Annotated in this window: 53 protein-coding genes and 2 tRNA genes (1 of these 55 running past the window's edge); 26 read left to right on the forward strand and 29 right to left on the reverse strand. The window is 68.0% G+C overall.

Annotated elements, in window-relative coordinates; translation table 11 throughout:
- On the reverse strand, positions 1-293 hold a 293-nt coding region (locus tag B7R24_RS17810; protein ID WP_216363677.1), incomplete at its 3' end, for a hypothetical protein.
- Between B7R24_RS17810 and B7R24_RS11415 the strand changes: the two genes are divergently transcribed.
- The 6 genes from B7R24_RS11415 to B7R24_RS11440 all read left to right on the forward strand — a co-directional run bounded on the left by B7R24_RS11415 (position 292) and on the right by B7R24_RS11440 (position 8,136).
- On the forward strand, positions 292-1,935 hold the full coding sequence (locus tag B7R24_RS11415; RefSeq protein ID WP_116419108.1) for an ABC transporter substrate-binding protein: 1,644 nt from the start codon (positions 292-294) through the stop codon (positions 1,933-1,935). The two genes, B7R24_RS17810 and B7R24_RS11415, sit on opposite strands and share 2 nt — an antisense overlap.
- A gap of 105 nt (positions 1,936-2,040) precedes the next feature.
- Complete coding sequence (locus B7R24_RS11420; RefSeq protein WP_116419109.1) at positions 2,041-3,141, forward strand: ABC transporter permease; 1,101 nt, start codon at positions 2,041-2,043, stop codon at positions 3,139-3,141.
- Positions 3,142-3,143: 2 nt separating this feature from the next.
- Positions 3,144-4,202: an ABC transporter permease gene (locus tag B7R24_RS11425; protein WP_116419110.1), complete on the forward strand. Its 1,059-nt coding sequence runs from the start codon at positions 3,144-3,146 to the stop codon at positions 4,200-4,202.
- A complete protein-coding gene (locus tag B7R24_RS11430) occupies positions 4,199-5,929 on the forward strand; it encodes a dipeptide ABC transporter ATP-binding protein (protein ID WP_116419111.1) in 1,731 nt (576 codons plus the stop codon). The genes B7R24_RS11425 and B7R24_RS11430 overlap by 4 nt, the downstream gene beginning before the upstream one ends.
- Before the next feature lie 24 nt (positions 5,930-5,953).
- Positions 5,954-6,709 (forward strand): dienelactone hydrolase family protein, encoded by a 756-nt coding sequence (locus B7R24_RS11435; protein ID WP_147304021.1) that lies wholly within the window; start codon positions 5,954-5,956, stop codon positions 6,707-6,709.
- Positions 6,706-8,136, forward strand: a complete 1,431-nt coding sequence (locus B7R24_RS11440; protein ID WP_116419113.1) for a threonine/serine ThrE exporter family protein — start codon at positions 6,706-6,708, stop codon at positions 8,134-8,136. Before B7R24_RS11435 ends, B7R24_RS11440 begins: the two co-directional genes overlap by 4 nt.
- Positions 8,137-8,146: 10 nt before the next feature.
- Here the strand turns inward: B7R24_RS11440 and B7R24_RS11445 are convergent, their stop codons facing one another.
- Positions 8,147-9,709: a methyltransferase gene (locus B7R24_RS11445; RefSeq protein WP_253259431.1), complete on the reverse strand. Its 1,563-nt coding sequence runs from the start codon at positions 9,707-9,709 to the stop codon at positions 8,147-8,149.
- A 63-nt stretch (positions 9,710-9,772) separates the two neighbouring features.
- On the opposite strand from B7R24_RS11445, the gene B7R24_RS11450 reads away from it, so the two are divergent.
- The 5 genes from B7R24_RS11450 to B7R24_RS11470 all read left to right on the forward strand — a co-directional run bounded on the left by B7R24_RS11450 (position 9,773) and on the right by B7R24_RS11470 (position 14,521).
- Positions 9,773-10,828: a M4 family metallopeptidase gene (locus tag B7R24_RS11450; RefSeq protein ID WP_116419115.1), complete on the forward strand. Its 1,056-nt coding sequence runs from the start codon at positions 9,773-9,775 to the stop codon at positions 10,826-10,828.
- Positions 10,812-11,144, forward strand: coding sequence for a protealysin inhibitor emfourin (locus B7R24_RS11455; protein WP_116419116.1), 333 nt, complete (start codon positions 10,812-10,814; stop codon positions 11,142-11,144). The genes B7R24_RS11450 and B7R24_RS11455 overlap by 17 nt, the downstream gene beginning before the upstream one ends.
- 44 nt (positions 11,145-11,188) lie before the next feature.
- A complete protein-coding gene (locus B7R24_RS11460) occupies positions 11,189-12,193 on the forward strand; it encodes an LLM class flavin-dependent oxidoreductase (protein WP_116419117.1) in 1,005 nt (334 codons plus the stop codon).
- A gap of 69 nt (positions 12,194-12,262) precedes the next feature.
- Positions 12,263-13,147 (forward strand): DNA-formamidopyrimidine glycosylase family protein, encoded by an 885-nt coding sequence (locus B7R24_RS11465; RefSeq protein WP_116419118.1) that lies wholly within the window; start codon positions 12,263-12,265, stop codon positions 13,145-13,147.
- Positions 13,148-13,153: 6 nt separating this feature from the next.
- On the forward strand, positions 13,154-14,521 hold the full coding sequence (locus B7R24_RS11470; RefSeq protein WP_116419119.1) for an LLM class flavin-dependent oxidoreductase: 1,368 nt from the start codon (positions 13,154-13,156) through the stop codon (positions 14,519-14,521).
- Positions 14,522-14,566: 45 nt separating this feature from the next.
- On the opposite strand, the gene B7R24_RS11475 is transcribed toward B7R24_RS11470, so the two are convergent.
- Positions 14,567-15,316 (reverse strand): SDR family oxidoreductase, encoded by a 750-nt coding sequence (locus B7R24_RS11475; protein WP_116419120.1) that lies wholly within the window; start codon positions 15,314-15,316, stop codon positions 14,567-14,569.
- Between the two features lie 101 nt (positions 15,317-15,417).
- On the opposite strand from B7R24_RS11475, the gene B7R24_RS11480 reads away from it, so the two are divergent.
- Positions 15,418-16,257: a helix-turn-helix transcriptional regulator gene (locus B7R24_RS11480; protein WP_116419121.1), complete on the forward strand. Its 840-nt coding sequence runs from the start codon at positions 15,418-15,420 to the stop codon at positions 16,255-16,257.
- A 3-nt stretch (positions 16,258-16,260) separates the two neighbouring features.
- Here B7R24_RS11480 and B7R24_RS11485 read toward each other — a convergent pair whose 3' ends face one another.
- The gene (locus B7R24_RS11485; RefSeq protein ID WP_147304022.1) at positions 16,261-16,677 is read right to left on the reverse strand and encodes a hypothetical protein; all 417 of its coding nucleotides are present in this window, start codon (positions 16,675-16,677) and stop codon (positions 16,261-16,263) included.
- 36 nt (positions 16,678-16,713) lie between these two features.
- A complete protein-coding gene (locus B7R24_RS11490; protein WP_116419123.1) occupies positions 16,714-17,577 on the reverse strand; it encodes a DNA adenine methylase in 864 nt (287 codons plus the stop codon).
- 81 nt (positions 17,578-17,658) lie between these two features.
- Here B7R24_RS11490 and B7R24_RS11495 point away from each other — a divergent pair, with 81 nt between their 5' ends.
- Entirely contained in the window at positions 17,659-18,270 is a 612-nt protein-coding gene (locus B7R24_RS11495) for a hypothetical protein (RefSeq protein ID WP_116419124.1), read from the forward strand.
- On the opposite strand, the gene B7R24_RS11500 is transcribed toward B7R24_RS11495, so the two are convergent.
- Positions 18,247-18,741 carry a hypothetical protein gene (locus tag B7R24_RS11500; protein WP_147304994.1) on the reverse strand — a complete coding sequence of 165 codons (495 nt, stop codon included), beginning with the start codon at positions 18,739-18,741 and terminating at the stop codon, positions 18,247-18,249. The two genes, B7R24_RS11495 and B7R24_RS11500, sit on opposite strands and share 24 nt — an antisense overlap.
- Positions 18,742-18,787: 46 nt before the next feature.
- Positions 18,788-19,849: an LPXTG cell wall anchor domain-containing protein gene (locus B7R24_RS11505; RefSeq protein WP_116419126.1), complete on the reverse strand. Its 1,062-nt coding sequence runs from the start codon at positions 19,847-19,849 to the stop codon at positions 18,788-18,790.
- A gap of 182 nt (positions 19,850-20,031) precedes the next feature.
- Here B7R24_RS11505 and B7R24_RS17345 point away from each other — a divergent pair, with 182 nt between their 5' ends.
- Positions 20,032-20,970, forward strand: a complete 939-nt coding sequence (locus tag B7R24_RS17345; protein WP_147304023.1) for a GNAT family N-acetyltransferase — start codon at positions 20,032-20,034, stop codon at positions 20,968-20,970.
- A 43-nt stretch (positions 20,971-21,013) separates the two neighbouring features.
- On the opposite strand, the gene B7R24_RS11515 is transcribed toward B7R24_RS17345, so the two are convergent.
- The 10 genes from B7R24_RS11515 to B7R24_RS11560 form a co-directional block, all read right to left on the reverse strand.
- Positions 21,014-21,814 carry an alpha/beta fold hydrolase gene (locus tag B7R24_RS11515; protein ID WP_172582801.1) on the reverse strand — a complete coding sequence of 267 codons (801 nt, stop codon included), beginning with the start codon at positions 21,812-21,814 and terminating at the stop codon, positions 21,014-21,016.
- A gap of 43 nt (positions 21,815-21,857) precedes the next feature.
- Positions 21,858-23,171, reverse strand: coding sequence for an NtaA/DmoA family FMN-dependent monooxygenase (locus B7R24_RS11520; RefSeq protein WP_116419129.1), 1,314 nt, complete (start codon positions 23,169-23,171; stop codon positions 21,858-21,860).
- A 15-nt stretch (positions 23,172-23,186) separates the two neighbouring features.
- Positions 23,187-24,500 (reverse strand): NtaA/DmoA family FMN-dependent monooxygenase, encoded by a 1,314-nt coding sequence (locus B7R24_RS11525; RefSeq protein ID WP_116419130.1) that lies wholly within the window; start codon positions 24,498-24,500, stop codon positions 23,187-23,189.
- The gene (locus B7R24_RS11530; RefSeq protein WP_116419131.1) at positions 24,500-25,177 is read right to left on the reverse strand and encodes a flavin reductase family protein; all 678 of its coding nucleotides are present in this window, start codon (positions 25,175-25,177) and stop codon (positions 24,500-24,502) included. Before B7R24_RS11530 ends, B7R24_RS11525 begins: the two co-directional genes overlap by 1 nt.
- Positions 25,178-25,186: 9 nt before the next feature.
- On the reverse strand, positions 25,187-26,728 hold the full coding sequence (locus B7R24_RS11535) for an ABC transporter substrate-binding protein (protein ID WP_116419132.1): 1,542 nt from the start codon (positions 26,726-26,728) through the stop codon (positions 25,187-25,189).
- 128 nt (positions 26,729-26,856) lie between these two features.
- The gene (locus tag B7R24_RS11540) at positions 26,857-28,554 is read right to left on the reverse strand and encodes an ABC transporter ATP-binding protein (protein WP_116419133.1); all 1,698 of its coding nucleotides are present in this window, start codon (positions 28,552-28,554) and stop codon (positions 26,857-26,859) included.
- Positions 28,551-29,477, reverse strand: a complete 927-nt coding sequence (locus tag B7R24_RS11545) for an ABC transporter permease (RefSeq protein ID WP_116419134.1) — start codon at positions 29,475-29,477, stop codon at positions 28,551-28,553. Before B7R24_RS11545 ends, B7R24_RS11540 begins: the two co-directional genes overlap by 4 nt.
- Complete coding sequence (locus B7R24_RS11550; protein ID WP_116419135.1) at positions 29,477-30,394, reverse strand: ABC transporter permease; 918 nt, start codon at positions 30,392-30,394, stop codon at positions 29,477-29,479. The genes B7R24_RS11545 and B7R24_RS11550 overlap by 1 nt, the downstream gene beginning before the upstream one ends.
- A 239-nt stretch (positions 30,395-30,633) precedes the next feature.
- Positions 30,634-31,455, reverse strand: a complete 822-nt coding sequence (locus tag B7R24_RS11555; protein WP_116419136.1) for a GntR family transcriptional regulator — start codon at positions 31,453-31,455, stop codon at positions 30,634-30,636.
- A 173-nt stretch (positions 31,456-31,628) separates the two neighbouring features.
- Entirely contained in the window at positions 31,629-32,465 is an 837-nt protein-coding gene (locus B7R24_RS11560) for an alpha/beta fold hydrolase (protein WP_116419137.1), read from the reverse strand.
- 115 nt (positions 32,466-32,580) lie between these two features.
- Here B7R24_RS11560 and B7R24_RS11565 point away from each other — a divergent pair, with 115 nt between their 5' ends.
- The 3 genes from B7R24_RS11565 (at position 32,581) to B7R24_RS11575 (ending at position 37,422) form a co-directional block, all read left to right on the forward strand.
- Complete coding sequence (locus B7R24_RS11565) at positions 32,581-33,783, forward strand: MFS transporter (RefSeq protein WP_253259432.1); 1,203 nt, start codon at positions 32,581-32,583, stop codon at positions 33,781-33,783.
- A gap of 157 nt (positions 33,784-33,940) precedes the next feature.
- Positions 33,941-35,845 (forward strand): M1 family metallopeptidase, encoded by a 1,905-nt coding sequence (locus tag B7R24_RS11570; RefSeq protein ID WP_216363678.1) that lies wholly within the window; start codon positions 33,941-33,943, stop codon positions 35,843-35,845.
- Positions 35,846-35,988: 143 nt separating this feature from the next.
- Positions 35,989-37,422, forward strand: a complete 1,434-nt coding sequence (locus tag B7R24_RS11575) for an HNH endonuclease signature motif containing protein (protein WP_172582802.1) — start codon at positions 35,989-35,991, stop codon at positions 37,420-37,422.
- Positions 37,423-38,066: 644 nt separating this feature from the next.
- Here B7R24_RS11575 and B7R24_RS11580 read toward each other — a convergent pair.
- The 4 genes from B7R24_RS11580 to galU form a co-directional block, all read right to left on the reverse strand.
- Positions 38,067-38,139 (reverse strand) — tRNA-Ala (locus B7R24_RS11580).
- Between the two features lie 65 nt (positions 38,140-38,204).
- Positions 38,205-39,482, reverse strand: a complete 1,278-nt coding sequence (locus tag B7R24_RS11585) for a hypothetical protein (RefSeq protein WP_116419139.1) — start codon at positions 39,480-39,482, stop codon at positions 38,205-38,207.
- 67 nt (positions 39,483-39,549) lie between these two features.
- On the reverse strand, positions 39,550-40,203 hold the full coding sequence (locus tag B7R24_RS11590; protein ID WP_116419140.1) for a GNAT family N-acetyltransferase: 654 nt from the start codon (positions 40,201-40,203) through the stop codon (positions 39,550-39,552).
- Positions 40,204-40,228: 25 nt separating this feature from the next.
- Complete coding sequence (gene galU / locus B7R24_RS11595; RefSeq protein WP_116419141.1) at positions 40,229-41,119, reverse strand: UTP--glucose-1-phosphate uridylyltransferase GalU; 891 nt, start codon at positions 41,117-41,119, stop codon at positions 40,229-40,231.
- A gap of 85 nt (positions 41,120-41,204) precedes the next feature.
- Here galU and B7R24_RS11600 point away from each other — a divergent pair, with 85 nt between their 5' ends.
- From B7R24_RS11600 to B7R24_RS11615, 4 genes are read left to right on the forward strand one after another with little or no spacing between them, the layout of a single operon-like run.
- Entirely contained in the window at positions 41,205-41,783 is a 579-nt protein-coding gene (locus tag B7R24_RS11600) for a 5-formyltetrahydrofolate cyclo-ligase (RefSeq protein ID WP_116419142.1), read from the forward strand.
- A 31-nt stretch (positions 41,784-41,814) separates the two neighbouring features.
- The gene (locus B7R24_RS11605) at positions 41,815-42,153 is read left to right on the forward strand and encodes an FmdB family zinc ribbon protein (protein ID WP_116419143.1); all 339 of its coding nucleotides are present in this window, start codon (positions 41,815-41,817) and stop codon (positions 42,151-42,153) included.
- Positions 42,154-42,178: 25 nt separating this feature from the next.
- A complete protein-coding gene (gene mscL, locus B7R24_RS11610) occupies positions 42,179-42,640 on the forward strand; it encodes a large conductance mechanosensitive channel protein MscL (protein WP_116419144.1) in 462 nt (153 codons plus the stop codon).
- A 34-nt stretch (positions 42,641-42,674) separates the two neighbouring features.
- A complete protein-coding gene (locus tag B7R24_RS11615) occupies positions 42,675-42,923 on the forward strand; it encodes a hypothetical protein (RefSeq protein ID WP_116419145.1) in 249 nt (82 codons plus the stop codon).
- Between the two features lie 53 nt (positions 42,924-42,976).
- On the opposite strand, the gene B7R24_RS11620 is transcribed toward B7R24_RS11615, so the two are convergent.
- Positions 42,977-46,618, reverse strand: coding sequence for an ATP-binding protein (locus tag B7R24_RS11620; RefSeq protein ID WP_116419146.1), 3,642 nt, complete (start codon positions 46,616-46,618; stop codon positions 42,977-42,979).
- Positions 46,619-46,834: 216 nt separating this feature from the next.
- On the opposite strand from B7R24_RS11620, the gene B7R24_RS11625 reads away from it, so the two are divergent.
- Positions 46,835-47,896 carry an NUDIX domain-containing protein gene (locus B7R24_RS11625; RefSeq protein ID WP_116419147.1) on the forward strand — a complete coding sequence of 354 codons (1,062 nt, stop codon included), beginning with the start codon at positions 46,835-46,837 and terminating at the stop codon, positions 47,894-47,896.
- A 43-nt stretch (positions 47,897-47,939) separates the two neighbouring features.
- On the opposite strand, the gene B7R24_RS11630 is transcribed toward B7R24_RS11625, so the two are convergent.
- The 3 genes from B7R24_RS11630 to B7R24_RS11640 form a co-directional block, all read right to left on the reverse strand.
- Positions 47,940-49,016 (reverse strand): sucrase ferredoxin, encoded by a 1,077-nt coding sequence (locus B7R24_RS11630; protein ID WP_253259433.1) that lies wholly within the window; start codon positions 49,014-49,016, stop codon positions 47,940-47,942.
- A gap of 73 nt (positions 49,017-49,089) precedes the next feature.
- Positions 49,090-50,325, reverse strand: a complete 1,236-nt coding sequence (locus tag B7R24_RS11635; RefSeq protein ID WP_116419148.1) for a cupin domain-containing protein — start codon at positions 50,323-50,325, stop codon at positions 49,090-49,092.
- A 92-nt stretch (positions 50,326-50,417) separates the two neighbouring features.
- Positions 50,418-50,675, reverse strand: coding sequence for a BatC protein (locus B7R24_RS11640; protein WP_116419149.1), 258 nt, complete (start codon positions 50,673-50,675; stop codon positions 50,418-50,420).
- A gap of 113 nt (positions 50,676-50,788) precedes the next feature.
- Here B7R24_RS11640 and B7R24_RS11645 point away from each other — a divergent pair, with 113 nt between their 5' ends.
- Complete coding sequence (locus B7R24_RS11645) at positions 50,789-51,175, forward strand: DUF1304 domain-containing protein (RefSeq protein ID WP_116419150.1); 387 nt, start codon at positions 50,789-50,791, stop codon at positions 51,173-51,175.
- A gap of 34 nt (positions 51,176-51,209) precedes the next feature.
- On the opposite strand, the gene B7R24_RS17605 is transcribed toward B7R24_RS11645, so the two are convergent.
- On the reverse strand, positions 51,210-51,365 hold the full coding sequence (locus B7R24_RS17605; protein ID WP_172582803.1) for a hypothetical protein: 156 nt from the start codon (positions 51,363-51,365) through the stop codon (positions 51,210-51,212).
- A 27-nt stretch (positions 51,366-51,392) separates the two neighbouring features.
- On the opposite strand from B7R24_RS17605, the gene B7R24_RS11650 reads away from it, so the two are divergent.
- Complete coding sequence (locus B7R24_RS11650) at positions 51,393-51,935, forward strand: ATP-binding protein (protein ID WP_253259434.1); 543 nt, start codon at positions 51,393-51,395, stop codon at positions 51,933-51,935.
- Positions 51,936-52,056: 121 nt separating this feature from the next.
- Here B7R24_RS11650 and B7R24_RS17350 read toward each other — a convergent pair whose 3' ends face one another.
- The 3 genes from B7R24_RS17350 to B7R24_RS11665 all read right to left on the reverse strand — a co-directional run bounded on the left by B7R24_RS17350 (position 52,057) and on the right by B7R24_RS11665 (position 54,529).
- Entirely contained in the window at positions 52,057-52,479 is a 423-nt protein-coding gene (locus B7R24_RS17350) for a hypothetical protein (RefSeq protein WP_147304024.1), read from the reverse strand.
- Positions 52,480-52,664: 185 nt separating this feature from the next.
- A complete protein-coding gene (locus tag B7R24_RS11660) occupies positions 52,665-54,344 on the reverse strand; it encodes an exo-alpha-sialidase (protein ID WP_253259435.1) in 1,680 nt (559 codons plus the stop codon).
- 113 nt (positions 54,345-54,457) lie between these two features.
- Positions 54,458-54,529 (reverse strand) — tRNA-Arg (locus B7R24_RS11665).
- Between the two features lie 156 nt (positions 54,530-54,685).
- Here B7R24_RS11665 and B7R24_RS11670 point away from each other — a divergent pair.
- Together B7R24_RS11670 and B7R24_RS11675 are read left to right on the forward strand one after the other, a co-directional pair.
- A complete protein-coding gene (locus tag B7R24_RS11670) occupies positions 54,686-56,038 on the forward strand; it encodes a hypothetical protein (protein ID WP_147304025.1) in 1,353 nt (450 codons plus the stop codon).
- A 182-nt stretch (positions 56,039-56,220) separates the two neighbouring features.
- Positions 56,221-56,387 carry the beginning of a C40 family peptidase gene (locus tag B7R24_RS11675; protein ID WP_147304026.1) on the forward strand. 1,216 nt of this gene lie beyond the right edge of the window, so the window shows 167 of its 1,383 coding nt (coding positions 1-167); its start codon is at positions 56,221-56,223; its stop codon lies beyond the right edge, outside the window.

The following is a 56,387-nucleotide window of genomic DNA, read 5'->3' on the forward strand; positions in this document are numbered from 1 at the left end:
CCGCCGTCAAGGAAGGCCTCCTCGTCGGCGTCGCAAAAATCACCGTCAACACCAAGTAACACCCCCGCACCACCCACACCACAGCAACCGAAAGCCCCCGACCACACCGGCCGGGGGCTTTCGCCGTGCCTGCGACGAATAGGCTGGCAAACCGGTTTTCGGTGCACCACTTCTCCACAGGCGCGGTTCGTTGCGTTGCTGTAAACAATCGGCCGAATGGTCTGAGCGCGCTCTCCGGTTGTGTTAAGACTGGTTACACAGCAAACAGCAAACCGAAAGAGGTAGACGTCCATGTCGTCCGCATTCATCAATCGAAAGCGCGTGCTCGGGGTCTCCGCGGCCCTCGCGGTCTCGGCTCTCGCACTCGCCGGCTGCTCCGGCAGCAACTCCGGTTCGTCCTCCAGCGGTGGCAGCGCCTCCGGCTCGATCACCATCGGCACGACCGACAAGATCACCACGATCGACCCGGCCGGCTCCTACGACAACGGCTCGTTCGCCGTCGAGAACCAGATCTACCCCTTCCTGGTCAACTCCCCGCTCGGCACCTCCGACGTGAAGCCCGACATCGCCGTCTCCGCCGACTTCACGGCACCCACCGAGTACACCGTCAAGCTCAAAGAGGGCCTGAAGTTCGTGAACGGTGACGACCTCACCTCCTCCGACGTGGAGTTCAGCTTCGACCGCGTCGTCGCCATCGCCGACGAGAACGGCCCGTCGTCGCTCCTCGGCAACCTCGCGAGCGTCGCCGCACCCGATCCGACCACTGTGGTGTTCACCCTGAAGAACCCGAACGACCAGACCTTCGCGCAGGTGCTCTCGAGCCCCGCCGGTCCGATCGTCGACGAGCAGGTCTTCTCGGCGACGGCCCTCACTCCGGATGTCGACATCGTCAAGGCGCACCCGTTCGCCGGCCAGTACGACATCTCGAGCTACGACTTCAACAACACCATCCAGTACAAGGCCAACCCGAATTACCAGGGTCTCCTGGGGGCGGCGAAGACCGGCACGGTCAACGTGAAGTACTACGCCGAGGCTGCGAACCTCAAGCTCGACATCCAGCAGAACAACATCGACGTCGCCTACCGCAGCCTGTCGGCCACCGACATCGCCGACCTGTCGACGAACGACAAGGTCAAGGTCGTCGACGGCCCCGGCGGCGAGATCCGCTACATTGTCTTCAACTTCAACACGATGCCCTACGGTGCGACGACCCCCGAAGCCGACCCGGCCAAGGCCCTGGCCGTTCGCCAGGCCGCGGCCGACCTGATCGACCGTGACGCCATCGCCTCACAGGTCTACAAAGACACCTACACCCCGCTGTACTCCTACGTGCCCGCCGGGCTGACCGGCGCGACGACCGTGCTGAAAGACCTCTACGGCGACGGGTCGGGCAAGCCGAGCGTCGACAAGGCGAAGGCCACGCTCGCCGCGGCCGGCGTCACCGACAAGGTCACGCTGAACCTGCAGTACGTCTCCGAGCACTACGGCCCGTCGTCAGGCGACGAGTACGCGCTGATCAAAGACCAGCTCGAGGCCAGCGGCCTGTTCACGGTGAACCTGCAGACCACCGACTACGTGCAGTACTCCAAAGACCGCACGGCCGACGTCTACCCGGAGTACCAGCTCGGCTGGTTCCCCGACTACTCCGACGCCGACAACTACCTGACGCCGTTCTTCTCGGCCGACAGCTTCCTCGCCAACCACTATGAGAACACCACGGTGCAAGACGAGATCACGAAGCAGGTCAGCGAGACCGACCCGGCAGCCCGTACAGCGCTGATCGAAGACATCCAGGCCAAGGTCGCGGCCGACCTGTCGACGATCCCGTACCTGCAGGGCTCGCAGGTCGCCGTCGTCGGTTCGACGGTGAACGGTGCCGCCGACACGCTCGACGGTTCGTTCAAGTTCCGCTACGGAGCACTCTCGAAGGGCTAGTCACCCGCGTCACGCTGGGGGCGATCCGCACCGCCGGATCGCCCCCAGCCGCGTGTTCGACCCGCATCTCCCCCCCTCCAGCTCCCTCCCTGACGATTGGTACCCATGACAGCGACCGCCCCGGCTGTTGGCACCCCCGCCCCCGGCCCGACCGCACTGCCCAAGACGGCCAGGCGGATGCCCGGCGGAGGCCTCGGCCGCTACCTCGTCGTCCGTTTCCTGCTGATCATCCCGACCATCTTCATCCTGGTCACGCTCGTGTTCTTCCTGATGCGGGCCACCGGCGACCCCATCACCGCCGCCCTCGGTGGCCGGCTGAGCGGTGCCCAGCTGCAGGAGCGCATCCACGCGGCCGGCTACGACCGGCCCATCCTCGTGCAGTACGTCGAGTACCTCGGCCAGATCGCCACCGGCAACTTCGGCACGAGCATCAGCGACAACCGGCCCATCAGCACCATCCTCGTCACCTACGGCGTCGCCACGCTCGAGCTCGCGTTCTACGCCCTCATCGTGGCGTTCATCGTCGGTATTCCGCTCGGCATGCTCGCCGCCTACTTTCGCGACCGTGGGCAGGACGCCGTGCTGCGGGTCTTCGCCATCCTCTGCTACGCCACTCCGGTCTTCTTCGCCGGCATCCTCCTCAAGCTCGTCTTCTCCGTCTGGCTGAACGTCCTCCCGGTGGCGGGGCGCGCGTCGACCTCGTCCGAGCTCGAGATGCAGTTCCTGCCGAACAAGACGGGCATCTATCTCATCGATGCCTTCCAGACGGGCGAGCCGGCGGTCATCGGCGACGTTCTCGCGCACGCCGTTCTGCCGGCCATCGCCCTCGGGCTGCTCACGGCGGGAATCTTCCTGCGGCTTGTGCGCACGAACGTGATCGGCACCCTCTCCACCGACTACGTGGATGCCGCCCGGTCGCGCGGTGTGAGTGAGTACCGTCTCGTTCGACGTCACGCCTACAAGCCGGCACTCATCCCGATCATCACCGTCATCGGCCTGCAGATCGCCCTGCTGCTCGGTGGTGCCGTGCTCACCGAATCGACGTTCGAATGGAAGGGGCTCGGTTTCCAGCTCGCCCAGTACCTCGCGGCGCGCGACTTCGTCGCCGTTCAGGGCATCGTCGCCCTGCTGGCCGTGATCGTCGCCGTGACCAACTTCATCGTCGACATCATCGCGGCGCTCATCGACCCGAGGGTGAGGTACTGAGCATGAGCGCACCCACCGCTCCCGTCGCCCGCGCCGCGCGCGCACCCCGGCGCACCCTCCTCTCCCGCCTCCCCGTCGTGCACCAATTGGGCCAGAGCGTCGGTCTGCAGCGCGGGATGCTCGTGGCCGGCCTCATCATCACGGGCGTGTTCGTCATCTGTGCGCTCTTCGCCCAGCTGATCGCTCCGTACGGATTCGCCCAGCTCCGTGATGAGAACGGCCAGTTCGGTGCGCAGCTCGAACCGAGCGCCCAGCACATCTGGGGCACCACCGTCGGCGGGTACGACGTGTTCTCCCGGGTCATCTGGGGTGCCCAGACGGCTCTGGAGGTGATGATCGTCGCGATCATCCTGTCGATCTTCCTCGGCGTGTTCCTCGGGCTCGTCTCCGGGTACTTCGGCGGCTGGCTCGACCGCATCCTCGTGGTGCTGGCCGACGCGATCTACGCGTTCCCCTCGCTGCTGCTGGCGATCGTGATGTCGATCGTCATCTCGGGCGGGCAGTCGAACCTCTACGGCGGCATCCTGGCGGCGGCCATCTCCATCACCGTCGTCTACATTCCGCAGTACTTCCGCGTCATCCGCTCCGAGACCGTGCGCATCAAGGGTGAGGCCTTCGTCGAGTCGGCGAAGGTCATCGGCGCCTCGAACGCCCGCATCATGGTGCGGCACGTGCTGCGCAACTCCACCCGCACGCTGCCGCTGATCTTCACCCTGAATGCCTCTGAGGCCGTGCTGACACTCGCAGGGCTCGGCTTCCTCGGGTTCGGTATCGAGCCGACCGCTGCCGCCGAGTGGGGCTTCGACCTCAACAAGTCGCTCTCCGACGTGACGAGCGGCATCTGGTGGACGGCGGTGTTCCCGGGCCTCGCGATCGTGCTCTCGGTACTGGGCGTCACCCTCGTCGGCGAGAGCCTGAACGATCTCGCCGACCCGCGCCTGCGCGGCCGACGCGCGGTCACTGCCGCAGGCGGGGCCGTGGCCGCGACCTCGGTCGTACCCGGCGGAACGCTCGAAGCCGGCCCCGCCGGAATCACCGGTCTCGAAGGAACCAGCTCATGAACAACGAAGCCACAGGGCGCCAGACGATCGTCTCCATCGAAGACCTCGAGGTGTCGTTCTCGACCGACGCCGGCGCCATCAAGGCCGTCGACCGGGTCAGCCTCTCCGTTGCGGCGGGCGAAGTGCTCGCGATCGTCGGCGAGAGCGGATCGGGCAAGACCGTGACGGCGAAGTCGATCCTCGGCCTGTTGCCCGAGACCGCGACGGCGCGCGGCGCGATCGTGCTCTCGAGCCGTGACGGCGGCAGCCGGGGAACGCGCGCCACGAACGACGTCATCAGCCTGTCGAAGAGGCAGCTGCGCGGCATCCGGGGCACCGATGTGTCGATGGTGTTCCAGGAGCCCTCCACCGCGCTCAACCCGGTCTACACGGTCGGCTGGCAGATCGCCGAGGGGCTGCGGGCGCACGGAAAGCTCTCGCGCGCCGAGGCGAAGGCCAAGGCGATCGACATTCTGAGGAGGGTCGGCATTCCCGACCCCGAGACACGGGTGAACTACTACCCGCACCAGTTCTCGGGCGGGCAGAAGCAGCGCGTCGTGATCGCGCAGGCGCTCGTGCTCGACCCCGGGCTGATCGTGGCCGACGAACCCACCACCGCCCTCGACGTCACCGTGCAGGCCGAGATCCTCGACCTGCTGCGCCGCTGCCGCGACGAGTTCGGAACGGCGATCGTGCTGATCACCCACAACATGGGGGTGGTCGCCGACCTGGCCGACCGGGTGGCCGTGATGTACCAGGGCACGGTCGTCGAAGAGGCGGATGCGGTCACTCTGTTCGCCCACCCGCAGAACGACTACACGAAGAAGCTGCTGGCGTCGGTGCCGCACATCGGCCAGGGTGCGCTGCAGACCGCCGAACGGGCATCCGGCCGCGCGGAGGCCTGGCAGGACGCCAAGCCGGTCGTGGTCGCGAAAGACCTGCGCATCGAGTACCCGGGCCGGTTCGGGCGTGGCGGGTTCGTGGCGGTCGACGGGGTCGACTTCGAGATCCGTGCGGGTGAAGTGCTCGGGCTGGTCGGCGAGAGCGGATCGGGCAAGACCACGATCGGCCGCGCCATCGGGGGCCTCACCAAGGTCACCGGCGGGTCACTGCAGGTGCTCGACCACGAGATGAACGGCATTCGAGAGCGCGTCTTCAAGAAGGTGCGCAGCGACATCGGCTTCGTGTTCCAAGACCCCGCGTCGAGCTTCAACCCGCTGCTCACGATCGCGGAATGCGTGGCCGAGCCGCTGGTCGTGCACGGTCGCGCGCGCGACCCGCGTGCCGCACGGGCGCGGGTCGACGAGCTGCTCGAGGCGGTTCAGCTGCCGAAGAGCTACGGCGACCGCTACCCGCACGAACTCTCCGGTGGCCAGCGCCAGCGCGCGAGCCTGGCCCGGGCCCTGGCACTGGAGCCGTCGCTGCTCATCGCCGACGAGCCCACCTCGGCGCTCGACGTGTCGGTGCAGGCCCGGGTGCTCGAGCTGTTCGCCGAGCTGCAGCGGGAGTTCGGTTTCGCGGCCCTGTTCATCAGCCACGACCTGGCGGTGGTCGACCTGCTGGCCGACCGCATCGCGGTGCTCTACAAGGGAAAGCTGGTCGAGGAGGGAACGGGAGCCGAGGTGCTCGGTGCACCGAAGCATCCCTACACCCAGCGCCTCTTGGCCTCGCTGCCGGTACCAGACCCGGTCGAGCAGGCCGAGCGCCGCGAGGCGCTCCGTGCCCTGCGGGCGGCCGAGCGGGTCTAGCGGGGCCCGCCGTAAGCTGGTGCCGTGAGTTCCACCGTCATGATGCAGGCCGCCGGGGTGCCGTTCCCGGCGTTCGTCGCCTACCCCGCGGGCGCCCCGGAGACGTACCGGGGGGCTGTCATCGTGCTGCACGAGGTCTGGGGTCTGGGCGACGAGATCCGGCGGGTCGCCGAGCGGTATGCGGCCGAGGGATTCGTGGCGCTGGCCCCCGACCTGATGGGCGAGCGGGCGGTGCCGCCCGAGGAGGCCGCCCTGCTGCAGGGCCAGTTGGTTCACCCCGACCCCGAGGTGCGCGAAGCCGCTCAGCCGCGCCTGCTCGAGCTGATGGCACCGATCGCCGCGCCCGCGTTCGCCACCGCCGCCCTGCAGAAACTCGTCGCCTGCCTCGACCTCCTCGACCGGGAGGAGGGCGTCGCCGGTCGCCTCGGAATCACCGGTTACGGCCTCGGCGGCAGTTACGCGTTCACCCTCACGATCGCCGATGCGCGCGTGCGGGCGTCGGTGCCGTACTACGGCTATGCGAACTTCCCGGTCGAACTGCTGGGCGAGATCGCCTGCCCCATTCTCTCCTTCGTGGGCGAAGACGACCTCGCCCTCTTCGCCGCTCTGCCCGCCCTGACCGCGCAGATGAAGGAGGCCGGGGTCGAGTTCACCGCGATCGCCTACCGCGGCGCAGGCCACGCCTTCGCAAACGAGGGCAACCCGGGGGCCTACCGCAGGGATGCCGCACAGGACTCGTGGAAGAAGAGCATCGCGTTCTTCACCGAGCGGCTCACATGAGCCGTGGCAACCTCGCAAAGCGCCTTGCCGGCTGGTCGCTGAAACCGCCCACCCCCAGCGCCCAGCCGCCGGATGACGTGGCCATCGACACGTCCATCCTGACGATGCTCCGCACGCTCGGCATCGCCATGCTGGCCTCCAGCCAGGCCACGAACGATGTCGAGTCGACACTCTACGAGATCGCCTCGACCTACCATCTGACGGGCATCCGTATCGCCGTGCTTCCCACGCTGGTGGTGCTCCAGCTCGACAGCATCCCGTCGGTCGCCGTCGACACGGGCATCATCGACACCATCCGGGGTGAGAGCGGGCGCGGCGACGCGGGCCGCACCGACACCGGCCGCATCAGGGCCGCGCGCGCCGCCGCGCGCGCCGAGCCGGTTCGGGCGGGGCGCACCGACCTCGACACCGTTTCCAGCCTCGCCATCCGCCTCGACCAGGCCGCCGCCATCGACGAGCTGGTGCAGGAGGCGCGTCTCGGCCGACTCGACCCCGACGACGCCGCCCCGCGATTCGCGCTGATCCGATCATCCACGCCCCGCTTTCCGGCCTGGATGATCGTGGTGGGCCACACGGTGCTCTGCCTCGGCTTCGGGTTGACCCTCAACCCCACCATCGCGGCCGTGCCGGCGTATGTCCTGCTCGGCGCCATCGTCGGGCTCATGCTGCTGCTCGGCCGAAAACTCCCCACGCTGGCGAGCGCGATGCCCGTCTTCGCGGCGTTCATCGTGACGGTGGTCACCGCACTGTTCCTCTCCGACGCGGCGGGCGGCGACCCGCTGCGCCTCGTGACCCCGGCTCTCGTGAGCTTTCTGCCCGGGCTGACGCTCACCGTGGCATCCATCGAGCTGACCAGCAACCAGATCATCGCCGGTGCGAGCCGCATTGTGTACGGCGTCGCCCAGTTGCTGCTGCTCACCTTCGGCGTCATCGCCGGGCTCACGGTGACGGCCAGCGTCTCGATGGCGTCGACGACCCCGACCCTCGGCTGGTGGACCTCCGTTCTGGGCATCGCGCTGGTGGCCCTCGGCTATGTGTTGTTCCTGTCTGCCCCGAAACGTTCGTTCCTCTGGATCCTGCTGGCCCTCTTCGTGGCCTACAGCGCCCAGCGGCTCGGTGCGCTCGCCATCGGGCCCCAGCTCGCCGGCTTCGTCGGGGCCCTCGTCATCGTGCCGATCAGTCGGTTGTTCGCCAGGTTCCGCACCGCTCCGCCGGCGACGGTCATGACCCTCGCGTCGTTCTGGTTGCTCGTGCCGGGTGCACTCGGGTTCATCGGCATCAGCGAGACGGCGACCGAGGCGGCCGGCAGTGCGACGACGATCGTCAACACGGCACTGTCGCTGTTCTCGATCGCGCTCGGTATCCTCGTCGGCACCGGGCTGACCCGCGACTTCGACCGGGCGAGGCGCGCGCGTCTGAAGCGGTAGCGAACACCCTCTACTGCAGCGGCAGGAGGAACCCGTCGTCGACCAGCTGCCGAAGGCGCGGCAGCACATCGGCGACCAGCGCCTCTTCGTCGACCTCGAGCAGGTGCGCGATCGCTCCGCACAGCTGGCCGATCGTCAGGTCGCCGTCGCAGGCACCCACCAGCGCTGCCAGGGCGGTGTCGAGCGGAACGGTACGTGCGAACCCGCTGCCCTGCCGGAGCGTCATCACCGTCGGGTTCTCCTGCCCGGGCCAGTAGTGCCGCTCCTCCGTGACATCGGGTGCGTACGTCACGATCGAGGTCAGCAGGCTCTGGTCATCCCTCGACGCCTGCCAGTCGTAGTTGGCCAGCGCGGTCTGGAAGTACTCGCCGAGACCGGCCGGATTCTCGCCCCGGCCGCCGTGCAGGGTCTCGAAGCGCGAGAGCCGCGGCGTGAGCGGCCGTCGGGTCGCCCCGCCGGGCGCCCGCAGCAGAACGTAGCCGAACCCCACCTGCGTCACCCCCCGCCTGTCGAAGTCATCGAGCCAGGCCGCATACAACTCCTCGAACTGCGGTGTGCCCTGGCGCGTACCGCCGTCACGGATCCAGGTCTCGGCGTACTGGGGAGCATCCTGCAACTCGCGCTCGATGACCCACGCGTCGAGACCGGTCGGCGAGACCCAGCCGCGAACCCGGTCGATTCCGGATGTCGCGGGGGCCCCTGGAGCCCGGTACTCCCAGTTGCCCAGCAGCTGTGCGACACCGCCCGGGGTGAGGTGCGCGGCCGCACCGCGGATCACCGTCTCGACCAGCGCGTCCCCTTCCAGTCCGCCGTCCCGGTACTCGTACAGGGGGACGCCCTCACGGCGGGGAGTGATGACGAACGGCGGATTCGACACGATCTGGTCGAACCGATCATCCTGCACCGGCTCATAGAGGCTGCCGAGGCGGAACTCGATGTTGTCGATCGCGTTGAGCTCGGCGTTCAGGGCGGCGAGCCGCAGCGCCCGCGCGGAGATGTCGGTGGCGACCACCCGGCGGGCATGGCGCGAGGCGTGCATGGCCTGGATGCCGCAGCCGGTTCCGAGGTCGAGAACCGTGTCGACGTCGGCCCCGATCATCAGCGAGCTGAGGGTGGTGGAGGCGCCGCCGACGCCGAGCACATGGTCGACCTCGAGCGGCCCGCCGACGGCCAGCTCGCCGAGATCGGAGACGATCCACCAGCTGCCGGCGCCGGAGGTGTCGACGAAGCTGTAGGGGCGCAGGTCGAGAAGGGCGCGGAACCGACCGCCACCCTCGACCGGGCCGACCAGCCCCAGCTCCGCGGCACCCGCAGAGGTCAGCTGCGGAAGCGCCGTATCGACGGCGCTGTGCTCGAGAGGTTCGTTCAGCACGAAGAGTGTCGCGAGCGCCTCGGCCCGGGTGAGCGGGATGCCCGCCTGCCGGCGATGGTACAGGGCGTTCAGGGCCGGCCGTCGCTGGCCCCGGAAGAGCGCGGCCGCGGCCGTCTCGCCCCAGAGCTCCCCCACCGTCTGCACGCTGAAGGACGAGGTGACGAGGTCACGGCGGAGGGCGGCGATGAGAGGGGACGGCACCCCTCCATTCAAGCGCACGCGGGGGCGGATGCCCGTGTCGGAGGCCGCGCGTAGAGTGTGCGCATGATTCATTCCATCGTTCCCCCGTACCTGCTCGAGAAGATCGCCCAGACCGACGATGAGCGCATGGTCCGGGCTGCCACGGCGGCCCGGCGGGCGCTGCTCGCGCGCGACGTCATCCAGGAGGCGCGCACCACCCCGACACGGCCGACACAGGTGCGCACGGCCCAAGGCCCGGCATCCGGCCTCGACCGCACCATCTTCGACGCCCACAACACCGAAGATCTTCCCGGCACGCGCGTTCGTGAGGAGGGGTCGAAGGTGTCTGCCGACGTGACCGTGAATGAGGCGTACGACGGGCTCGGCGCGACCTACGACCTCTACAGAACGGCGTTCGGCCGTGACTCCGTCGACGGCAAGGGGCTGCCGCTCCTCGCAACGGTGCACTACGGAACCGGCTACGACAACGCCTACTGGGACGGTGAGCGCATGGTCTTCGGCGACGGTGACGGCGAGGTCTTCGGCCGATTCACCGCCTCCGTCTCCGTGATCGGTCATGAGCTCTCGCACGGGGTGACCCAGTTCACGGCCGGCCTCGACTACCAGGGGCAGTCGGGCGCCCTGAACGAGTCGTACTCCGACGTGATGGGCGCCCTCGTCGAGCAGTTCCAGAAGAAGCAGACGGCCGCCGAAGCCAGCTGGCTCATCGGGCAGGGCCTGTTCACACCGGCGGTCAAGGGTGAGGCTCTGCGCTCCATGCTCAACCCCGGCACCGCCTACGACGACCCGGTGCTGGGTAAAGACCCGCAGCCCGCCGACATGGCGCACTACGTCGAGACGACCGACGACAACGGTGGGGTGCACCTCAACTCCGGCATTCCGAACCGGGCGTTCGCGCTCGCGGCCATCGAGATCGGCGGTGACGCCTGGCTCGGTGCCGGGCAGGTCTGGTACGACACCATCACCGGGCCCCTCGCCGCCGATGCCGACTTCGCTGCCTTCGCCAGGGCGACGGTGGCGGCGGCCACCGCACGGTTCGGGGCCGGTTCGGCCGAGACAGAAGCCGTTGGCACCGCGTGGGTGAAGGTGGGAGTCTTGACGAATGGAGCAACCAGCTGACGCCGGCGACCAGACCGAGCATGCCGTCGCGGTCACCGTCGTGCGTTCGGGCGGGTTCGCTGGGCTCAAGCGCACCTGGGAGGCCACCACAGACGACCCCTCCGCCGCTGAGGGCTGGCTCGGCCTCGCCGACGCCCTGCCGTGGGGGCAGGCCCCGACGCGCGACACACAGAGCGCCGACCGGTTCGTGTACCGCATCGTGATCGTCGTGCGCGCCGAGATCAGGCATGAGGCGACACTTCCCGAGAGTGCGCTGACGGGAGGCTGGCGAGATCTCGTCGACCGTGTGCAGAAACAGGCCGCCAGCGCCGGGTAGCCGACGCCGGGAACGATTCGGGGCCCTGGTGGGTTGTATAACGTATGTCGATTCCGATCTCCATTCTTGACCTCGCCCCCATCGCGCCCGGCGAGACCGCCCGCGAGAGTTTCGCCGCCAGCGTCGCCCTCGCGCAGACGGCTGAGCGGTCGGGGTATCGCCGCGTCTGGTACGCCGAGCACCACAACATGCCCACGATCGCCTCGTCGGCCACCAGCATCCTGATCGGCCACGTCGCAGCCCAGACCACGAGCATCCGGCTGGGATCGGGCGGCATCAAGCTGCCGAACCACGCCCCGCTCACCATCGCCGAGCAGTTCGGAACGCTCGCCAGCATCTACCCGGGTCGCATCGACCTGGGTCTCGGCCGAGCTCCGGGCAGCGACCAGGAGACGATGCGCGCCATGCGCCGCGACCCGATGTCGTCAGACCGTTTTCCGGAGGACGTACTCGAGCTGCAGGCCTTCCTCGCCGGCCAGTCGCGCATACCCGGCGTTCAGGCGATCCCCGGAGCGGGCACCAACGTCCCCCTCTACATTCTCGGCTCCTCGCTCTTCGGTGCCCAGCTCGCCGCGATGCTCGGGCTTCCCTACGCTTTCGCCTCGCACTTCTCGCCCGACGCACTGCACGAGGCCGTGAGCCTGTATCGCCGAGACTTCAAGCCCTCGTCTCAGCTCGATGCCCCCTACGTTCTGGCCGGCGTGAACGTGATTGCTGCCGATGACGCTCAGGATGCCCGCCAGCAGTTCGACGTGACGAGGCGCGCGCGCGTGCGCGGCATGCTCTCGCGGGGGCCTGCCGGCACGGAGTACTCCGACGAGCAGGTCGACCACTTCCTCACCACGGCGTCGGGGCGGGGGATCGCCAACATGATGCGCTACTCGGCGACGGGAACGCCTGACGAGGTGCGCCGTTTTCTCGAGAACTTTGCGGCCACCGCCCACGCCGACGAACTGATCATCGCCCACCAGTCGCAGAACATCGCCGACCGGCTCCGCTCGGTCGAACTGACGGCCGATGCCCTGCAGGGCGCCGCAGTCGCAGCCTAGCTCCGTCGTCGAACCCAGAAAGCAGAGGGGTGGGTGGACGGGCGGGCGGGGTGCGGGGAGAATTGAGGCATGCCCGAGTTACCTGAAGTCCATGCGCTGGTCACCGATCTGGGAAGACGGCTGACAGGGCAGGTGGTCGAGCGCTTCGATGTGCTCTCCTTCTCCGCACTCAAGACGTTCTCGCCTCCCGCGTCTTCGCTTGCGGGCCAGGTGGTGCGCGGGGTTGAGCGGCACGGCAAGTTCCTCGACCTGCGGATCGGCGAGGTGCACCTTGTCATGCATCTGGCGCGGGCGGGGTGGATGAGGTGGCGCGAGGGGCCGCCGCCTGCCTCGAGCGGTCGCCCGGGCAAGAGTGCGCTGGCTGCGCGGCTGGTGATGGCGGGCGACGACGCGGCCGTCGCACCCGGCTCCGGGCTCGACATCACGGAGGCGGGCACGAAGAAGAGCCTCGCGATCTACCTCGTCACCGACGTGAACGAGGTGCCCGGCATCAGCCGGCTGGGGCCCGACCCGCTCGACCCGGCGTTCACCCTGGAGGTGTTCGCGGGCATCCTGGGCTCGTCGGGGCGTGCTCAGATCAAGGGTGTGCTTCGCAACCAGTCGAACATCGCCGGTATCGGCAATGCCTACTCCGACGAGATTCTGCACACCGCCCGCATGTCGCCGTTCAAGCCGTCGGCGATGAGCGACGAAGAGACGGGCCAGCTCTACGACGCCCTGCAGTCGACTCTCCGCGGGGCGCTGGCCCGCGCAGACGGGCTCGCCGCGTCGGAGCTGAAGAAGGAGAAGAAGCTCGGCATGCAGGTGCACGGTCGCGTCGGCGAGGCGTGCCCGGTGTGCGGCGACACGGTGCGACAGGTCATCTTCCACGACTCGACGCTGCAGTACTGCCCGACCTGCCAGACCGGTGGCAAGCTCCTGGCCGACCGGGTGCTGTCGCGGCTGCTGAAATAATCGAGGATGCCCACACCCCTGCACTTCTCGGCGTTCGTGATGAACACGAACTCGCACATCCAGCACGGTCTGTGGCGGCATCCGACCGCCCGGCAGGCCGACTTCACCGACGTGAAGCTCTGGATCGGGCTGGCGAAGACACTCGAGGCCGGCGGCTTCGATGCGATGTTCTTCGCCGATGTGGTCGGGCTGTACGGCCCGGTGAACGGCTCGTACGAAGTGAATGCCCGGGAGGGCCTGCAGATTCCGTCGAACGATCCGTCGGTGCTGCTGTCAGCGCTCGCGGTGAGCACCGAGCATCTCGGGCTGGCATTCACGAGCTCGATCCTGCAGGCGCATCCATTCGACTTCGCCCGCAGAGTCTCGACCCTCGACCACATCTCCGAGGGGCGGATCGGGTGGAACGTGGTGACGAACTCGCTCGAGAACGCCGCCCGCAACTTCGGTTCCGACCGCCTCATCGAGCATGACGAGCGCTACCGCTGGGCCCAGGAGTACATGGACGTCGTCTACAAGCTCTGGGAGGGATCCTGGGACGACGGGGCGCTGCTGAAAGACAGGGCGGCGGGGATCTACGCCGACTACACGAAGATCCACAAGATCAACCACGTCGGCGAGCGGTATCGGGTCGAGGGTCCGCACCTGCCGTCGCCGTCACCGCAGCGGTCGCCGGTGATCTTCCAGGCCGGGTCGTCGCCGGCAGGCCGGGAGTTCGCCGCGCGCAATGCGGAGGCACAGTTCATCCTCTCCCCCACCCCCGAGATCGCGGCGGGCGACATCGCTCAGACGCGCGCGTTGGCCGTCGGATACGGGCGACGGCCGAGCGATATCCAGTTCTTCCAGGGGCTGACGTTCGTGATCGGCAGCACCGAGGAGGAGGCGAAGCGCAACGAGGCCGAGATCGACGAGTACATCTCGACCGACGGTTTTCTCGCGCACATCAACCTCGGGCTCGACCAGGCCACAGGCACGCCGCTCGACCCCGACATGCCGCTGAAGGACATCAGGCACGAGGGCGGCCAGTCTCATACGAAGTGGCTGCGGGAGGCGGCGCCCGATCGGGAGCCGACCGTGCGCGACCTCGCGAAGATCACTGCGAAGGTGCGCGGCCGCTTCGTCGGTACGCCGGAGCAGATCGCCGACCGGCTCGAGGAGTTCCAGCGCGCCGGAGTAGACGGTATCAACGTCATGAACTGGACGCTCCCGGGCTCCTACGAACTGTTCATCGACGAGGTCATGCCCACCCTCCGCGCCCGGGGACTCGCGAAGCACGAGCCGGTCACCGGCACCCTGCGCCGCAAGCTGTTCGGCCACGACCAGCTGCTGCCCACCCACTACGGCCGCCAGTTCCGCGGGGCGTTCTCGGGCGGCTGAGGATCGCCGCCGCGAGATGAGGGGCCGCGCGGAGGGGCGCGCAGCTCAGTGCGAGGCGGCGAGCATCCCGAGCATCCTGTCGTAGGTGCCGGTCGCCGTCGCGGTGCGAAGCGGCAGCACGTTCTCGACGAGGATCTCCTTCGCCTCGGGCTGTGACCGGAAGATCCCCATCACCTCGGTGAGGAAGTCGTCGAGCGGCATGGCATAGTCGCTCGTCTCCTGCCCGGGCATGAGCGTGGTCTGCACCGCCGGAGGCACCAGCTCGATGACCTGCACCGAGGTGTCGGCCAGCTGCAGCCGCAGAATCTCCGAGAAGGAGTGGATCGCCGCCTTCGTCGCGTTGTAGGTGGGCGTGTGCACCAGGGGCACGAACGCGAGACCCGACGACACGGTCACGATGGTGGCAGCATCCTGAGCCTGCAGGAATTCGCTGAAGTTGGCGATCAGGCGAAGAGGCCCGAGCAGGTTCGTGGTGACGATCGCCTCGGCCGTCGGCAGGAAGTCCGCCCCGGTCAGGTTCTCGGCTCGCATGATGCCGGCCATCGCGATCAAGACGTTCGTCGACGGCCAGCGCCGCTGCACTTCGGCCGACACGCTGGCGATGGAATCCGCGTCGGCGGTGTCGATGTACACGCCCTCGATGCCGGGGGTGTCGCGGCTGATCTGCTCGAGCAGTTCGCGCCGGCGCCCGCCGACGATGACCGTGTTGCCGGCCGCGGCGAACCGCTGGGCGAGACCGAGGCCGATACCCGACGTGCCGCCCGGAAGAAAGATGGTGTTCCCTTGAATGTTCATACTCCGAGTCTGCGTCATGCCCGGTGGGAGTACGAGAGGAGCGTTCACCCGCGGACTGCCGATCCCTGCCTCTCGCCGCCCGGATAGAGCAGGATGGAGCCATGGACAGACCCGCACTCGCCGACTTCCTGCGTCGCCGCCGCGAGGCGCTGCGGCCGAACGATGTCGGCCTGCCACCCGGATCGAGGCGGCGCACCACCGGCCTCCGCCGCGAAGAGGTCGCCGCCCTCTCGGGCATGTCCACCGACTACTACGCGCGCATGGAGCAGCAGCGCGGCCCGCAACCCAGTGAGCAGATGCTGACGGCGATCGCCCGCGGCCTGCGGCTGACCCAGGATGAACGGGACCACCTCTTTCGTCTCGCCGGCCACTCTGCACCCCGGCGTCTGCGCCGTACCGAGCACGTCAGCCCGGCTCTGATGCGCGTGCTCGACCGGCTCGATGACAGCCCGGCGATGGTGTTGTCGGATCTCGGCGACACCCTCGCCCAGAACCGCCTCGCCGTCGCCCTGCTCGGCGACCACAGCGGCTACACCGGGCTCTCCCGCAGTGCCTTCTACCGCTGGTTCACCGACCCCGCCGACCGGGTGCGCTACCCCGCGCGCGACCATGACCGGCAGAGCTCCATCCAGGCGGCGGGCCTTCGCGCTGCCCTGTCGATCGGCGGTGCGGATGCCCGGGCCCTCGCCATCGTCGAACGGCTGCTGCAGCAGAGCCCCGAGTTTCGCGCCGTGTGGGAGCGGCACGAGGTGCGCACCCGGTTCGACGACCACAAGACACTGGTGCATCCCGAGCTCGGCGAGATCGAGGTCGACTGCCAGGCGCTCTTCACCGAGAACCAGGCGCAGACGCTGCTGGTGCTCACAGCGTCACCCGGAACAGAGGGGTACGAGAAACTGCAGCTGCTGTCGGTCGTGGGAACGCAGCAGTTCAGCGGCTGAGACTCACGCGCAGAGGTGTTCCCGAATCCACGCCTCTGTCTCAGCGAGCGGCAGGTCGCCCGACCGCACCAGCGCAGCGAAGCGGATCGCCTCCTCCGAGAGCCGCCCGTCGGCCGAGTCGAGCGGGTCGCGCCGCACATGCACCGACACCCAGCGGGTCACGGCTGCTCCGAGGCGCGCTGCTGCCGCAGCGGTTCCGGCGAAGTGTCGGGCCTGGCCCGTCGAACCGTCGTCGAGGGCCGGGCTGAAGCCACGCCCGGGCAGGCGGTTGCGGCCCGCGAGGGTGGCATCGATCATCCAGAGCGCACCCCGACGGATGCCCCCACCCTCTTCTCCGAGACGCACCAGGAACCTCCGTGGCGAGGTCTCGCCCACGGCGAGACGGCCGGCGAGGGTAGCGAGTTCGGCACAGGCGTCCATGCCCCGACCGTACCGGACGCCGGGCGGCACGTGCGGCTACTCCTTCGCCTGCCGGGCGCGCTGGGCGCGGGTGAGGGTGCGGTTCGCCCAGAGGGTGTCGCCGTCGCCGCGGTCGGCGTGGAGCGCCATGGTGTTCCAGCCGGCGTAGACCGCCGCAGGCCCGCCCCCGGGAGGTCCGGGTGCGAGGAGAGAGGCGCCGCGGGCGGTGACCGTGCCGACGAGGCTTCGGATCTCCTTCAACAGGGAGTCCGGACCGGTGCCAGTACCGTTGCCGGTGCCGGTGCCTGCGGCGGTGCCGGTGCCTGCGGCAGCGTTCGGGGCCGGGTCGGCCGCGTGGTCTCCACCGCTGAACGGCGGGTCGAGGTAGACCAGGTCTTCCTCGGCGACCTGCGCGACGATCGCGAAGAACTCCCGCACCTCGAAGCGCACGTCCCGGTTCTGCAGCAGCGCCGAGAGTCGGCGCGCGTTCGCTTCGTCGAAAGCCACGGCCTGCCGGGCCGACCCGTCGCGGTCGGTGCCGCCCCGCAGGTAGACGAACCGGGCCGCACGCTCGGCGGGTGTCATGCCGGCGAGGTGAGCGGGGGCATCCCGCTCGCTGACCGCCACCAGGTGTGCTCGATCATGCCGGTCGCGGTGCTCCCGCACATGTGCGATGAGGGTTTCGGCGTCTGAGGCGATCACCTGCCAGGCGTTCACCGTCTCTGGGTCGGCGCTGCTCAGGTGGAAGGTGCTGTCGGCGGACCGTTCCATCATCGCGATCGCGACGGCACCACCGTTGAGAAACGGCTCGATGTACGTCTCGAAGACCGCCGGCGCATGGCCCACCACGAAATCGGCCCACCGTCGCCCGCCGCCCGCCGTGAGGTAGGGCGGCGTGAGTGGTCTCAGACGGTCGGGCACCCTCCATTCTCACCCGCCGCGACCGCTCGGCCGCGGCGCCGACCGATTCGACGGGGCGCGCGGGCGTGAGACGATCGGGGGATGCGACGCGGTGATGACGAGAAGTGGGTCACGCTCAGCGGCATGGGTTGGTTGACGCCCTTCGTCGTCGTCAGCCCCATCCTGCTGACGCTCGCGGTGACGAACGGGGTGCACATCACGGCGATTCTGGCGCGCCGGTTTGCGCTGCCGTGGGTGATCGTGCTGTCGCTCGGCGCCGGCGCGGTGGCCTTCGGGCTCGTCGTGCTGGTTCTGCGGCTGCTCGTTCCACCGGTGCGGGTGAACCCGGGAGCCGGACTGCTGAGGGCCGGGCGCCGCACCTTCTCGTACGAAGATGTCACGGCGGCGCAGCTCGTGGTGGGAACCTCGAAGACCCGCCGCAACCTGAACCTCGTGCTGCGGTCATCGCGGGGCAGGCGGGCCGCCATTCTGGTGCGCGATGGGAAGGGACGCACCCTGACCGCGGAGGAGTCACGGCTGGTCGTCGACCTCATCGGCCGGTCGAACATCGCGATGCCGACGTCGCCCGACGACCCCACAGGCGCGTTCGCCCGCTACAACTTCCCCGGCAACGTGACCAAGGCCGATGCGCTCGCCCTGGTCGAGCATCCGCCCACCTTCAGCGACCCGCTACCGATCCCGCCGGTGGTCTGAGCGGCCAGCGACCCGCCACCAGAAGAAGAACCGCGCCCGGTAGGCGAAGACGACGGCGCCCATCGCGATCGCGAAGCTCAGGGCGGCACACCCCGCCAGCGCGAGGGGCCGGGTGGTGCGGAGGCCTTCGTCGAACTGGAGCACGAAGAACCACACGACGGCAGCGGCGACCAGCAGAATCGAGAGCACCTTCAGCGCCATCGGCGGGTGGGGGCGCGAGCGTGCACGCAGGCGCAACCGGTCGACGACGAGGGCCCAGGGAATGCAGAGCAGAGAAACGAAGGGGAGCGAGAACCCCGGCAGCGCGAGGTGCACCGTCATCACCGTCGCATACGCCGCCACCAGCAGGGCCAGCGCGCACCAGGCGAGAACCGCCGTGCGATCGCTGACGGGCAGAGGGTCTGGCGAGATGCCGAGCTGATACCGCGGGGATCGTCCCTGCTCATCCACCGGGGGGCGCTCACGTCTCACGATCGTGGCCGCGCTCGCCCGGTGGATGCCGCAGTCGAACGGCGTGTCAGGCGCGCTTGCGGCGCGTCGCAACGAGTGCGGCGCCCGCGAGGCTGAGGGCGCCGGCTGCAGCGAGGAGGCCCCGTGCGTCGACGCCGGTGTTGGCGAGCTGGTGACCGGATGCCGCCGCAGCCACCGTGGTCGGTGTGGGCGCCGGGGTCACGACGACGACGGGAGCGGCAGGGGTCGCCGCGAGCACGAACTGCACCGGAGCCGAAGGGGGCGAGATCAGGGAGACGAGTTTGCCCGCAGCATCGATGTCGGCGAGCACCGCGGTCGCGGTGTAGTCGTTCGGCTCAGCCGTGAGGGTCACCGACCAGTTGCCGTCCTTGTCGACGATGATGGGGTCGGCCGGGTCGGAGGGCTCCGGGGCGGCCTGGGCGCTGCGGGCGTTCGCCGCCGCATCGAGGGCCGCGGTCGGCAGGGCGACGACGACGACGTTCTTGCCGGGGGTACCCGTTCCGGTGAAGGTGACCGAGTCGCCGTAGACCGTCGAACCGGCGGTGGGTGCGGTGATCACCGGCGCGGGCAGGCTCTGGTCGGGCAGAGTGAACGACCGCTTGACCGTGTTGAGGTCATTGCCGTCGAGTGTTCCGGTGACCGTCACAGACTGGGCGACGGATGCCTCGGGGCCGTAGGTGTACGCGACGACGAAGACATTCAGCTCACCGACGGTGGCCGTGCCGAGCACCGTCTTGTCGGAGCCGGTGACGGTGATGACGGCGCCCGCGGGAGCGGTGCCCCCGAACACGACGGAGCGCGCGATGGCCGGCTTGCCGGCCTCGGGGGTGAGCAGCGAGATCTCGGTCGGAACCGGGGCTGGGGTGGCGGTCGGCGCAGGAGTCGGGTCGCCCGTCGGCGCCGGTGTCGGCGTCGCAGTCGGTTCCGGCGTCGCCGTCGGTTCCGGTGTCGCGGTCGGTTCCGGCGTCGCTGTCGGCTCGGTCGTGGCTGCGGGGGCGGGTGTGGCCTCGTCGGCGAACGCCGCGGCGCCCGAAACGAGCACCCCGCCCAACCCGATCGATGCCGCCAGGGTAGCCACAAGGAGTTTGTGGCGCAGAGATGTCGTCATGATGCTGTCTTCCAACTAACCCACCCCGAAAGTAAGAAGTACGCCGTGCGTGGGACTCACGGCAACATCTGTGAACCTATCAGCTTGCACCGGTCTCCCTGCACTCCCCCGAAAGGGGCAGGCTTGCACAAACGGATGCGCCGCGAGAGCATCGAAGAGCACCGACGCCCGGAAAGGCATGAATGATCCGCCGAGCCACACCCGCCGACCTCGATCTGCTGCTCTCCGCCCGTCAGCACGACCCGGTTGCCCTCGTCGACGAGGAGCGGTTCCGCCGGGAGCTCGACCTCGGCCAGTACCGGTTCGAGTGGAGTTTCGTCGATGAGGTGGAGGGCCGGTTGCGCGCCCGGGCGCTCTGGTGGGGGCCACCCGAGGCCGAGCATCCGATCTCCCTCGACTGCGTCTGGGTCGACCCCGCCGAGGCAGACCCCACGACCGTCGCGGCGCAACTCGTACGGGCCGGCCACCAGGCCCTTTTCGCGGCCGGGCTGAAGACCCGGCCCGACTTCATCGTGACCGTCGACCCGGCCTGGCGGAAAGACCCCGACGCCGTGGTGGCAGCGCACTGGCGCACCGAGGCGGTGGCCCGGGCCGGCCTCACCGAGCGCATCGAGCGCCTCAGCTACGCGTGGACGCCCGCCGATCCTCTCCCGGCCCGCAGCACCCGGCTGACGTTTGACCCGGCCGACGATTCGGCGTTCCTCGACGTCTTCGCGCAGGTCGCCCAGCAGAGTCTCGACCTGCTCACCCTGCAGAATCTCCGCGAGCTCGGCGCTGAAGCGCAGGCGGCCGACGACCTCGAGTTCTACCTCAGCCTGCCCGGCGACCGGGGGCTCTGGCGATTGGCCCGGAACGCAGAGCGTCACCTCGTCGGGTTCGTCATCCCCTCGCGAAGCGCCTATGACGCCAGCGTGAGTTACCTCGGCGTGGTGCCCGGGCAGCGGGGGCACGGTTTCGTCGACGATCTGCTCGCCGAGATCACCCACGTGCACGCGGCGAACGGCGCCCCGCGCATCACCGCAACCACCGACACCACAAACGCACCCATGGCGGCCGCGTTCCTGAGAAACGGCTACCGCATCACGAAGGCCCGGCTCGTCTTCACCGCCCCGACAAGCTGACGGAGCTACCCGGACTTCCCCGAAGCGTCAAGCGCCGCCGGGTTCAGGCGGCGACCGCCACAATGGCGTCGACGAACTCCTTCGGCGAGCGCGAACCGAACTGCCCCGAGACCGGCATGAACACGTCTCGGGTGCCGGGCATGTGGAAGAACTCGAGCGGGGCATCCGGAGTCATCTGCGCCGACGGCGCGTGGATGACCGTGAGGGCCACCCCGTCGGCGATCAGTTTCTGGTTCAGCTCGTAGACGGTCGACCCGTACCGGAACACGGCCGGGTAGATGGAGTTGTACCGCTCGAGGTTGACGACGGCCTCGGCCACGCAGAGCGACAGGTCGCGCGGGCTGTCGGTGCCGTAGAGCCCGACGTTCTTCTTCCAGAAGTACTCGAAGAGGGAGCCGTCTTCGGTGACGGTCAGGTCGGGCGCCCAGTTCTCGGCCCAGTACTCGTCTGCCTCGGGGTCGGGCAGGCTCAGCGAGTAGAGCACGGCTGCCGCCACCCGGCCGCTACCGGCGAGCGTCGCCACCTGAGTGGCCAGTGTGCTGCCCGTCTTCATACCCACCGCGGTGAAGTCGCCGATGCCGAGGGCGTCGATCGCCTGCAACAGGATGCGCCCGTAGTCGGGAATGCCGGAACCCGCGGGAGCGGAGTCGGAGAGTCCGAACCCGGGGGTGTCGAAGGCGAAGGCCGTCAGGTGCTCGCCGAGCGGCTTCATGATCGGCTCGTAGACCAGCGACGAGCGCGGCGACTCGTGGAAGAGCACAGCGACGGGCCCGCCCTCGCTGACGGCCGGTCCGCTCGAACGGTAGTGCAGCTGGCCCCAGTCGGTGTCGACGTATCCGCGCATGTGTGTCGTGCCTTTCGGTGGTGAAGAAGCGTGAGAAGAAGTGTCAGAACTCGAGCAGGTTGTCGCGCAGCTGGTCGAAGGAGTAGCCGCGCCGGGTGAGCCCGCGGCGCTGCAGCTCGGGCACGAGCCCATCGGTGATCTCGGCGATGAACCGGCGGGTGACGCCGTTGGTGCCGATCAGAAAGCCGTCGCCGCCGACCTCGGCCATGATGTCCTCCATCAGTCCGGCCACGCGGTCGGGTGTGCCGACCAGGGCAGGGCCCGCCGAGCCGCTTCGGCTGATGGTCGCCTCACGCAGGGTCTTCGTGGCGTTGCGCGACGAGAATTCGGCGAACTGCTGCGTGCCGTTGGTCGAGAGTCCGAGTTCGCCGAGGGGAACATCGAGCGGGATGTTCGCGAAGTCGATGTCTGTGCTCTTCGCCATCGCGGCGAGCGCCACCTCGATGTTCTCCGCGACATCCGTGCGCTGAGCGGCGACGCGATCGTCGGCCTCGGACTGGCTCGCCCCGACGGTCGGCCAGATGCCGAACAGCACCTTGACGTCGTCGGGGTTGCGCCCGAACGAGACCGCGGCCTCGCGGACCTTCTCGCGGTACTCCTTCATCTTCGCGGGAGTGGCCTGGATGGCGATCACCGTGTCGGCGTATTTGGCGGCGAACGCTATGCCCCGGGGAGACCCGCCGGCCTGCGAGATGATCGGCCGGCCCTGCGGCAGCGGCCCCGAGTTGAGCGGGCCCCGGGTCGAGAAAGTGGAACTGGTGAAGTCGGCGCGGTGCACCTTCGTGTGGTCGGCCCAGACGCCGGTCTCGGCATCGGCCACCACCGCATCCGGTTCCCAGGTGTCCCAGAGGGCGAGCGAGGCGTTGATGAAGTCCTCCGCGGTGTCGTACCGCGAGTCGTGCTCGCCCATGCCGGGATAGCCGTAGTTCTGCAGCGCCCGGTCGCTGGTGCCGGTGACGAGGTTCACGCCCATCCGGCCCTTCGACAGCTGGTCGAGCGAACCCACCAGTCGGGCGAGCATATACGGGTGGTACGCGAACGACCCCGCGGTCGGAATGATGCCCAGCCGTGAGGTGGCCTGCGACAGCAGCGTGGCGACGATCATCGGGTCCTGCCGCGGCGCCTGGAACGCGTGCTTGAGGTACACCTCCATGGAGTCGCCGTAGCGGTCGCCGACGAAGGTGTTGTCCTCGATCAGCACGTAGTCGAAGCAGGCACGTTCCATCGCTCGGGCGAGGTCGACGAAGATGTCGGCCGACTGCCACTGGGTGCCGATCGCCCCGGAGAAGGGCTGCCCCCAGGCCGGCACGCTGGTGCCGTTCAGGAACCAGCCGAGATGGAAGGGTGTGACGCTCATGTGGATGCCGGTTCCTTAGAACGAAGCCAGGTTGGCTTTGAAGGTGGTCTTGTCGTAGTCGCTGCGGATGAGGCCGCGCCGGCGGAGCGCCGGCGCCAGGCCCGAGGCGATTTCGTCGATGTAGCGCCTCGAATGGGTGCGCACCGGCTCGCCGCGGATGAGGAAGCCGTCGCCACCGACGAACTCCATCACCTCGTCCATCTGTTCCGCGACGGAGTCGGGCGTGCCCACGAGCCGCACTCCCCCCGGCTTCGCGCTGAGGGCCTCGCGGATGGTACGACCGGCGGCCGCTTTGCGGAACCCGGCCAACCCCGACTGGTGCCCGTTCGTCTGCACATCGTCGGGCAGCGGCCTGTCGAGGTCGAACTGCTTGAAGTCGATCTCCATGGTGATCGACATGATGCCGAGCTGAGTCTCGATCTGGTCCTGGCTCATTTCGTAGGTGCGATCGAAGAGCTCCTCGGCGTCGTCCTGGGTCTCACCGAGCACGGGCTGGATGATGAACATCACCTTCACCCCGTCGGGGTTGCGACCGTGGGCCGCGGCCCGGGCGCGGATGTCGTCGCGGTACTCCTTCATGCCCTCGACGGTGTTGCTCGAGGCCAGCAGCACGTTGGCGTGCTTGGCGGCGAAGTCCCGGCCCTTGGGCGAGCCTCCGGCCTGGCAGATCACCGGATGGCCCTGCGGACCGGCCGGAAGGTTGAGGGGCCCGCGCACCTTGAAGTATTTGCCCACGTGGTTGATCTCATGCACCTTGGTGTGGTCGGCGTAGTACCCGGTCTCGCGGTCGGCGACGATCGCGCCGGGCTCCCAGGAGTCCCAGAGGTTCTTCACGACCGTCACGAACTCCTCGGCCATGTCGTAGCGCTCGTCGTGCTGCAGCAGCTGGTCGAGGCCGTAGTTCTGCCCGGCGAGGTCTTCGCTCGAGGTCACGACGTTCCAGCCGACGCGGCCCCGGGTGAGGTGGTCCATCGTCGCCATCACCCGTGCCACGAGGAACGGCGGGTAGAACGAGGTCGACATGGTGGCGATGAACCCCATGTTCTCGGTCGCCGCGGCGAGCAGGGGAAGCAGGGGAACCGGATCCGCCTTCGGCGCGTGCAGCGCGTGCTTCAGGTCGTTCTCCGTCGTGCCTCCGTAGCTGTTCGACACGAGCGTGGAGTCCTCGAACATCATGAAGTCGAAGCCGGCCCGTTCGAGCTGCTTGGCCATGTCGATGTAGTAGTCGCCGTTGAACCAGGTCAGCGCCGTGTCGTTCGCCCAGGGGCTCTTCCACGCGGGGGCCTTGAACGGGGTGAACCATGCGAGGTGGAACGGGTCTGCGGACATTACTGGTGCTCCTTATGTAGTTCTGGATCTGTGGCGCCGGCGAGCGCCTCGAGCGCCGCTTCTCCGCCCGGCTGGGCGCCGATCCATTCGTCGGTGCCCGCCGGCACGGTGTGCCGGTATTCGTTGGTGACGGTCGTGTAGAGCGACCCGCCGAGCCGGCCGACGGGCCGGTACTTCAGCACGTCGACCCGACCGCTCTCGTCGAGAATGTCGTCGTCGGCATGGATGCCCAGCACCTGCCCGATCACGACATGGGTGTCGTAGACCTCGATCTCACTGAGGAACATGCACTCCAGAGACACCTTCGCGACGGCGAGGCGCGGCGGGGTGATGCGGGTCGAGGGCAGGGTCTGAAGGCCCAGCAGGGCGATCTCGTCGACCTCGGCCGGCAGGATCGCCGCCGAGGCGGTCTCGACCTCGGCCAGGCCCTCGCTCACCATGTTGACGACGAACTCCCCCGTGGCCTTGATGTTGTCGTAGCTGTCCTTCTGGCCGACGAACGAGATCATCAGGGTCGGCGGGTCCATCGAGACGAGGTTGAAGTAGCTGTACGGTGCGAGGTTGCCGCGCCCCGAGGCATCCTGGGTCTGCACCCAGGCGATCGGGCGCGGCACGACGGAGTTCTTGATCATCCAGATGAAGTCGACGTTCGATCCGGTGTCGTCGGCGAGATACATCCGTCTCCCCTACTTCCAGGCTGCCGTGCGGAAGTCGACCTGGCCGTCAGATCGCGGAGTCCAGTCGAGCTGCGCCGCGAGCCCGTAGGTGCCCGTCGAGTAGTCCACATTCGCGATGTAGTTCTTCTCCGCGTTGATGGCCCAGATCTTCGCGATGACCGCCTTGCGGGCCTCGGGGTCGACCGTGGTGCCGGCCTCGACGATCAGTCTGTCGATGTCGGGGTCGGAGAACAGGGCGTAGCCGGTCGGGCCGTAGAGGTAGTTGAGCGTGGTGGCCGCATCCATCATCGACGGGGAGAACTGGTACAGGTACAGCCCGGCGAGCTTCTTCGAGGTCCACAGCAGGGTGAAGCTGGCAATGTCGCCGCCGGTCAGGGTCACGTTCACACCGATGTCGGCGAGCTGGGCGGCGATGGACTGCGCCATCTCGTTCGTCATGGGCACGTTGCCGTCGGTCTGGTAGTCGAACTCGATGGGACTGCCGTCGTAGCCCGACGAAGCCACGAGCGCCTTCGCCTTGTCCACGTCGAAGGGCAACGGCTCGAGCGAGTCGTCGTAGCCGTTCACATCGGGGGTGACGGATGCCGCGGTCGCGACGGTTCCGTTACCACCGAGCAGGGTGTCGATGAGTGTCGCCCGGTCGATGCCCATGCTGATGGCAGCGCGCAGGTCGACATTGGCGAGCGGCCCGGTGAGGGTGTTCATACCGAGGTAGACCACCTGGTTGCTGGCGGCGCTGACCTCGGCGTAGCCAGAACCGGCGTTCTTGACCGTGTCGACCTGCGAGGGGGCGATCGCCGTGAGATCGATCGACCCCGACAGCAGACCGTTCACACGGGCCTCGGAGTCGGCGACCGGAACGACGGTGATGTCGGTGATGGTGCCCTTGGCGCCCCAGGCGTCGGGGTTCTTCTTCAGCACGGTGGAGACGCCCGGGGTCCAGCTGACGAAGGTGTACGGGCCCGATCCGATGGGCGCCTTGGCGAAGCCCTCAGCGCCGAGCGCCGTGTAGACGGCCTTCGGCACGATCGAGATGTAGTAGACGATGCGGGTGAAGTTGGCGTCGCCCGACTTGAGCGTGAAGGTCACGTTGCCGGCGCCGGTCGACGACATGCTCTCGATGTTGTTCGTGTAGATGTGGTTCAGCGAGGTCGAGGTGTCGATGACCGTCTGGAAGCTGAAGATCACATCGTCGGCCGTCACGGGCGACCCGTCGGAGAACGTCGCCGCGCTGTTCAGCGTGAAGCTCCAGGTCTTGGCGTCTTCGCTGGCCGTCCACTCGGTGGCCAGGCGGGGCTGCAGGGCGCCCGTGCCGTCGACCTCGGTGAGCTGGTCGAACACCGCGTGGAAGATGTTGAGGCTGAGCAGGCCGTTGTCGATCACGGGATCGGGCGTCTTCAGGTCGGCGGGCTGCGCGACGGTGATCGAGTCGGCGTGCTCGGGAAAGGAGGCGGCCGAGTCGGAGGACGAGCCGGCGCTGCAGGCGGTCAGGGCGGCGATCACGCTGGCGGTCAGCACGACGGCGGCGAAACGTTTCGTTCTGTGGAACATGGGGTGGTTCCTCTCGGGGTTGGCGAAAGCAGGGGGTGGCGACCTGCGGGGTTGGCGAAGAGCGCGCTCGGGCAGGGTCGGTGACGAACCAGAGCGCGTGAGGGTAGGTGTGGGACGGGATGCGAGGTCTAGGCGGCAGCGGCTCCCGAACGCTGGCGACGACGGGGGTCGGGAAGGGGGGCCGAAGCGAGCAGCCGCTGGGTGTACGCGTGCTGCGGCGAATCGAAGACGCGGGCTGTCGGCCCGGTTTCGACGAAGGTGCCCTGGTACATCACGGCGACGTGGTTGGCCAGGGAGCGCACGACCGAGAGGTCGTGCGACACGAAGAGGTAGGCGAGACCGAGCTCGGCCTGCAGGTCTTTGAGCAGGGCGATCACCTGGGCCTGGATCGACACGTCCAGCGCCGACGTCGGTTCGTCGAGCACGAGCACCTGCGGCTTGAGGGCGAGTGCCCGCGCGATTCCGATGCGCTGGCGCTGCCCGCCCGAGAACTCGGCGGGCTTCCGCCAGGCCATCTCCTTCGTGAGCCCGACCTGATCGAGCACCTCGGCGACACGGGCGGCGCTGTATCGGCCATTGATGCGCAGGGGCTCGGCCACGATGTCGTGCACGCTGAGCCGCGGGTCGAGGGAGGAGTACGGGTCTTGGAAGACGGCCTGGATGGCGGGCCGGAGCGGCCGGCGCTGCCGGTCCGTCATGGCCGAAACGTCCCTGCCCTCGAAGCTCACGCTGCCCGAGGTGAGCTTCTGCATGCCGAGGATGGCGCGCACCAGTGTCGACTTGCCGCAGCCCGACTCGCCCACGAGCCCCATCGTCGTGCCGGCGCCGAGGTCGAACGAGACCCCGTCCACCGCCTTGAACGGGTCGGCCTTCCGGCCCCACGCCCCCCGCAGCGGGTAGTGGATCTTCACGTCTCTCACCTGCACCACGGCATTCGCGGCTGCGTGCGCCTCGGTCTCGTCGGCCTGGTCGGCCGTGACGATCGGATGCACGGCTGTCGCCGTGTCGACGGGGTCGCCGGTCACGGGCAGGATGCTCGACAGCAACCGGATCGTGTACGGGTCTCTGGGGCGTTCGAACACGTCGACGGTCAAGCCGCTCTCGACGATCTTTCCCTTCAGCATGACGAGCACGCGATCCGCATTCTCGGCGACGAGACCGAGATCGTGCGTGACCAGCACCAGCGAGGAGCCGATGCGTTCGCGCACCTCCTGCAGAACATCCATCACCTGGGCCTGCACCGTGACGTCGAGTGCGGTCGTCGGCTCGTCGGCGATGAGCATCCGTGGTTCGTGGGCGATCGCCATGGCGATCATCACCCGCTGGCGCTGGCCACCCGAGAGCTCGTGCGGAAAACCTCGCAACCGGCGTTCGGGGTCGGGCAGATGCACCAGGTTCAGCAGCCGCAGCGACTTCGCCCTGACCTCTTCGCGGCTCAGCCCCTTCTCGTGCAGGGTGATCATCTCGGCGAGCTGGGTGCTGATGCGCTGTACCGGGTTCAGGGAAGTCATCGGGTCTTGGAAGATCATCGACAGTTCACCGCCGCGCACCCTCCGAAGCGCATCTTCGGAGACCGTCAGCAGGTTCCGCCCGCCGAGCAGCACCTCGCCCGACACGACGCGCACACCGCGGGGAAGCAGGCCCATCGTCGAGAGCATCGTCATCGACTTGCCCGATCCTGACTCACCGACCAGCGCCACGACCTCGCCGGGGAAGACGTCGAAGCTGACGCCGTCGACGAGGGTGGTCGGATCGGTGATCGGGCCGGCCTGGATGACGAGATCCCTGACGCTGAGAACAGCTGCTGCACCGAACAGGGATCTCATGCGCCGCTCCGATCGGGCTGTCGGTCGCCGGTGAAGCGCTGGCTGATGAACTGCAGGCCGGCAACGAGCATGAAGAGCATGATTCCCGGAAAGACGGTGATCATCGCATCGTCTCGGAGGTACGCCTGGCCGTCTTTGATCATGCCGCCCCAGCTGGGTGTCGGGGCCTGGATGCCGAGGCCGAGGAACGACAGCGCCGCCTCCAGCAGCACGATGATGCCGATGTCGAAGGGCACGAGCACGGCGAGCGCGGGAATCACGTTCGGTACGAGATGTTTGCGCAGAATCCACATCTGCGAGGCGCCGTGGGTCTTGGGCGCCCAGATGAATTCCCGCTCGCGGAGCGACCAGGCGGTTGCCCGGGAGACCCGCGCATAGCCGACCCAGTTGGCGAGCCCGATCACCACGATGAGGGTGATCTCCGACGGACCGATCGCCGACACGATGGCGATGAGCAGCAGCATGATCGGAATGGCGAGCTGAATGTCGGCCAGGGCCGAGATGACGTTGTCGAGCGCGCCGCCGAAATAGCCGGCGAGCAGCCCCAGCGTCACCCCGATCAGGAGGTTGAGGGCCACTGCCGGTACCGCGATGCTCAGCGACACCCGGCCCGCGACGGCGAGCCGGGAGAGCATGTCCCTGCCGAGGGCATCTGTTCCGAGCAGGTGCGACGGGTCGGTGAACGGATCGAGAAAGCGCAGTCTCAGGTCTTGCGAGGTCGGGTCGAAGACCGGCAGCAACGGCACCACCACGATGACGAGCAGCACCACCACGACCATCCCGACCGCGACGGAGTACGAGGGGGTCGACTTCTGCCATCCGGCGCGGCGGCTCTTCGGCGACGCACCCCGCGGTGTCCCACCCTCCGGCAGCGGCGTGCCGACGCGGCCGATCAGGCTCGTCGCATCTTCGGTCTGGGTCATCAGCGCAGTCTCACTCTCGGGTCGAGCACTCCGTACAGCAGGTCGACACCGAAGTTCACGATGACGAAGAACAGCGCGATGACGAGAATGGCCGCCTGCACCACCGCATAGTCGCGCTGGCTGATCGAAGAGATGAGCAGCTGCCCGACCCCCGGCCAGTTGAAGACCAGTTCGACCACGACCGTGCCGCCCAGCAGTGCACCGAGGTTCAGTCCGGCGACGGTGATGACGGGAAGAAGGGCGTTCGGCAGCATGTGCTTCAGAATGACCATGCTTCGCCGCTGGCCCTTCGCGTACGCGGTTCGCACGTAGTCTTGTTTGTGCTGTTCACCGAAGCCGGTGTCGAGCAGGCGGATGTAGAGCGCCAGTTCCAGAGTTGCGATGGTGATGGCCGGCAGGATGATCGACTGCGGTGAGTTGTTGCCGAGCGCCGGCAGCATGCCGAGCTCCACAGCGAAGACGATCACGAGGATGATGCCGAGCCAGAACGAGGGAACGGCCTGCCGGGCGCTCGCCAGCCAGAGCACCGCGCTGCGGAGCCGGGAGGAGGCCGCGAGCTGCAGCGCCAGCACCACCAGGAACGCCAGCACGATACCGAGAACGAACGAGCTGAGAGCGAGCTCGAGCGTGGCGGGTAAGCGCTGCATCACGAGGTCGAGGGCAGGGAGGTTCTGGCGGAGAGACAGCCCGAGATCGCCCTGGAACAGCGCCGCGAGAAAGGTGACGTACTGCACCGGCAGCGGTGCGCTGAATCCGAGCGTCTCACTCAGCTTGTCGATGTCGGCGGGCGATGCCTCGGGACCGAGCAGCAGGGCCGCGGGGTTGCCGCTGAGGCGAACGAGGAAGAAGGCGACGGTCACGACACCGAAGACCGTCACGATGCCCTGAATGAGCCGGCGTCCGATGAAGCGTGCCACGTCGTACCCTCACTCTTTGACAAGAACGAGCATCCGGCGGGTTCCAGATGCGCCGTTGCCGTACGACCATTAGAGCGAAGTCACATTTCGGCGCTGCATCCGCGGGATTATGTTTGCATTTCGCGCTGTTCGAAGGCGTCGGCAGAGCCCTCTGACCGGCCATTTCTTCGAGCTACGCGCTCTATTCGCCAGAGGATGACCCCGACTGCCGCCTGACGACGAGCGGTTTCGCCCTGTGCTCAGGCAGCGTCGTCGACCGCGGGGCGCATGGCCAGCACCTGTTTGTCTTCGGCCCAGAGCGCGACTCGGTCGCCCCGGTAATGGCCGTAGGCGAGCATCAGCGCTGTTCCGTCGGCGTCGCGGATGAGGGTCTCTCGGGTCAGAATGGCCGCCCCCTCCTTCAGTTCCAGCAGTTTCGCTGTGCGCTCGTCGCAGTTGACCGCCTCGACGGTCGCCTCGTACTGGGTGACCGGCAGGCGCCGCAACCAGTCGAGGTAGTCGGCGGTGTCGGCGAAGAGACCGTTCTCGAACTGCTCGACGATCGGGTAGTAGCCGACGATGACGCCCACGGGCATCCCCTCGATGCTGACGAGGTCTTCGCGCATCACAACGCGGTCTGCCTCGGTGCCGAGCCGTGCCTTGACGTGTTCGTGGGCGCTCACCACCGACTGCTCGACGCACTTCGAGTCCATCTCGATGGAGCTCGGATGCTCGAGGGTCTGGGCCCCGAACTGCCAGCCCTGCGTCGGCAGCAGCGACAGCAGCGGGAGTTCGAAGATGGAGCCGACGATGTTGGTGCCGATGCGCTGGCGCCGACGGATGAGCCCCTCGTTGCCCAGCATGGCGAGGGCGCTCCGGATGCTGTTGCGACTCATCATCATCGAGAGCACGAGTGCGTTCTCCTCGACCTGGTCGGTGTCGCCGAGCAGGCCGCGCCGGATGCTCGCCCGCAGCAGCGCATGGGCCCGCCGGGGCGAGCTCTGCAACAGTTCGCGAATGCGCGCTTCGCTGCCCGCGCGCGCGCGACCGATGGCTTCGATCAGTTCGGAGTCATCTCGCATGATGGATCCCCCAGCCGTAGTCGTCGTGGCCCTCAGACTACGTGCGGAGTTTTGCGGGCACTGTCACCTTCTGTGAACAGCCTGTTTCGACTGTCTGGGTACGACGAACGGCGGGGCCGGGCGCCTGTTCGCACCCGACCCCGCCGTCACGTGTTCGTTCCACTTCGCTTGTGCTACTTCGCGAGGAAGGCGAGAACCGCCTCGTTCCACTCCTCGGGGTTGCTCACGGTCACGCCGTGCGGTGCGTCAGCGATGACGACCAGCTCGCTGCCGGGGATGGCCTCGTGCGTGCGTGCGCCGGAGCCCTCGAAGGGCACCGTGCCGTCGCCGGCGCCGTGGATGACGAGCGTCGGAACCGAGACCTTCGTGAGGTCGTCACGGAAGTCGGTGCTCGCGAAGGCTGCCATGCAGGCGAGCGAGGCGACCTTGCTCGACTGCTTCGCCAGCGTGATCGCCTCCTGGCGCTCCGCCTCAGTGACCTTCAGAACGCCATCGACCGAGTAGAACCCGGTCGTGAATTCGTCATAGAAGTCATCTTCGCTCTTGGTCAGCCCCGCTGTCATCGAGGCGGCAGCGGCGGCATCCAGGGGGCCGTCGGGGTTGGTCGGGCCTTTCAGCAAAAACGGCGGAACAGCCGAGGCGAAGACCACGCTGTGCAGCCGCTCGGTTCCGTACTTCGTGAAGTACCGCGCGACCTCGCCGCCACCCATCGAGAATCCGACGAGGGTGACATCGTTCAGGTCGAGCTCGGTGAGGAGTGCGTGCAGGTCTTCGGTGAGGGTGTCGTAGGTGTAACCGGTGTGCGGCTTGTCACTCCGACCGAACCCGCGTCGGTCGTAGGTGACCACCCGGTAGCCGGCTGCCTCGAAGACGGGCACCTGCTTCGACCAGGACTCACCAGAGAGGGGCCAGCCGTGAATCAGAACGACTGGGCGGCCGTTTCCGCCGGTGTCGTCGACGTGCAGATTGGTGTTCTTGAACAGTCCGTGGTGTGCAGTAATCTCGGCCATGTCATCTTCCTTCCGCCGTCGCACCGTTGCGCGAAGGCTCTGTCTGTTCGAAACGGTACGCTCACCGGTTTGAAACGACGGGAGGCTTGACACCGCCTGAACGAGAGGTAGTGGGGTGGGCCGAGAACATTCCCGCGGATTCTGGATCGTCGCCGCCACCTTCCTGCTCGTGATGGCCTACGCAACCGTTCCCACGCCGCTGTATCCGCTCTACCAGCAGCGCGACGACTTCCCGCCCACCGTCATCACCGTGATCTTCGCCGCGTTCGCGGTGGGGGTGATGCTGAGTCTGTACCTGGCCGGGCACGTCAGCGACTGGCTCGGGCGCCGGCGGGTGCTGCTCGTCGCTGTGCTGGTGTCGGCGCTGTCGGCGGTGCTCTTTCTCGCGTGGCCGGAGGTTCCCGGCCTCATCGTCGCACGGCTGGTGAACGGCATCAGTGTCGGCATTCTGGCCGCGACGGCAACGGCCTTTCTGGGTGAGCTCCGCGCCGGCGCGAAGCCCGATGAGACGCCGGCCGTCGCCGCGACGGTCTCTGCCGGAGTGAACCTCGGGGGGCTGGCGCTCGGGCCGCTCATCGGCGGTGTCTTCGCCGACTTCCTCCCCGCTCCGCTGGTGCTGCCGCACCTGGTGTTCGTGGTCGTGCTGCTTCTGTCTGCGGCATCCCTGCTTCTCGTGCCCGAGACCGTGGAACGCCCCGAGACGCTGCCGCGGTGGCGACCCCAGCGGCTCTCGGTGCCGCCGGCCGGTCGACGGGCGTTCCAGGCCTCGGCCTTCGGAGCCTTCTCGGGGTTCGCCGTGTTCGGCCTGTTCACCGCGCTCGCTCCGACCTTCCTCGTTGTCACGTTCCGTGCCGACGACCATCTTCTCGCCGGTGCCACCACCTTCTCCGTCTTCGCGGCGGCCGCCGTCGGGCAGATCGTCTTCGCCCCCCTGGCGCCGCGCAGCCAACTCACCCTCGCGCTCGCGGCGAGCGCCGCCGGGCTGCTACTCGTCGCTTTCGGTGCCCTGGTGCCGGCGCTCCCGGTCTTTCTGCTCGGTGGCATCATCTCGGGCCTCGGCGTCGGCCTGCTCTTCCGTGCAGCCATGATGACGGCGGGCCGCATCGCCAACCCCGAGCGGAAGGGTGAGACCCTCGCGCTGATGTTCCTCGTCGCCTACACAGGCCTCGCCGTTCCCGTGCTGTTGGTCGGGTTGGCCCTGCAGTTCGCACCCGCCACCGTGGTATTGCTGGTCTTCGCGGCCGCCGCGCTCGGGGCGACGCTGTCGGCGGCGACCCTGATGCGACGGGCTACCGAACCCCCGGCGCCCCAGGCGTGACCCTTTCCTCTGGGCTGGGTGCGAACCGGAAGATCCTGCGCAACCAGCCTGCGTTCGGGCCTGCAGGAAGGCGGGTTCAGGCCGGCTCCGGCCCTCGAGACACGGCCGAAACAATCGCCGGGTAGGGTTGGGCCACCGTCTGTCACCTGGGGGAACCATGCAGAGTTGCGAGCTTGCCGCTACCGGATTCGACGCTTGGCCGCTGTTGCTGGGCCTGGCTTTCGCAGCGATCGGTATCGGCGTCGCCGGGCTGATGCTCCGCCGGGGTCGGCGCCGGGGTGCTCTCTTCGCGGCTGCTCCTCTGCTGCTGGTCGCTCTGCTCGCCTCCGGCGTGCAGGCTCCGTCCTCGAGCCAGGCGGAGGCGCGCCCTGCTCTGGTCGCATCCACGTCTGCGGCCGTCTCGGCGGCCATCTCCACTCCAGTCTCGGCGGCCATCTCTGCAGCGCCCTGCCCGGCCGCCGGCGGGCCCGCGCCTGCGCCTGCGCCTGTTCCCGCGCCGGTGCCCACCGGGGCACCCGCACCCACCCCGTCGCCCGCGCCCACTGCTCCCCCCACCACCACTCCCATCGACTTCCAGCCCGGCGCGGCCGGTATCGGCGACGCCTACTTCCCCCTCGATGGCAACGGCGGATACGACGTCACCCACTACGCCCTCGACCTCGCCTACGAACCCACCAGCCACGTTCTGTCGGGCACCACGACCGTCACCGCCACAGCCACCCAGAACCTCTCGGCGTACAACCTCGACTTCGACACCCGCGCCTCAGACGGCTCCGGCGGATACATCGATGACATCGCCATCAGCGCCATCACGGTCGACGGACTCCCCGCGACCTGGTCGCTCGCCACCACCGAGATCAGTGACGCCACCGGCCAACCGCTCGAGGCCGGAAGTACCGACGGCACCGCAACTCCTCCGCGCACAGAGCTCACGGTCATCCCGCCCGCTGGTATCGCGACCGGCGCGACCATCACGACTGCCGTGACCTACGCGGGCGTGCCCGTCACAATTGCCGACGCGTTCGGGCCCGCCGGAGTGTTCCGCACTGACGACGGAGCCGTCGTCGTCGGCCAGCCACGCGTTGCCGCCACATGGTTCCCCTCCAACGATCATCCGTCCGACAAGGCCACATTCAGTACCCGGATGACCGTGCCGACCGGCCTGCAGGTCATCGGCAACGGGCGGCTCGCCTCAGAGACCGCGAGCGGCGCGTCGACCGTGTGGGACTGGGAGATGGATCAGCCGATGGCCACCTACCTCGCCACCGCGACTGTGGGCGACTACACGATCACCGAGCACGACGAGGGCGGCATCTCGTATTACAACGCCGTCGCCCCGGCCCTGTTCGACAAGAAGCTCGACGGAGGCAGCTCCGTCGGCGACGTCGCAACGAAGATCTTCAACGACGAGCCCGAGGTCATCTCGTTTCTCTCCGAGTCGTTCGGTGCCTATCCGTTCAGCGAGGCGGGCGGTATCGCGATCGCAGACTTCGGTCCGACTCCGGATGATGTACTGCCCTACGCGCTCGAGAACCAGACCCGGCCGATCTACCCGAGCTGGGCCTTCGGTGCAGACGCGGATGCCGGAACCGTCGTCCACGAACTCGCCCACCAGTGGTTCGGCGACAGCGTCTCCATGCAACGCTGGTCGGACATCTGGCTGAACGAGGGATTCGCGACCTACGCCGAGTGGCTCTGGGCGGAGCACCAGGGTGGCGACACCACCCAGCAGGCCTTCGAAGCCGCCTATGCCAACCCGACCGGAAGCGACGACCCGGCCGACGATGCTGCCTTCTGGGCGACCGCGCCCGCCGACCCCGGCTCGGCAGGCATCTTCGACGGAGCCGTCTACACCCGCGGCGCGATGACGCTGCAGACCCTCCGTACCGAGGTCGGCGACACGGCCTTCTTCACCATCCTGAAGGGCTGGGCCTCGGCACACGCCGGCGGCTCGGCCACGACCGCCGAGTTCGTCGCGTACGCGTCGAGCGTTGCGGGCACCGATCTGGGGGCGTTCTTCGACACCTGGCTGTACGAGCCGTCGAAGCCCTCCCTCGACTGAAAACTCTCAGAAACTATTTCGAGAACTGGTCTGTTTCGGGGTGTTTTTGCTGAGGTAATGTCAGTGGTTGGTGTTTGACTGGAGTCATGAAACCACCGCCCACACCTCCTGTTGCTGACACGGCGTCGGCGATTGTCGGGTGCGTGGATGCACTCTTGAGCCTGGGCGTTTTGGATCCTGGTTCGGGTGCCGGGGCTGCCGCGCCCATCGGGCTTGCCACTGGTGAGTTGATGGCTGGTGTGGTGCAGGTGGAGTACCTGGTGCGGTTGGCGGATTCGTTACGTTTGCAACTGGCTGGGGAGGTGGCTGAGCGGTGCAGACCCGAACTCGGCGAGGACGGGTTGTCGAAGGCGTCGAACTTCACTACCCCGGCCGGGTTTTTGGCCGCGAATACCGGTACGAGTGAGCACACGGCGAAGAAGCTGATGAAGGTCGGTGGGGAGCTTCGGGTGACGATGTCGCTGTGTGGGCTGCCGAACCTGCCCGCGTTCTCCCACGTCGCGGAGGCGGTCGGGCTGGGTGCGATCGGTCTTGACGTGGCCACCGTGATCACGACCAGGCTCGGCCGCCTCGCGAAAAGTACCGGGTTCACGGATGCTCTCCTCGAAGCCGAAGCCCAGTTGGTGTCTCTGGCGCAAGACTCGGTCGGCGGTCAGGGCTTCTCCGCGGATCAGATCGACCACTTGGCGGTACGGATGATCGCCCACCTCGACCCCGACGGTGCAGAGCCCACCGAGGCGCAGCTGCACGACAGACGTCACCTGACCTTGGTCACGGAGAAGACCGGGATGACCAAACTCACCGGCCTCCTCCCCCCGACCGCGGCAGGTCATTTGCGGGCAGCCCTTGAGCCGTTTACGAGCCCCCGCATCCCCACCTTCCCCGACCACACCGGCACCGGCACCTCCGACCCGACCGGCACCACCGGTGAGGGTAACCCGGCCGATGATGACGAGGTCGACCCGCTACTCCGTGACACCCGCACCAGGGGTCAGAAACTCGCCGACGGCCTCCTCCAACTCGTCACCACCGCAGCAGGGCTCCCGTCGATGCCCCGCCTGAACGGGGCCGCACCCACCGTCAACGTGCACGCCACCCTCGACGACATCATCTCCGGCCGCGGTATCGGCTGGATCGACGGCCTCACCGAACCCGTCCCCGCCAGCACAATCGAAACCCTCCTCTGCCACTCCGATGTCATCACCACCCTCTTCGGCCAGCACGGGCAAGTGTTGCAGCACGGCAAAACGAAGCGCCTGTTCACCGCCGCCCAAAACCGTGCGTTGGCCGCCCGCGACGGCGGATGCGTGTGGCCCTCCTGCGACGCACCACCTTCGTGGTGCGAGTCACACCATGTAGAGGGTTGGCAAACGAAAGACCACCAACCCGGCCGCACCGATCTTGATAACGGGGCCTTACTCTGCCATTTCCACCACTCCCATGTACACAAAACAAGGTGGAAGCTGGTGATGCGAAACGGCACCCCACACTTGATACCACCCGACTGGCTCGACTGGACACAAACCCCCCGACCCTGCCAACAAAACCGAGCCCGCCCACTCCCACAAACCGGCTAACCCCAACCCACACCGGGTACCCTCCCGCGCCCGCAACCATCTCACCTCACCAGACCGCCCGGCCTGCCCATCTACGCCGACCGGGCCACCCGCCCTGACCACCAGACCCGGCCACCAGGCCCGGCCACCTCACCGACGCACCGTGCACGCATCCGGCCGCCCAGCCAACCATCCGCCCACCCCACCCCATCCCTCCCCGGCAAGCCCGCAGGGCGCGGCAGCCCGCAGGGCGCGGCAGCCCCAGCCAAGCCCATCACCCCATCTGACGCCTCCATCCCGGGTAAGCCCGCAGGGGGCAGCAGCCCCAACCACCTCACCAACGCTCCGTGCACGCATCTGGCCGCCCAGCCAGCCATTCGCCCACCCAACCCCATCCCTCCCCGGCAAGCCCGCAGGGCGCGGCAGCCCAAGCCATCTGCCCACCTCACCCCATCCATCCCGTCAAGCCGCGCAGGGCGCAGTACAGCACCCCACCACGCACACCGGCGGCGCCCAGCGGCGCACCACCCACCCCTCCGACCACCAGCGCAGCAGTACCCCGAACGATCCACCACACCACCGTCGGCGCCCAGCGGCGCACCACCCCTCACACGCAGAAGAGGGCCCGCTCTGGTGAGCGGACCCTCTTCTGTGCAGTGCCGGTGTGGAGCTAAGGAGATTCGAACTCCTGACCTCCTCGATGCGAACGAGGCGCGCTACCAACTGCGCCATAGCCCCGAAAACTGCCTTTGAAGACTACCACGAGCGAGCAGGGCCTTCGAACGGAGGCTCCCGTTCAGCGGTCAGCCTGCGCGACGCCGAGCGAGAATCTGGTCGACGTCGATCGCGCCCGTCTGCGAACCGTCGATGACCCCCATCGATGCGAACCGGCTGGCAGCGGCAGGCCGCACGGGAGCCTGTACGTGAGCCTCCGCGACCGATGCTGCACCCGCACCCTCTCCGCTGCCAGCATCCTCTCCGCTGCCAGCACCAGCACCAGCACCCCGCGCATCCGTCGCCGCCTGCGCCGCACGCAACGCCAGCTCAGACTCGCGCGCTGCCACACGCAGAGCCTCCTCAGCCCGCAACGCGGTCTGCTCGACGTAGCCCGATACGCTGTCGCCACCGTCGATACGGCGATTGCCGACGTAGAGCGGTTTCGGGAGCGGCACCGGAGTCCACCCTGAGCCGTCGACCACGTCAGGAGCGGAATTCGCAGACCCAGCAGCCCGGGGTGCGATCAACCCCGCATCTGCGTCAACGTGCGCCGCGACATCGTCGACAGCCAGGTCAGCCGAGTCAGCATCGTAGATCGAACCGGATCCCGTCCATGCGGCGGACGGACGGCGAACCGTCCGCGCCGAGGCCGGTGCCGCCGAAACCCCACGAACCCGCAGCTGCCGAACCTCGCGCGCCAGGCGGCCGAGACGCGTCACGCAGAGCGTCGCCGCGAGCACTCCGACCACCAGAACGATCCACGCGCCGTTGACCGCGGTCTGCACCGCACCGAGCACCGTCACGGTGAGGGCGAGCAGCAGAATGCCGGAGGTCGCCGCCCGCGCCCGACGGAGCTTCAGCGAAGCCTGCCGCAGAGTCAGGGCAGACGGGCTGGGTGTGGGCGTGATCACGATGGTCTCGTACTCTCCGGGTTCATAGTGTGCCGTCTGGTCGGCAGCGTCGCCGTCGAAGGCCGCCGTCGCCTCATCGATGCCCCGGGCATCCTGAAGCTGTTCACGCAGCCGCGCCACCTCGAGCGCCGAACGCTCCGACGCGGCCTGGGCGGCGATCCCCTGCTCGACGAGCGTCTGGAACCCGGCGCGCTCAGCGAGCAGGTTCTGCGCGTTCGCCTTCTTCAGGATGCGCTGCTGCTCAGCCACGCTGCGGGCATTCGCCTCGACGTGCACCTCGTCGGGCACCTCGCTGGTCTCCGCCAGGATGCGCAGTGTCTGCTGCAACCGCACGACATTGCGCTCGGTCGAGAGGAACTCGTTGCGCCGAAACCACGTCGGGATCAGGTAGATCAACCAGAGCACGGCGGCCAGGGCGACGATGAGGCCTCCGCCGAGCCAGTCTGATGTCATGGGTCTACGGTATGAGGCGCACCGGGTTATCGAGCCCAACCGGCGGCGCGTGTCGCCCGCTGAAGCGTTAGCGGTTGCGCGTGGAGATGGGTTTCAGCGCCTCGAGCCGGTCGACCTCGGGGATGCTGCCCTGACCCAGGGGCACCTGTCCCTCCTTCCAGCGCCGAAGCACCCCCACCGGCAGCTCCTCCCCCACGAGCCCGAAGCAGAAGTGGTCGCGCCAGTCACCGTTGATGTGGATGTAGCGCCGCCGCAGCCCCTCATACCGGAACCCGAGCTTCTCGACGACCCGCAGGCTCGGCCCATTCTCCGGCCGGATGCAGATCTCGATGCGGTGCAACCCCACCGAGTAGAAGCAGTGGTCGGCGGCGAGCGCCACGACGGTCGGAGTGATGTTCAGCCCCGCGAAGCGCTCAGCGACCCAGTAACCGATCGTCGCCGACGACACCGAGCCGTAGCTGATCGACGACACGTTCAATTGGCCGGCAAGCTGGCCCTCGTATTCGATCACGAATGGAAGACCGAACCCTGCCCGGGCATTCTGTTGCAGAGAACGGATGCTCGCCCGCGTGTCGAACGACATGGGAGCGTTCGGGCTGGTGGCCTCCCACTTGCGCAGCCAGCCACGGTTGGCGATGAGTTCGTTCTCCAGTGCCTTCGAATCGCGCAGGCGGATGGGCCGGAGACCGATGGCACCGTCGACAAGGGTGGGAACGAACATAGCTAAGGATAGTCAGAGGCCGGCCCTAGAGACCCTCGGCGAATTCCTTGATCCACGGCCGGAGGTCGGGGCCGAGGTCTTCGCGTTCGCTCGCGAGACGGATGATCGCCTTGATGTAGTCGAGCCGGTCGCCCGTGTCGTACCGACGGCCGCGGAACACGACGCCGTAGACGCCCCCGGCGAGGTCTGGCTGCTCCACCAGGGTGGCCAGGGCATCCGTCAGCTGGATCTCGCCGCCTTTGCCGGGCTCGGTGGTCTCGAGCACATCGAACACCTCGGGGCGCAGAACGTATCGACCGATGATGGCGAGGTTCGAGGGCTGGGTGCCGGGTTCGGGCTTCTCGACCAGACCTGTGACGCGAACGACATCGTCTTCGTCGGTCTCTTCGATCGAAGCGATGCCGTAGAGGTGCGCCTGTGAGGGGTCGACCTCCATCAGTGCTATGACACTGGCCTGCCGTGCATCCTGAACTTCGAGCATCTTGGTCAACAGAACGTCGCGGGCATCGATCAGGTCGTCGCCCAGCATGACGGCGAACGGCTGGTTGCCGACGTGGGCCTTAGCGCGCAGCACCGCGTGGCCGAGCCCCTTCGGATCGCCCTGACGAACGAAGTGCACGTCGGCGAGCTGACTGGCCTCGGCGACGAGGGCGAGCTTCTTGTTGTCGCCCTTCTGCTCGAGGGTGTGCTCCAGTTCGGTGTTGCGGTCGAAGTGGTTGGCGAGCGCATTCTTGTTGCGGCCGATGATGACGAGCACGTCGACGAGCCCCGCCGCCACGGCTTCTTCGACGACGTACTGGATGGCCGGCTTGTCGACGACCGGGAGCATCTCTTTGGGCATTGCCTTGGTCGCAGGCAGGAATCGTGTTCCGAGCCCGGCCGCGGGAATCACAACTTTGGTGATAGGGGAGGTCATGGCTATGAGGGTATCGAAGATTCGGACGCGCCCTGAGAAGTGACGCGAAACACTGCCGTCACAGTCCTGCACCTAAAATCGAATCATGCTGTCGCAAACGAGCAACATCAAGCGCGCCCTTCGCGCCGAGCTGCGTGAACGACGGCGCAACAGAACCTCCACCGAGCGCGACAGGGCGACAGAGGCCTTCACAGCGAACCTGATCGCGCTCACCCAGCGAAGCGGAGCATCCGTCGTCGCCTGTTACCTCTCGGCGCCGAGCGAGCCGAATACCAGGCCCTACCTCAACTGGGCCTTCGAGAACGGCGTGCGCACCCTCTTCCCCATCACCCGCGAAGACGGCCTGCTCGACTGGGCGCACGGCGACGGTGAGAGCGAGGTACAGGGCTTGTTCGGCATGCCTGAGCCCGTCGGCGAACTGCTCGGGCCGATCGCCATCAACGACGTCGACCTGATCGTCGTTCCCGCAGCCGCCGTCGACGGGGCCGGAATGCGGCTGGGCTGGGGCCGTGGCTACTTCGACAAGACACTGGGCTCGATGCTGAAGTGCCCGCCGGTCTACGCACTCATCTACGACGACGAGCTGCTCGACGACGTGCCGCGCGAGGTGCACGACCAACCGGTCGACGGCGTGGTCACGCCCACCCGCATCCTGACCTTCTGAACCCCGACACCACAAGCACCTGGAGTATTCCTTGCCTACCTATTCCTACCGTTGCACGCAGTGCGACAAAGCGTTCGACATCCAACAGTCGTTCACCGACGACAACCTGACGGTCTGCCCGGTCTGCGGCGGCAAACTGCGGAAGGTCTTCAGCCCGATCGGTGTGAGCTTCACCGGGTCGGGTTTCTACCGCAACGACTCCCGGGCCACGACGTCGTCGTCGGAGGGCGCGAAGAAGTCTGAGAAGAAAGCCCCGGAGACGTCCTCCTCCGGCTCCTCATCTTCCGGCTCCTCATCCTCCGAGAGCAAACCCGCCGCAGCACCCTCGACACCCTCCGCCGGCGGCAGCTCCTCCACACCCGCCACGTAAACACCACACACCGTCAGGGGTATCCATGTTCAACGGTTTCAAAGAGTTCATCCTTCGCGGCAATGTCATCGACCTGGCTGTCGCCGTGGTCATCGGTGCGGCGTTCACCGCCGTGGTCACCGCAATCGTGACCGGCATCTTCAACCCGATCATTTCTGCCATCTTCCAGTCCGACACCCTGAACGACGCGCTCGACGTGCACGTGGGCTCGGCGACCATCAAGTTCGGACTGGTGCTCGGGGCGATCATCCAGTTCCTCATCGTGGCGCTCGTCGTGTACTTCGTCTTCGTGCTTCCCATCAACCACCTCAAGAAGGTCGCCTTCTTCAAGAATCAGCAGAGCCCCGCCACCGAGGCCGCCGCAGCGACCCCGCCGACCGAGGCCGAACTGCTGACCGAGATTCGCGACCTGTTGGCTGCGCAGCGCTCCGTGGGCGCCGTCACGGCCAGCCAGACGCCGGCCGGCCCGCCGTTCCCCAACGAATGAGGCTCACGCTCCTGGCGCGCAGCCGGCGCGTGCCGTGACCCAGGCTCCGGATGATCGTGGTGCCGCCCTCCCGCTGAAACGGGTCGGCCGTCGCCGCGTCACGACCGCGCCCGCACCCGGCCGAGACGGAGAACCGGGGCCGGAAGTCGTGCCGAAGCCCGGCCCGCGCAGGGCTTCCGACGCCGATTCCGATCGTGCCGCAGAGGACACCCTCCGCGCCTGGGGCGACCCGACCGACGACAACGACTCCCGCCTTCGCGAAGACGTCCCTCCGCACTACTGACGCCCGCCCATAGTGCGCAGGGCTCCCAGTGCGCAGCGGCCAGTGCGCAGCGGTCAGACGGCAGCGAGCTGGCGCACGCCGATCACCGAGGCGATGCGGGTCGCGACGGCCTCGGGGTCGGTGAAGAGCTCGAAGCTGTGCACGCGCAGGTAGTGCCAGCCGAGACGCTTGAGCATGTCGGGCCGCAGGCGGAGGGATTCGCGAAGGCTCATGGAGTGCACGACCGCATCCGTCTCGACGACGATGGCACGGCCCTCGTACGACGCCACGAGGGTGAGCTTGCCGCGGTGCTCGAACGCGACCTCCAGCCCCCGCGCACCGAGGCGCCGGGCGAGGTCGATCAGCAGAGCATCCCCGGGGCTCGAGAACGTGTCGGGGTTCGGTCCGTTCTCGGCTTCGGTCAGAATCTGGCGAAGCGACACGACGCCGAACGTCATGCGTTCCTCGTCGATGTCGGTCGGCTTGAAACAGCTCACGATGTCCATCGAGCGGCGCGCCCGGGTCATACCGACGGCGAGCAGGCGCTCTCCGCCCGGCTTGGCGAGCGGCCCGAAGTTCGTCAGCACCCGGCCGTGCGGTGTGCGGCCGTAACCGACCGAGAAGATGACGCGGTCGCGGCTCTGCGCCACCGACTGCTCGAGCGTCGCCACCATGAACGGCTCGGCGCGGTCTTTGAGGATGAAGTCGCTCAGGTCGCTGCGCTTGGCGAAGGCCGAGAGCACTGCCTGCTGCACCCGCACCGCATGCTTGGCGCTGGCCGTGATGACCATGAGCGACTCGCGCGGGTACTTCTGGGCGTGATCCATGACGAGCCAGACGACACGCTCGACCTCGGCGTCGACGCTCTCGACGGCACCGGTCTCGGTGTCGGGCATCCCGCCCGCCCCCTCGAGGTAGTGCAGGGTGAGGCTGCCGTGGCCGAGGAACGTGCCAGCCCAGGGCAGGGAGTCGATCTTGCCGTTGTAGAAGCGGTGGTTGACGAGCTCGGCGAGATCTTCGCCGCCCGCACGGTAGCTGCGCGTCAGCGACAGGGTGGGAACGATCTCGCTGAGCCGGGCCATCGCCGACTCCCCTGCGAGCTCCTCGACCGACTGCGTGTCGGCGACGACCGCGGTGCGCGGCGCGGGCTGCACCACGGCGGCGACGGCGATCTCGAAGTGCGACGGCGTCTGCGTCACAGGGTCACCGAACGCCACAACCTGTTTCGCCCGGCGGATCGCCCCGGCGTTCTCGGCGAGGGTCGTGGCACCGGCATCCACCAGGATGACCGCATCGAACACGATCTCGTCGGTGATCTCCGACACCTCATACGGCGACGCGAGCCAGACCGGCGCGAGCACACGGCTGAGGTACGGCGCGACGCGCTGCAACGAGGCCGAACTGGCGCCGTCGCCGCGCAGCAGGCCCTTGAGGGCGGTCGCCTCCTCGGCGTGGTCGACGAGTCCGACACTCCACGTCTCGGCGAGCTGCCACGCGAGAATCTGGCCGCTGACGGATGCGTGTGCCTCGTCGACGAGTTTGAAGTCGCTCTCGAGACGGTCCAGGATGCCCGTGTTCGCGCCGAGCAGGGCCCGATCGTTCGCGAGCATCAGTTCGAGCACCGACTGCCACCAGGCCAGTTCGAGCTCATCGGCCACCGCGTGCTCGGGGATGTGCCGCTGCGACAGGTCGGTGAGCAGCGGGTCGAGCGCGAGTTCACGGAGCGTGTCGAGGAGTGCTGTGCGCTCCTGCAGGTTCGCGAGAACCTCTGAGTCGGCGGCGAGGCCCTCGAGCAGCGGAATGAGCTCGTTGATCGGGAGTTCGTTGAGCTGGCGGGCGGTTCCCGTCAGGCCGAGCGGAGCATCCAGCCGCGCCAGGTCTTCGTTGACCCGCTGGAACGCCACCTGCACGTCGTCGAGCCCGGTCGGAACCTCGGGCGGGATGCCGGCGGCCGCGAAGCGGTGCCAGAGGGTGCGCTGCTGCTGGATGCGGCGGAGCGACGCGTTGATGTCGCTCACGTGCACTCCGGGCCTCACGTACTCCTTTGCGAGACTGCGGAGGCGGCGGCGAGAGGTACCCGTCATCTGGGCCGAGTCGCGGCGGGCGCCGGTGGCGGCGATGATGTCGGTGAGCGAGCGGTCGAAGACCACCGGCAGGAACTTGTCGAGCGTCTCGCGGAGGTCGAGAAGCAGGCGCAGGTATGAGCCGAGCTCGGAGATCGTCGTGAACTGTCGCATGTGCGTCTGGCCCACGAGGTCATACGCCTTCGTCAGAAGGCTGGGTAGATCGACGCGGTGGATCTGCTTGGCCGTCGCGTGCACCGCGGCGGCGTCTTCGGCATTCTCGAAGCTTGCGCCGTACCACGGGGAATCGTCGGGCCCGTAGCGGAACTCGCCGAGCGCCGCCGCCTTGATCAGCGTCTTCGCGGCCCTGCCCCGGCCCGAGGCCAGCGCTTCGAGCGACGGGCGGTCGAGCCGGGCGGTCGTGGCGGGCGGCTGGGAGAGCAGCGACAGGCGCGCGAGCTCCCGCAGCGCATCCAGAACCGAGACCTTGAGCAGGGGGTCGACGCGTGAGAGCGACTGGCGGTAGTCGATGAGCACGTGGCGGAGGCGCACGAGCGCCTCGTCGACGTCGGAGACGTGCGGCTGCATCGCCTTCTCGTTGCGCCCGATCGACTGGATGAGGTCTCGGCGCAGCGTGCGGGGCGACACGGCGACGCCCGGCAGGCCCACATCGTTGAGCCGGCGGGCGATGCCGCGAAGGCTCAGGCGACGGGGGCTCACGACGAGCACGCGCTTGTTCTGGGCGACGAGTGCACCCACCGCGTTGACGATGGTCTGCGTACCACCGGTGCCGGGCAGCGTCTTGACGACCAGCGAGTTGCCGCCGGAGATCTGGGCGACGACGTTCTCCTGCTCCGCATCCGCATCGAGCAGGAGAGTGTCGGTCGACGGTGGCCGGGAGTCTTGAGGGGTCGGTTCGATGGGCCGGAACGACTCCTGCACACCGCGGCGGGCGGTCAGGCTGCCGGCGACGGCGTCGAGCACCGGATGATCGAGGGAACGGGCATCCCACACCATCGAATCGGCGACACCCGCGAACGACGACACCACCAGACGTGGCTGAACGCTGAACCAGGGCAGATGCGAGGTGATACCGCGCAGGTGGTCGATGACGGGCTGGGGCTTGAAGACACCGTTGGTCGCGGCGAGCGCGACCACCTGCTCGGCGTCGAGGGTGATCTGGAACTGGTCGCGGAGCGCCTGAGCCAGTTCGGGGTTCACGAAGGCCGGGCCGCGGAGTTTAAGCTCGAAGTCGCGACCGTAGCGACGAACCGAAAGCGGGCGGAGCAGCAGGGGGGCGCTGAACTCCTGCTCCTCCAGCTTCCACTGGGCCAGGCCGATGGCGAGGTGCACGGAGTCGATGCCGCGAACGGCGCGGAGTTCGACGCCCTTGTCGGTGATGGCGCCGGCTGCGATGCGGGCGCTGCGGAGGGCGAGTTCGTCGCGGATGAGGCTCGACAGCAGGGTCGCGTTGCCGGTGATGAACTGGGCGAGGCCGCTCGGGTGGGTCGATGTGAGGTCGACGCGCGAACGGGGAGAGTCGTCGAAGTGGAGGAGCGGCGACAGCCCGCCGACCGCGGCGAGCTCGCTACGCCACAGGTCACGGGTGGGTTCCACCAGGTCGTCGGTCGAGATGATCGATCCTGTCTTCATCGCTTGATCACCTCTGCCGAGCGTCGAAGAGTCGCCACGACGACCCCACACCGACGTCGCTTCGTCGGTCTCAGACGCATCAGGGTCTGAATCTCGTTTCTTATCGGCACGCCACACACGCACACCCTATGCGCCCGAACCGGGTAATCCCGGGAAGCGGGGGTGCGTTTCGCACACCGCGCGTGTCGGGCGCCCGGCGGGTGACAGAATTGGGTCATGTCAGAGCCGGCGACGTCCTCGCCTCACTCCTTTGTTCCTCCCCGCCTGCGGTCTGCCCCGAACAGCGGGGACGGCTGGGTCGAAGACGGCTCGGGCGCGAAGTTCTGGGGTCGTTTCGGAGCCGCCGGGCTGTTGGCACACGATGCCGAGCGGGGCATCCTGTTGCAGCACCGGGCCAACTGGAGTCACCACGGCGGAACCTGGGGGCTGCCCGGCGGCGCCCGGCACGAGGGTGAGACCTCCGTGCAGGGCGCGATCCGCGAGGCGAGCGAAGAGGCGGGCGTCGTCGTCGACGCGCTGCGCCTGAAGCTCACCTCCACCCTCGACCTGGGGTTCTGGAGCTACACCACCGTGGTGGTCGACGTCACCTCAGAGTTCGACGCCGCCGTCACCGATGCCGAGAGCATCGAGGTGCGCTGGGTGCCCGTCGACGAGGTCGCAGAGTTGCCGCTTCATCCGGGTTTTGGAGCGAGCTGGCCGACCCTCCGGGCCGAACTGGGCCGGCGCTCGGTGCTCGTCGTCGATTCGGCGAACGTCGTCGGATCCCGCCCCGACGGCTGGTGGAAAGACCGCCTCGGAGCCACCGAACGCCTCGCCGCGTCCCTGCTGACGCTGAGTCGTACGGGGTTCGACGCGGCATCGCTCGGCGTGGAGGTCGAGAACACGAGGTGGTGGCTTGAGGTGGTGCTCGTGGTGGAGGGGCAGGCCCGCGGCGCGCAGGTTCCGGGGGGTGCGCCGGCTCCGGATGCGGCTCAGGATGCGGCTCAGGATGATCTGCCGGGCGACCCGGCCGCCGCTCCCCTGGCCGGCGGAACGCGCGCCGCCGACATCGCCGCACAGGTGCGCATCGTGGCGGCCGAACGCGACGGCGACCAGGCCATCGTGGATGCGGTGGCTGCTCTCGCGCCCGGCGCGGCGCTGCCCGGCGCAGAAACTCCTGCCGCAGCGGCCCGCGTGTTCGTCGTGACAGCCGATCGCGAGCTTGCTGCCCGCGTCACGGAGCTCGGCGCCCGCGTGCTCGGCCCTTCGTGGCTGCTCGCCCTCCTCGACACCCTCTGACGCGTAGCCGGCCGCCTGGAGGCCCGCGCGCCCGACTGGGGTTTCAGGTGACGGTGAGCGACACCAGGGCGTACTCGCGCACGCGGCCGAAGCGGGTGGCGCCGCAGTTGCTGAGGAGCGGCTGCGAGAGAATCTCGGCGACCGCGACCTCGATCGTCCCGCCCGCCGCACCGCCCGCTGCCGCACCGCCCTCCGCACCGCCGCAGCCCGCCGCGAGCGTCACGACGGTGACGCCATCCCCCTCGCCCGGGGCCTCGCCCAGCGGAGCGTAGGCGGCGAGGCGGTCGTCGCCGAACTGCAGCCGCGCGTAGTGCTGTGCGGCCTGAACCGCGTGCGTGAGCGAACTGCGCCCGCGAAAGAAACGCTCGTCGACGCGCCCCTCCCGCGCAAGGTCGACGACGTCGACCGCATCCACGTCGTCGACCCGGCCGTAGTAGAGGCCCTCGGGAAGCAGCACCATCGTTCCGGCGAAGCGGTCACCGCCGAGGTGCGAGCACTCCCACGTCTCGTCGGGGAACTCCGCCGCGAGCGCCCCCACGACCGGGCGCCCCCGCACCGCGCAGCAGCGATCGTGCTTCGCGTGCGTGCACACGCCGTAGATCGGCTTCGCCGAGTGGATGCCCGTGGAGCCGTCGAGGGGAACATCGAGCAGCTGCTCCGGTGCATCCACCTCGCCCCACCGCACCTGCTCGAACCCGGGCCTCGAATCGACGAATGCCCACCGCCAGCGCGGAACAGACTGCGCCCCGCGTCGCCCGGTGCGCCTGATCGCCAGCGGACGCATGCCCGCAGCCTCGATGCGCGACACCAGCTGCTGTCCCAGCTGCCGAGAGAGCGCGGAGGAGGTGAACGCGTTCGCACCCCACGACCCCTCTATCTCGACCAGGAACCACTGCAGCCCGCGCGATCCCGTTGCGAAGAGGGGATCGCGGCGCTCGCGGGAGCGGTCACTGCAGGGCAGCCAGTCGGGCGAACCCGTGCCGAGGTGGCGGGTCGACGACAGCGGAATCGCGAGCAACCGCGGTTCGCCGCGCAGCGCGAAGCCCCCGGAGCTCGGCACGCCCGAGCTGCCCTCCGCCGGCTGCAGCGGGAAGCGAGTCGGCGTACCGCCGGGCGTCACGGGTGACGGAGGGGGCGGAACGCGCCGAACAACGCGCCGAAGAGCGCGCCGAGCGACGCGCGGGTCAGACCGCTCACGCCGGCACCACGAGACCCTCGCGGAGCAGTCGCCGCACCACCACGATCGCGGAGTCCGTGTCGAGCCCGGGCAGGGCTCCCACCGCGGTCGGCGCGCCACCGGCGAGCGCCCGCACCGCTGACGCTGCCTCGGCGGGGAGCGCGAGCACCTTCGTACCGGCGAGGATGCGCACGGTCTCGCCCGCATCCTCGACCCGTGCGCGGAGGGAGCCCCGCCACCGCACACGGCTCGTCGCCGAAAGCGCTGCGATCGCATCGACGGTCGCGAGCGGCGAGACCGGTTCGGGCTTGACGTCGGTCGCGAGACGCCGCGCGAGCGCAGCCCCCACCGACTGCACCTGACGGGCGGCGGTGGAACGATCATCCGGAACAGCAAGTGCGGCGCGCAGAGACTCCAGCACCTGCTCGACGATCGGCTGCACCTCGGCGGGGTCGCTGAAATCGATGCCCAGCGGCAGTGAACCGCGGAGTGCCGGCGTCTTCCCGATGACCTCGAGCAGGGTGGAGGCGACATCGGCCCGCGTGTACGCCGCGATGCCGATCGTGAGGTGCACGGAGGTGCCGCCGAGCGCCTCGGCCGAGTGGATCCAGCCGCGCGGCAGGTACAGCACGTCGCCGGGCTGCAGCACGCGGTCGATGTGAGCGGCGCCGGATGCCTCGGCCGCGACGGCCGCCCGGTGGTCGCTCCAGGGCTGGTCACGCAGCGGATCGACGTGCACCGGCCGGTGGATGCGCCACTGCTTCTCACCGCTGATCTGCAGCACGAAGACGTCGTGCACGTCGTAGTGGGGGTCGAATCCGCGTGAGGAGGCCGGGGTGATGTACGCATTCACCTGGGCCGGATGCCCGAGGTCGTCGGTCAGCCGACGGGTGAACTCCACCAGCGGCGGCCACGTGCGGTGCAGCCCCTGCAGCACGATCGTCGCGCCGCCCGCGAACTCGGCGAGCACCTTCTCGCTGCTGACCTGATCGCCCACCTCGGCCCCGAATCCGCCGGGAGCGGTGTACGACTTCTGCGCCAGCACGGTGCCCTCGGTCGCCATGCGCATGAACGGAGTGCGGATGCCGCGTGACGTCACCAGCTCGTCGACCGCGTCGGCGCTGAAGAGGTCGTCGAAGCGCTGCGCGTCGCCGCGCGACTCGTAGACGTAGGGCTTCGTCGACCAGTAGTCGGCACCGAACGTGGGGGCGAGATCGCCGACCATGCGGGTCAGGGCAGGCAGTGCATCCATCGGTCGTTCAGTGCTCCTGGGATAGTGGGGAAAGGTGCTTCACACACGAGAAAGCGCGGGCCGGTTTCCCGACCCGCGCTCGAAATCAGGCACTACGCTGATCCGTCAGCCCCACCGTCGTGGCCACCGGAGTTCGCGCCGCCATCGGCGGTACCTTCCCCGTCGTCGGCCGAGCCATCGGCTCCGCCGTCGTGGCCGTCGGGGTTTGCGCCCCCGTCAGCAGGACCTTCGCCAGCACTGGCCGAGCCATCGGCTCCGCCATCGTGCCCATTCGGGTTTGCGCCGCCATCTGCGGGACCCTCTCCGCCCGCTCCCTGTTCGGTGCTGATGTCGTCGTCGTTGATAGCCATAGGTGCTCCTCTCGGTACTGCGCGGCTGCCGGAGTCATTTCACAAGGCGCCGTCTGCCCTGTCAGAATACGCCGATCGGAGCCCGGAATGTGGCGCTTGCATAGACTGGCCCGATGGGTATCCTCGCCACCGTCTTCATCGGAATCACGGCGCTTCTGCACGTGTACATCTTCGTCATGGAGAGCGTGCAGTGGCGTCGGCCCGTCGTCTGGAAACGCTTCGGACTGGCCTCGCAGGAAGATGCCGAAACGACCGCGCCGCTCGCCTACAACCAGGGCTTCTACAACCTGTTCCTGGCCATCGGTGCCGCTCTGGGGCTCGTGCTCTACTCCCTGCCCGGAACCCACCAGGCCGGTTTCACGCTGGCCGCGTTCGCCTCGGCGTCGATCGTGCTGGCGGCGCTGGTGCTGCTGTCGACCGGGCGCGAGCGCCTGCGCGCAGCTGCACTGCAGGGCACACCGGCCCTGCTGGGCCTGGTGTTCCTGCTGATCGCGGGGTGAGGCGCGTCGCTGCCGGCTGCCGGCCGGGCGGGCGCTAGGCCTTGTTGCGGATGTAGCGCAGCAGCGTCGCGATTACACCGATGATCAGCACGGCGATACCGATGTAGATCAGAATCTTCGCTGCCTCGACGGCGATGCCGAGAACGAGAAGGATGATGCCGACGACAATGATTCCAATGAAAAGTCCCATGCCTCATTATCTGCCCATTCGGTTCTCGTGAGTTCACCACAGGCCGAGGGGCGGGCGGATGCTCTGCTCTCCGTTCTGCTCTCAGACCCCGTGACGCGGCACGTCGTGCTGATCGACGGCCGCTCCGGCTCGGGCAAGACCGACCTCGCGACGGCTTTGGCGGAACGGTGGCCCGCGCCGGTCGTCCTTGTGCGCCTCGATGACATCTACCCCGGCTGGGATGGCCTCGATGCAGCGAGCAGCCACATCCACGACGAACTGCTCGCGCCAGCCGCGCCACGGTGGCAGCGCTACGACTGGGCCACCGCCCGACCCGCGGAATGGTCATCCGTCGACCCGGCCCTGCCCCTCATCGTCGAAGGCATGGGGAGCCTGAGCCGCCAGAACGCGCCCCTCGCCACCCTGCGCGTCTGGGTTGAGCTCGACGGCACCACCCGCCGCAGGCGCGCCCTCGCCCGCGACGGTTCGACCTACGAACCGCACTGGGAGCGATGGGCGGCCCAGGAGCGCGCATTCATCGCCCGCGAGAACCCCCGCGCCCTCGCCGACGTGGTCCTCACCGAACCCTGACTGTTGCCTCCGGCACCCCTCGCTGAGATCCGCCGAAACCGGCTACCAGAGATGTGCGGGCAGACCCACCCGCAGACGAATCGACCTCCGCGCATCCTTCCTGAGGACGGTTTGAGAACAGTCATGAGGTGGGCGGGGAAAGGACCACGACCCAGTTGGAGATCTTCGTCTGGTTCTCCGAAACCTCGCGCACCCCGTCGACGTAGAGGCGCGCTTCCCCGAGCGTCGGGGAGATGGCCCCCACCCATCCCGACGCTGAGCAAGAGGCCACAAAATCCTCCCCGCCCGACTGAACGACGAGTAAGCAATTCTCGCGAGGCCCCGGCCCGGTGTTCTTCTGAAAAGCGAAATATCGAGCATCGCCGAAGGATCCAACCAAACGAGAGCTTCCCGCGACCATGGAGGTGCTGGGGACGACCGAAGCTGGCGGCGAATCTGTTTCCGCTTCGGCGGAATCGAATACCGATGCCGTAGAGGTACAACCGCTGAGCATGGCAACCAAGCAGGACGCTCCCACCAGAAAAGTGGCGGTCTGCAGTTTCATGATCGACGGAACCTCCTTCGCCAACACTACTTGGCATCGGCACAAAAGCAGAGGATTCTTCACTGACCACATCCGCCTCGACTGCGTCCCGGTGGTCTTCACCGAGCCCTGACGCGCCCGCTCCGCATCGGCCGCACGGGGCGCTTACGGATGGTTCTCGAAACTTCCATCCGTAAGCGTGTCCCTTAGGGCTGGTAGAGCTGGATCTGGTCGAGCTCGGCGAAACCCGTTCCCTTCGTGAAGGTGATCGTGTTGCTGCCTGCGACGAGGGTGACGTTCAGCTGCGCCCAGCGGAACCGGCCCCAGTTCGGTGACGGCGGGTACGACACCGCAGAAGTCGCCCCGCCGTTCACGCTGACGTTGTGCGTGCTCGTCGTGGTGGTGCCGTTGTCGTAGCGCACGTTCATCGTGTAGGTGCCGGCGGTGGCGGCTGTGACCGTGAACTTCACCGAGCTGGTCGCGTTGTTGATGTTGCCGACCTTGGTTCCGCCCTTCGCGTCGGCCTGGGTGACCAGTGTCGTGTCGACCCGGGTGGCGGACTCGGCCTCGTACTGCTGTGCGTTGATCGGGATGGAACCGACCCGCACGTCGTTGTAGCCCGTGGAGAGATTCTCGACGTTCGTCGCGTGGTACAGCGTCTTGCCGTCGGCGCTGCTGTCGAAGCTCTGCGCGAATCCGCTGAACGTGCCGCCCTCGGTGTCGGCCGCGTCGTAGGTGACGGCGTACGGGAGCTGCTCCCACGATCCGCTGCCCTGGTTGCGGTTGACCAAGAAGTTCTGGCCGCCGTCGATGGCGCCTGCGGAGGTGAGGCCCCACTTCGACGAGACCACGATCATCCCGTTCGCGTTGCCGGCCGTCGGAACCCAGCGCACCTCGGGCGACGACCCGATGCCGCGACCGTTGGGGAGGGTGATCTGGGTACCGATGCTCGTCGTGGGCGACCAGGTCAGCCCGTCAGGCGAGATCTTGTAGTAGACCGGAGCGGTGTTGTTCGACTGGCTGGGCCGGTTCACGACCTCGAAGGTGGCGATGTAGTTGCCGTTGGGCAGCCGCGTCACGGTGATCATGCCGGGCCGGTCGCTCTTGTTGTTCGGGGCCGAGACGTTCACCAGGCTGCCCCAGGTGAGCCCGCCGTCGGTCGAGCGTCGGTAGCTGACCGCCTGCAGGACATTGCTGGCCTTCTGGCGTTCATCCGAGAAGTAGGTCACCAGGCCGCCGTTGGCGTCGACCGCCAGCGACGGCTCCCAGACTGTCGAGCTCGTCGAGGTGGGCGAGGGATCGTAGGTCGCGGGCCCCCCGGTGTCGACGGTGCTGACGAACGACCAGGTGACCCCGTGGTCGAGGCTCTTGTACATCACGAGACGGCTGCTCGAGCGATCGGTCGGCATGATCATCCCGCTCAGCAGGAGCGTACCGGCGGGCATCCAACCGAGCTGCACCGGGGTCTCGTAGAGCGAGGGCTGGGCGGTGCGCGTCAGCGTCGGGAACTGGGTGCTCGGTTTGACCGCAGCGATCCTCGTCCACGTCGAGCCGTTGTTCGTGCTGCGGTAGATCGGGTAGACCTGCACGCCGTTCTCGAGCACGAGCTGGTCGAACGTGACGATCTGGGTGCCGTTCGAGCTGCCGCTGTTCTTCAGCACGATCATCTTCGAGTACGTCGTTCCGGCGGGCTGCCCACCTTCGGGGTTGAACGACGTTCCGGCGGCGGGCGAGTACACCAGGCTGCCGTTACCCGTCGTCACCGCCAATGCAGACGAGGTCAGCGCGAGCGGTGCGATGAGTGCGGCGGTGAGTACGGCGGCGGCGGTGACGAGTCGCCGCATCCGTCGTCTGGGCGTTGTCCGGGAAGACGACATCGTTGTCATCGTGATCTCCTTGTACCGTTCATGTGTTTACATCGATGTAAATTACAACGATGTAAATGAGAGTAGAACGAAGAGACGCGAGCGTCAAGCAACGGGAGAGTACGGCGGATAGGTGCCCCTGGAGGGACTCGAACCCCCAACCTAATCCTTAGGACGGACTTGCTCTTCCATTGAGCTACAGAGGCTGACCGAAGAAAGTTTACAGGCCGAGAAGCGGATGCACAGCAATCGTTCGGGTTGACGAATCACCGCGCGGGAAGCGCCGCAGAGCGCGCAGCCGATGTTAGACACGACTGTGGACGTGCCTGCCCACCAGACGGTACCCGAGCGCCCGAGGACCCATGACGACTTCTCTCTCCACCGCAGCCCCGCGTCGACGGCGTGCAACACGATCCCGGATGTTCGCCGCCACCCTGCTCGTGATGGCCCTCACTGCCGTCAGCACGGTGCTCGGCCCGACGACCGTCGCGTTCGCCGACGACTACCCCAGCTGGGACGACGTGCAGGCTGCCCGCTCGAGCGAATCGGCCAAGCAGGCCGAGGTCGACACGATCAATCGCATCATCGCTGATCTGCAGGCAAAAGCCGTTGCCGCGCAGGCCCTGGTCGAGCAGCGCTCCGCCGAAGACGCCGCAGCGCAGGCCGCGCTCGCCGCCGGACAGTCGAAGGCCGACACCCTCGCCGCCAGCGCCGCGACCTGGAAGACGAAGGCCGACACCTCCAGCCGCCAGGCCGCCCTCATCGCGGCGACCTTCGCCAAGTCGGGCAACCAGAACATCACCTCGCTGCTACTCGGCAGCAGCAGTTCCGAGGCCAGCGATCTGCTCTCGCAGCTGAGCTCGATGGGAAAACTCAGTGAGACCATCACGGGCATCTACGACCAGGCCAAGCAGGATGCGAACACTGCGGCTTCGGTGAGCGCCCAGGCCGAGGTGGCCAAGAACGCCCTCGCGGGCCTCGCCGCTGCGGCCCAGACCGCCCTCGAGGAGGCCGCTGCCGCCCAGCGCGACCTCATTGCGGCCCTCACCGAGCAGAGCGCCCACCAGGAGGAGCTGAACGCCCAGCTCGCCTCGCTCGAGAGCAATGTCGCGACCACCGAGGCCCAGTACCAGGCCGGGGTCGAAGCGCGTGCCGCCGCCGCCCGGGCCGCCGCAGCCGCCGCCGCCGCAGCGCGTGCAGCCGGTGCCGGCGTCAGCGTCGGACCCGTCTCCAGCGACCAGCAGGCCCTCGCCCAGGAGCTGATGGACTACGTCGCGAGCGGACAGTTCCGCGGCTCCTACCCCGACCACATCTTCGAGATCGAATTCATCGCTGCCGGTAAGTCCGTTCCGAACTGCGGCATCGACACGGTCATCCTGCAGGCCATGGTCACCGCCGTGCGGGCGTTCGGCAGCGCGGCCGTGAGTGACATCAGCCGGCGCTGCACCGGGCAGATCGAGGGTGCCGGTACAGCATCCGCCCACTACCGCAACGGCGGCGGGCACGCGGTCGACTTCATCTCTGCGGGCGGGGTGGGCCTGAACGGCTCGAACGGCGCCTCGATCGCGCTCATCAAGACGCTCGACCCGATCATGCCGTACGGGTCGGGCCTCGGCCAGCGCAACTGCCGGAGCTCGGCGGGCAGCGAGCCCAGCCTGAAGAACTTCTCCGACTTCGCCGACACCTGTACGCACCTGCACGTCGACGACTTCTAGGCGAATACACCCTCTCTCGATGGTTCCGGTGTTGCGACGCGCCCGGAATTCGGCCCTGTACCCAGCAAACTGTAGGCAACACGCCGGTGTGTTGCTACTGTGGTCGATGTTGTTGGTGTTGTAGGTGTGACTCTTGTGACTGGAGTTACTTCTGTGACGAACGTGAGCAGACTCGAGGATCCATGTCGTCATCCCCCCGCCGCCCCGCACGTCGCGGCGCCCCGTGGAGAGTTCTGGTCGTCGGCCTCTCGGTGACCGCACTCGCCGTCGCCGGCAGCATCACCGGCTCGACAGGCGCATACGCCGACAACTATCCGAGCTGGAGCGATGTCGTCGCCGCGCGCTCGAA

Source organism: Subtercola boreus (assembly GCF_003399645.1).
Lineage (GTDB): Bacteria > Actinomycetota > Actinomycetes > Actinomycetales > Microbacteriaceae > Subtercola > Subtercola boreus_A.

Excerpts from the sequence above, each read along its gene's own strand:
- B7R24_RS11420 (WP_116419109.1), top strand. The coding sequence starts at position 2,041 with ATGACAGCGACCGCCCCGGCTGTTGGCACCCCCGCCCCCGGCCCGACC.
- B7R24_RS11620 (WP_116419146.1), bottom strand. The coding sequence starts at position 46,618 with ATGAAGACAGGATCGATCATCTCGACCGACGACCTGGTGGAACCCACC.
- B7R24_RS11540 (WP_116419133.1), bottom strand. The coding sequence starts at position 28,554 with ATGAGATCCCTGTTCGGTGCAGCAGCTGTTCTCAGCGTCAGGGATCTC.
- B7R24_RS11570 (WP_216363678.1), top strand. The coding sequence starts at position 33,941 with ATGCAGAGTTGCGAGCTTGCCGCTACCGGATTCGACGCTTGGCCGCTG.
- B7R24_RS11450 (WP_116419115.1), top strand. The coding sequence starts at position 9,773 with ATGATTCATTCCATCGTTCCCCCGTACCTGCTCGAGAAGATCGCCCAG.
- B7R24_RS11440 (WP_116419113.1), top strand. The coding sequence starts at position 6,706 with ATGAGCCGTGGCAACCTCGCAAAGCGCCTTGCCGGCTGGTCGCTGAAA.
- B7R24_RS11660 (WP_253259435.1), bottom strand. The coding sequence starts at position 54,344 with ATGACAACGATGTCGTCTTCCCGGACAACGCCCAGACGACGGATGCGG.
- B7R24_RS11585 (WP_116419139.1), bottom strand. The coding sequence starts at position 39,482 with ATGACATCAGACTGGCTCGGCGGAGGCCTCATCGTCGCCCTGGCCGCC.
- B7R24_RS11525 (WP_116419130.1), bottom strand. The coding sequence starts at position 24,500 with ATGTCCGCAGACCCGTTCCACCTCGCATGGTTCACCCCGTTCAAGGCC.
- B7R24_RS11455 (WP_116419116.1), top strand. The coding sequence starts at position 10,812 with ATGGAGCAACCAGCTGACGCCGGCGACCAGACCGAGCATGCCGTCGCG.
- B7R24_RS11600 (WP_116419142.1), top strand. The coding sequence starts at position 41,205 with ATGCTGTCGCAAACGAGCAACATCAAGCGCGCCCTTCGCGCCGAGCTG.
- B7R24_RS11520 (WP_116419129.1), bottom strand. The coding sequence starts at position 23,171 with ATGAGCGTCACACCCTTCCATCTCGGCTGGTTCCTGAACGGCACCAGC.
- galU (WP_116419141.1), bottom strand. The coding sequence starts at position 41,119 with ATGACCTCCCCTATCACCAAAGTTGTGATTCCCGCGGCCGGGCTCGGA.
- B7R24_RS11530 (WP_116419131.1), bottom strand. The coding sequence starts at position 25,177 with ATGTATCTCGCCGACGACACCGGATCGAACGTCGACTTCATCTGGATG.
- B7R24_RS11475 (WP_116419120.1), bottom strand. The coding sequence starts at position 15,316 with ATGAACATTCAAGGGAACACCATCTTTCTTCCGGGCGGCACGTCGGGT.
- B7R24_RS11470 (WP_116419119.1), top strand. The coding sequence starts at position 13,154 with ATGCCCACACCCCTGCACTTCTCGGCGTTCGTGATGAACACGAACTCG.
- B7R24_RS11460 (WP_116419117.1), top strand. The coding sequence starts at position 11,189 with ATGTCGATTCCGATCTCCATTCTTGACCTCGCCCCCATCGCGCCCGGC.
- B7R24_RS11555 (WP_116419136.1), bottom strand. The coding sequence starts at position 31,455 with ATGCGAGATGACTCCGAACTGATCGAAGCCATCGGTCGCGCGCGCGCG.
- B7R24_RS11590 (WP_116419140.1), bottom strand. The coding sequence starts at position 40,203 with ATGTTCGTTCCCACCCTTGTCGACGGTGCCATCGGTCTCCGGCCCATC.
- B7R24_RS11515 (WP_172582801.1), bottom strand. The coding sequence starts at position 21,814 with ATGCGCGGATACGTCGACACCGACTGGGGCCAGCTGCACTACCGTTCG.
- B7R24_RS11560 (WP_116419137.1), bottom strand. The coding sequence starts at position 32,465 with ATGGCCGAGATTACTGCACACCACGGACTGTTCAAGAACACCAATCTG.
- B7R24_RS17350 (WP_147304024.1), bottom strand. The coding sequence starts at position 52,479 with ATGAAACTGCAGACCGCCACTTTTCTGGTGGGAGCGTCCTGCTTGGTT.
- B7R24_RS11545 (WP_116419134.1), bottom strand. The coding sequence starts at position 29,477 with ATGACCCAGACCGAAGATGCGACGAGCCTGATCGGCCGCGTCGGCACG.
- B7R24_RS11535 (WP_116419132.1), bottom strand. The coding sequence starts at position 26,728 with ATGTTCCACAGAACGAAACGTTTCGCCGCCGTCGTGCTGACCGCCAGC.
- B7R24_RS11480 (WP_116419121.1), top strand. The coding sequence starts at position 15,418 with ATGGACAGACCCGCACTCGCCGACTTCCTGCGTCGCCGCCGCGAGGCG.
- B7R24_RS11645 (WP_116419150.1), top strand. The coding sequence starts at position 50,789 with ATGGGTATCCTCGCCACCGTCTTCATCGGAATCACGGCGCTTCTGCAC.
- B7R24_RS11485 (WP_147304022.1), bottom strand. The coding sequence starts at position 16,677 with ATGGACGCCTGTGCCGAACTCGCTACCCTCGCCGGCCGTCTCGCCGTG.
- B7R24_RS11505 (WP_116419126.1), bottom strand. The coding sequence starts at position 19,849 with ATGACGACATCTCTGCGCCACAAACTCCTTGTGGCTACCCTGGCGGCA.
- B7R24_RS11495 (WP_116419124.1), top strand. The coding sequence starts at position 17,659 with ATGCGACGCGGTGATGACGAGAAGTGGGTCACGCTCAGCGGCATGGGT.
- B7R24_RS11415 (WP_116419108.1), top strand. The coding sequence starts at position 292 with ATGTCGTCCGCATTCATCAATCGAAAGCGCGTGCTCGGGGTCTCCGCG.
- B7R24_RS11640 (WP_116419149.1), bottom strand. The coding sequence starts at position 50,675 with ATGGCTATCAACGACGACGACATCAGCACCGAACAGGGAGCGGGCGGA.
- B7R24_RS11670 (WP_147304025.1), top strand. The coding sequence starts at position 54,686 with ATGACGACTTCTCTCTCCACCGCAGCCCCGCGTCGACGGCGTGCAACA.
- B7R24_RS11430 (WP_116419111.1), top strand. The coding sequence starts at position 4,199 with ATGAACAACGAAGCCACAGGGCGCCAGACGATCGTCTCCATCGAAGAC.
- B7R24_RS11465 (WP_116419118.1), top strand. The coding sequence starts at position 12,263 with ATGCCCGAGTTACCTGAAGTCCATGCGCTGGTCACCGATCTGGGAAGA.
- B7R24_RS11625 (WP_116419147.1), top strand. The coding sequence starts at position 46,835 with ATGTCAGAGCCGGCGACGTCCTCGCCTCACTCCTTTGTTCCTCCCCGC.
- B7R24_RS11425 (WP_116419110.1), top strand. The coding sequence starts at position 3,144 with ATGAGCGCACCCACCGCTCCCGTCGCCCGCGCCGCGCGCGCACCCCGG.
- B7R24_RS17605 (WP_172582803.1), bottom strand. The coding sequence starts at position 51,365 with ATGGGACTTTTCATTGGAATCATTGTCGTCGGCATCATCCTTCTCGTT.
- B7R24_RS11635 (WP_116419148.1), bottom strand. The coding sequence starts at position 50,325 with ATGGATGCACTGCCTGCCCTGACCCGCATGGTCGGCGATCTCGCCCCC.
- mscL (WP_116419144.1), top strand. The coding sequence starts at position 42,179 with ATGTTCAACGGTTTCAAAGAGTTCATCCTTCGCGGCAATGTCATCGAC.
- B7R24_RS17345 (WP_147304023.1), top strand. The coding sequence starts at position 20,032 with ATGATCCGCCGAGCCACACCCGCCGACCTCGATCTGCTGCTCTCCGCC.